Below are 57,671 nucleotides of genomic sequence, written 5' to 3' on the forward strand. Positions count from 1 at the left end.
GGTCGAGCAGGGCAAGGCCAAGGAGGAGCTGGCGGAGACCGGCGCCGCCGAGACCACCTTCCTGCTCATCGGCGCCGCGACGATGATCGCCGGCGGCATCGGCTTCCGTATGCTGCCGCGCCTGGTCGGCGGCGGCCGCACCGTCGCCTAAGGCGACAGGAGCGACAGGGGCGCAAGCCCCACGCGCAAGCCACACAGCGCGTGAACGCGTAAAAGGAGGGGCCCGGGGTGCTTCACAGCACCTCGGGCCCTCTTCTGTCTCCGTCTACATGCGTCCGGGCACGTCGAATCACATGCGTTCTACGCCGTAGAGCAGTGAATTCCGGCCTGATCCGCCCTTGCGCGATCCGCCTGACGGGCGCTACGCGGGCTGGTACGCCGCCAGCAGCGCCACCGCCGCTATCAGCAGCACCAGCAGGGTCAGCAGCGCGACCGGGCTCATCCCGGCCAGGGGGCCCTCTTGCTGGAGCCGCTCGCGGTTGGCGCGGCAGACAGGGCAGCGGCCCTCGTTCACAGGCGCAGCGCAGTTGGCGCACACCAGTCGGTCATAGGTCATGCGCTCTCCTCCTCCCGCGCGTCGGAGCCGCAGACGCGGACCGTATGCACAGTTCTCTCCCGACAACGTTCCGGGAAACGCCACTGTTCCCCTACCACTGTGCCAGCTCGCACGCGTTTCGGCGCGCCCCACCGGATTACCCCCCTGCCACGGCTGGACAAATTGCGCAAGCCAGGCGCAGAACCGACGCCGACTGCGCGCTCCAGTCGGGTTCGCGTAAGGTCACGCTCACCTACTCCCGGCCGACCGTGGTGCACCCGTGATCCGATTCGACAACGTCTCCAAGAGCTATCCCAAGCAGAACCGCCCTGCCCTGCGCGACGTCTCCCTCGAGATCGAGAAGGGGGAGTTCGTCTTCCTCGTGGGCTCCTCCGGTTCCGGCAAGTCGACCTTCCTGCGGCTGCTCCTGCGCGAGGAGCGCGCCAGCCACGGCATGGTCCATGTGCTCGGCAAGGACCTGGCGCGGCTGTCCAACTGGAAGGTGCCGCACATGCGCCGCCAGCTCGGGACGGTCTTCCAGGACTTCCGGCTCCTGCCGAACAAGACCGTCGCCGAGAACGTCGCCTTCGCCCAGGAGGTCATCGGCAAGCCGCGCGGCGAGATCCGCAAGGCGGTGCCCCAGGTCCTGGACCTGGTCGGCCTCGGCGGCAAGGAGGACCGGATGCCCGGCGAGCTCTCCGGCGGCGAGCAGCAGCGCGTCGCCATCGCGCGGGCCTTCGTCAACCGCCCCATGCTGCTGATCGCGGACGAGCCGACCGGCAACCTCGACCCGCAGACCTCCGTCGGCATCATGAAGCTGCTGGACCGCATCAACCGGACCGGCACCACCGTGGTGATGGCGACCCACGACCAGAACATCGTCGACCAGATGCGCAAGCGCGTCATCGAGCTCGAGAAGGGCCGTCTCGTACGCGACCAGGCACGCGGCGTCTACGGCTACCAGCACTGAGCCCGTACAGACTGAAAGGCTGAAAGCACGCCATGCGCGCCCAGTTCGTCCTGTCGGAGATCGGCGTCGGTCTCCGCCGCAATCTCACGATGACGTTCGCCGTCATCGTCTCCGTAGCCCTTTCGCTCGCCCTCTTCGGTGGAGCGCTGCTCATGCGCGAGCAGGTCAGCACGATGAAGGACTTCTGGTACGACAAGGTCAACGTCTCGATCTTCCTCTGCAACAAGAACGACGCGGCGACCTCGCCGAAGTGCGCCAAGGGCGCCGTCACCGCTGAGCAGAAGCAGCAGATCGAAGGCGATCTCAAGAAGATGGACGTGGTCGACACCGTCCACCACGAGAGCGCCGAAGAGGCGTACAAGCACTATCTGGAGCAGTACGGCGACACCCCCATCGCCTCCACCATCACCCCGGACCAGATGCAGGAGTCCTTCCGGGTCAAGCTGGACGATCCGGAGAAGTACAAGGTCGTCGCGACCGCCTTCGCCGGCCGGGACGGGGTGCAGTCCGTCCAGGACCAGCGCAACATCCTGCAGAACCTCTTCGACCTGATGAACGGCATGAACGTCGCCGCGCTCTTCGTGATGGCGCTGATGCTGGTGATCGCGTTGATGCTGATCGTCAACACGGTGCGCGTCTCGGCGTTCAGCCGCAGGCGTGAGACCGGCATCATGCGGCTGGTGGGAGCGTCCAGCTTCTACATCCAGATGCCGTTCATCATGGAGGCCGCCTTCGCGGGCCTGCTCGGCGGCGTGGTCGCCTCCGGAATGCTGCTGCTCGGCAGATACTTCATGATCGACCACGGTCTGGCGCTCTCCGAGAAGATGCAGCTGGTCAACTTCATCGGCTGGGACGCCGTGCTCACCAAGCTGCCGCTGGTGATGGCGATCGGCCTGCTGATGCCCGCCATGGCCGCTTTCATCGCATTGCGCAAGTACCTCAAGGTGTGACAAGCACCCCCTGGCGTCGTGCGGCCAACGGCCGTACGGCGCCCTTCGCTTGTCCTAGAGTGGTCGCCATGTCGGGCCTGGAGTTCAGACCCAAGCCCCGCCGCATCCGCCGCGGGGCGGCCCTGACATTGGTGTTCGTCAGCGTTCTCGCCACCGCCGCGGCCACCAACGCGCTGCCGCGCGAGGAGGCCGAGGAGCCCCGCCCCCGCACCGCCCAAGCCGCCGCGACGACCGTCGACCGCGAGGCCGTGGCCCGTGCCGCCGCCGAGGCGATGGCCGACGGGAAGTCCGGCGCCAAGGCGGCCGAGGAGGTCGTCAGCCGCAGCGGGGACCGCTGGGGCGCGGTGTACGACAAGAGCGAGTACGAGGAGTTCGAGCAGGCCCTCGACGGCGAGTACACCGGCGTCGGCCTGTGGGCCAGACGCACCGGCGACCAGCGGGTCGAGGTGGCCCGCGTCCAGCCCGGCGGGCCCGCCGACAAGGCGGGGATCCGCAAGGGCGACCGGCTCCGCAGGATCGACGGCAAGGACCTCGACGCGCGGCCCGTCACCGAGGTCGTGGCGCTGCTCCGGGGCGGCGACCGCACGAAGGTGGTCCTGGACCTCGAGCGCGAGGGCCGCGCCTGGACCGAGACCCTGCGCCGGGCCCGGCTGAGCACGGAGGCGGTGACCGTGCAGCGTCTGGAGGGCGGCGCGGTCATGATCAAGGTCGCCTCCTTCACCAAGGGCTCGGGCGTGCAGGTGCGGGACGCCGTGCGGGACGCCCCGGCCGGTGCGGGCGTGCTGCTCGATCTGCGCGGGAACCCCGGCGGCCTGGTCGCCGAGGCCGTGACCGCCGCCTCCGCGTTCCTGGACGGCGGACTGGTCGCCACCTACGACGTACGGGGAGAGCAGCGCGCCCTCTACGCCGACCAGGGCGGGGACACCCACCGGCCCGTGGTCGCCCTCGTCGACGCGGGCACCATGAGCGCCGCCGAGCTGGTCACCGGGGCGCTCAAGGACCGCGGCCGGGCGATCACCGTCGGCTCGCGCACCTTCGGCAAGGGCTCGGTGCAGATGCCCAGCCGCCTCCCGGACGGGTCGGTCGCCGAGCTGACCGTGGGCCACTACCGCACGCCGGCCGGTCACAGCGTCGACGGCCGGGGCATCGCACCGGACCTCGCGGCCGGCGAGGGGGCCGAGGAACGGGCCCAGACGGTATTAAGTGGCCTCGGGGGCGGGGCGTAGTGCGAAAATGGCCGCACTATGGCTAAGGAAACAGGGCGCAAGCTGATCGCGCAGCACAAGAAGGCGCGGCACGACTACTCCATCCTCGACACCTACGAGTGCGGTCTCGTGCTGACGGGCACCGAGGTGAAGTCGCTGCGTCAGGGGCGGGCCTCGCTGGTGGACGGCTTCGTCCAGATCGACGGCAACGAGGCGTGGCTGCACAACGTGCACATCCCCGAGTACTCCCAGGGCACGTGGACCAACCACAGCGCGCGGCGCAAGCGGAAGCTGCTCATGCACCGCGAGGAGATCGACAAGCTCCAGTCGAAGACGCAGGAGTCGGGGCACACGATCGTGCCGCTGGCGCTGTACTTCAAGGACGGCCGGGCGAAGGTCGAGATCGCGCTGGCGAAGGGCAAGAAGGAGTACGACAAGCGGCAGACGCTGCGGGAGAAGCAGGACCGGCGCGAGACGGACCGCGCGATCTCGGCGGTCAAGCGCCGGGAGCGGGCCTCGGGCCCGTCGACGCGGGCCTGACGGGCCGTGGCGGCGGAATAGGCTGGCACCGTCGTGCGTTGGTCACGTACGATGGCATCTGCCCCTCCACAGCGGGGGGCGTGCTTGATAAATCAACATGGGGATGATCGGTTTCGACAGCGGATGTCGAGGCAGGGGAAGCGTGTCGAGGAAGCGGCAATGATCTCGTAAACCATATGTCGCAAAAAATAATCGCCAATTCCAAGCGCGATAACTCCGAAGCCTTCGCCCTCGCTGCCTAATTAGGCAGTAAGAGCGAACCTTCACTCATGGAGCGTCAGCCCGGGGCTGTTCCCGACCCGGTTCCTGGCGTCAACTAGGGAACTAAACCTCTAGACCCGGTCACGGGGTCCGGAGGGAAACCAAACAGTGACTGAGCCCGTCGGAGACTTGTCTGCGTGATCTTCGGGGCTGAGAAAATCGCAGCGGACTGCACACGGAGAAGCCCTGTTTCCGCACCGTTGGACGCGGGTTCGATTCCCGCCATCTCCACTTCATCCCATGTGAGACAAGGCCCGGCTGTCACGACAGCCGGGCCTTCGTCGTGCCCGCCGTCAGGCCGGCCAGGAGGAGCGCGAGGGCGGCGGCGCAGACCGGCGCGGCGTAGCCGGCGACCGCGCCGACGTGCTCGACGAGCCAGCCGCCGGTCGCGGAGCCCGCGGCGACGCCGCCGAGCAGCGCGGTGACCGCGAGGCTCATGCCCTCGTTCAGGCTCTCCGGCGGAGTGATCCGCTGGATCAGGGTCATGCCGGTGACCATCGTCGGCGCCGTCGCCATGCCCGCGAGCAGCAGGGTGCCCGCGACGGCCGCCAGCGATCCGGTCCCGGCGGCCAGGAGGGGAAGCGACCACAGGGCGGTCATCGCGGCGAGGCAGCCGACCAGACCGGCGGAGCGGCTGACCCGTCCGTAGACCAGTCCCGCGGCGCACGAGCCCGCCGCCTGGAGCGCGAGCACCGCGCCGCCGGCCGGGCCGTCCGCGAACGCGATGGTGACGACCTCCATGGAGCCGAAGACCGCCCCGGTCGCCAGGAGGACGGCGAGCATCGCGGGCATGCCCGGGGCGCGCAGCGGGGAGCCGGCCGAGGTGCGGGGCGCTATGGGCGGCTCGGTGGAGCGCTGGGCCGCGAATATCAGCACGCCGGTCAGCAGCAGCGCCACGCCGGCCAGGGTGCCCGCCTCCGGGAACAGCGTCGAGCACAGCAGCGCCGCGAGCACCGGGCCCAGCATGAAGCACAGCTCGTCGGTGGCCTGCTCGAAGGAGTTGGCGGTGTGCAGGGTCGCGGGGTCGCCCCGGTGCAGATGGGCCCAGCGGGCGCGGGACATGCCGCCGGTGTTGGGGGTGGTGGCGGTGGCCGCGTACGCCGCGAACAGCGCCCAGTCGGGGGCGTCCAGGCGTACGCACAGCAGCAGCGCGATCGATCCCAGCGCGGCGAGCGCGGTGGCGGGCACGGCGACCTTCGCCTGTCCGTGCCGGTCCACGAGCCGCGCGATCCACGGCGCGACGAGCGCGGTGGCGGCGAGGCCGGTCGCGGTGACGGCGCCGGCGAGGGCGTACGAGCCGCGCGAACCGGCGATCATGATGACGGCGCTGACGCTGAACATGCCCATGGGGAGGCGGGCGAGGAGGCGGCCGGCGGTGAAGGCGACCGTGCCCGGGGTGGTGAAGAGACGGACGTAGGGGTTCCGCCCGCGGACCCGGGAGGTCTCGAGGGTCTCGGGACCGGGCTCCAGGGTCTCGGGACGGGACTCCAGGAGAGGCGCGGCGGGCTCCAGGGTCTTGGGACCCGGCTCCAGGACAGGGGCGGAGGCGGGGCAGGACATGGATCCGCCCCCTGAACGGGCTGGCTTCGGCATGGCCCCACCCTCGCCGCCGCCCTCCCACGGCGTCCAACACCTGCCCCGCGCCCATTGACACACCCCCGTTGTAAGTTCCCCTCATGCCCCAGGACCTCGACCCCCGACTGCTCCGCGCCTTCCTGGCCGTCGCCGACGAGCTGCACTTCACCAGGGCCGCCGCCCGGCTCTACGTCGCGCAGCAGGCGCTGAGCCGCGACGTCCGCCGGCTGGAGCGGGAGCTGGGGGCCGAGCTGTTCGTACGGACCACCCGGCAGGTGACCCTCACCGGCGACGGCCAGCGGCTGGTCCCGTACGCGCGGGCGGTGCTGGCCGCGCAGGACGAGCTCCTCGCCGCCGTCCGCGGCGCCGCGCGGCCCCTGCTCGTCGACCTCAACACCGAGGGGCTGACCTCCCGGCGGATCCTGGAGCGGGCGCGCGAACTCGCGCCGGAGTGCGAGCTGATGGCCCGCTTCGAGACCGGTCTGACCGGCGCCGCCGCCGAGATCGCCGCCGGACGGCTCGACGTCTCCTTCGGTCGCTTCGCCGGGCTCGAGCCGGCCCTGCGCGCCTCGCTCTCCCATCAGCTGGTGCGGTACGAGCCGCTGGGCGTGCTGATGCCCTTGGGCCACCCCCTCGCCGACCGCGCGGACATCACGCTGAACGAACTGGCCGGCGAGACCGTATATGCCGGGGACGGCAATCCGAAGACGCTGGAGTGGACGGAGCTGGCGCGAGCGCTCTTCTGCGGACGGGGAGTGGCCCTCGCGCCGCCCTCGCCCGTGGCGCTGGGCATGGAGGAGTTTCGGCGGGTCATGGCCAAGACGCGTAACCCCGTGCTGGCGGTGGTCGACTTCCCCGCCATGCCCGATACCGTGCTGCTTCCGATCGTCGACCCGGTGCCGCTGTCGCCGCTGTCGATGGTCTGGCGCAAGGGGCTCCGGCACCCCGGAGTCGACGCGCTGCGCAGGGCCGCCGCCGAGCTTGCCGAGGAGAAGCGGTGGCTGAAAAGAGACCCCGCTGGATGGTTGTCGGAACGTGATATGTCCCTGATGTGTGACAACCAGTGACACGAGGCCTCAAATGTCAGCCGCGTGCGCTACATTCTGCACCTGAGTGCTAGTGGTACAGGGCGTCAGGGCAGGGTGGGGATCCGGCTCCGGCGCGATCCGGTCAGCCGTACGCGCACTCGAATCTTCAGCCTGGGGGGCGTACAGCTGTGAGCAATCGGCAAGAGGACACCCGTGTAGGGGCCACCCACGAGCCGCATGAGGTGACCGTCGAACTGGACGGTCTTGGCCTGAAACTGGCGGAGCTGCACACCGGCCCGACCGACGGCCGCAGTCCCGCCGAGCCCTCCGACGGGCCCGTGTTCGTCGACGAGAGCGGCCGGCGGAGCAAGAAGTTCCGCCGCATCGGCTGGCTGCTGGTCGTCGCCTGCGCCTGCTACGCCGCGACGCTCGTCGTCGCCCTGATCGGCGGCAACTCCAGCGCGCCCTGGCAGCCCGGCTTCGGAGGCTCGAAGGAGGAGAAGACCGAGCGCGTCGAGATACAGCCCGCGCCCACCGACGACCCTCCCTCCTCGGTCGGCACCCCGGGCGGCGACGCGCCGCAGGCACCCTCCCCCGAGCAGTCCGTCGGGGCCGTGCTGCCCCAGCCCTCGGACGGCCCCTCCGCCGTCCCCGGAGCGTCCGCGGGCCCCGGCGCCACCGGCTCCGCGTCGCCCAAGCCCTCGGGCGGCGCCGTGACCAAGCCCAAGCCGACCCCGCCGACGCCCTCCCCGGGCGGGGGCGGAAGCGATCCCGGCCCCGGCCCGGCTGAGCCGAGCCCCTCCGTCTCCCCTCCGTCCGATCCTGGGCCGTCAGACCTGCCGACCGAGCCCGCAGCGTAAGAGAGCGCCCGCACGATGACACTCCCTGGCCGATCGGCCCGCCGCCGCAAGCAGCCGGGACCCCGGCGCGGCGTCCTGCGCCGCCTGCCCATGCGCTATCTGCTGCCCGTCTTCTTCCTCGTCGCGCTGCTCGCGATGCTGATGCTGCGCGGCTATGTCCACAGCGAGATACTCGCCGACCACCGCGTCCGCCCGCCCGCGGCCACCGACCAGGTCCCCAAGAAGGTCCTCGGCGGCGGGCCGGTCGTCGACGTGCGCGAGGAGGGCGAGCCCAAGGCGCTGCGCGTCCCCGACAAGAAGCTCGTGCTGACCTTCGACGACGGACCCGACCCCGTCTGGACGCCCAAGGTCCTCGACAAGCTGAAGCAGCACGACGCGCACGCCGTCTTCTTCGTCACCGGGACCATGGCCTCGCGCCACCCCGAGCTGGTGGAGCGGATGGTGCGCGAGGGGCACGAGATCGGTCTGCACACCTTCAACCACCCCGACCTCTCCCTGCAGAGCGACTCCCGCATAGACCGCGAGCTCTCGCAGAACCAGATGGCGCTCGCGGGCGCGGCCGGCATCCGCACCTCGCTGTTCCGGCCGCCCTACTCCTCCTTCTCGGACGCTCTGGACAACAAGTCCTGGCCGGTCACCCAGTACGTCGCCGACCGCGGCTACATCACGGTGTTCAACGACACCGACTCCGAGGACTGGAAGCGCCCCGGCGCCGACGCGATCATCAAGCGGGCCACGCCCAAGGGCGTCAAGGGCGCGATCGTCCTGATGCACGACTCCGGCGGCGACCGCTCCCAGACCGTGGCCGCCCTCGACCGCTTCCTGCCCCAGATGAAGGCCAAGGGCTACAGCTTCGACCACCTCACCGGCGCCCTGGGCGCGCCCAGCGCGCACACCGAGGTCACCGGCGCCGAGCTGTGGAAGGGCAAGGCCTGGGTCGCCGCCGTCGCCGTCTCGGAGAACACCACCAGCGTCCTGGTCGCCGGCCTCGCCGTGATCGGCGTGCTGGTCTTCCTCCGCTTCGGGCTGATGCTGCTGCTGTCCTTCGCGCACGCCCGCAAGGTGCGCAAGGCGGGCTTCCGCTGGGGCCGGCCGGTCACCGAGCCGGTGTCGGTGCTGGTCCCCGCGTACAACGAGCGCGAGTGCATCGCCAACACGGTGAACTCCCTGATGACCAGCGACCACCCCATCGAGATCATCGTCATCGACGACGGCTCCACGGACGGCACCGCCGACATCGTGGAGGCGATGCGCCTGCCGAACGTCCGCGTCGTGCGCCAGCCCAACTCCGGCAAGCCCGCCGCCCTCAACAACGGCATCCGGCACGCCCGCTACGACATCGTCGTGATGATGGACGGCGACACCGTCTTCGAGCCGGCCACCGTGGGCGAGCTGGTCCAGCCCTTCGGCGACATGCGCGTCGGCGCCGTCGCGGGCAACGCCAAGGTCGGCAACCGCGACAGCCTGATCGGCGCCTGGCAGCACATCGAGTACGTCATGGGCTTCAACCTCGACCGCCGGATGTACGAGGTGCTGGGCTGCATGCCCACCATCCCGGGCGCGGTCGGCGCGTTCCGCCGCCAGGCCCTGGAGCGGGTCGGCGGCATGAGCGAGGACACCCTCGCCGAGGACACCGACATCACCATGGCCATGCACCGCGACGGCTGGCGGGTCGTCTACGCCGAGAAGGCCCGCGCCTGGACCGAGGCCCCGGAGACGGTGCAGCAGTTGTGGTCGCAGCGCTACCGCTGGTCGTACGGCACGATGCAGGCGATATGGAAGCACCGCCGCGCCCTGATCGAGCGCGGGTCCTCCGGCCGCTTCGGCCGCGTCGGCCTGCCGCTGGTCTCCCTGTTCATGGTGCTCTTCCCGCTGCTGGCCCCGCTGATCGACGTCTTCCTGCTGTACGGGCTGGTCTTCGGCCCCACCCAGAAGACGATCATGGCCTGGCTGGGCGTGCTGGCGATCCAGGCGCTCTGCGCCGCGTACGCCTTCCGGCTCGACCGCGAGCGCATGGTCCATCTGATCTCCCTGCCGCTTCAGCAGATCCTCTACCGGCAGCTGATGTACGTCGTGCTGCTCCAGTCCTGGATCACCGCGCTGACCGGCGGCCGACTGCGCTGGCAGAAGCTGCGGCGCACCGGAGTGGTGGAGGCGCCCGGCGCCATCCCGCCCCAGCGCCGCTCCAGCGACGAGCGCAGGCCCGTCGGATGAGCCATGCCGCCTCCCCGGCGCCCGCGTCCGACGCGCCGGACGCTCCCGCCGCGCCCGCGCGGTCCCACCGGGCGCCGTCGCGGGCCCGGAAGGCGTCCGGCGCCTCGGCGCCCGGCCGCGACCGCTATCTCGACCTGCTGCGCTCCCTCGCGCTGGTCCGCGTCGTCGTCTACCACATCTTCGGATGGGCCTGGCTGACGATCCTCTTCCCGTCCATGGGCGTGATGTTCGCGCTGGCGGGCTCGCTGATGGCGCGCTCGCTGTCGCGGCCCGCGCTCGGCGTGATCCGCGGCCGTATCCGCAGGCTGCTGCCGCCGCTGTGGGCGTTCGCGGCCTTCCTCGTGCCGGCGATGTTCCTGGACGGCTGGAAGCCCGACGCGGAGGCGGGGCTGTGGTGGTGGGCGGACCTGCTCAACTACCTCCTCCCGATCGGCGCCCCGCCCTTCCCCTGGTCCCTCGGCGACCAGGCCGGACTGGTGGAGCAGAGCTGGGCCGCGCAGGCCGGGATGCCGCTGTGGTACCTGCGCACCTACCTCTGGTTCGTGGTCGCCTCCCCGCTGCTGCTGTGGGCCTTCCGCAAGGCGCCCTGGGCGACCCTGCTGGCCCCGCTCGCCCTGACCGCCGTCGTGGGCACGAACCTGGTGAAGATCCCCGGCGAGGTCGGCAGCGCCCTCGTGGACTTCGCGACGTTCGGGGCCTGCTGGGTCCTCGGCTTCGCCCATCAGTCGGGCCTGCTGAAGGAGATCCCGCGCCATCTCGTGGTGTCCTGCTCCGCCCTGGTGATGGCCTTCGGCCTGTGGTGGGCCTCGGGCCACCTCGGCCCGGACGGCTGGGACCTCAACGACATCCCCCTCGCCCAGGCCACCTGGTCCTTCGGCTTCGTGGCGATCCTCCTGCTGTACTCGCCGTCCTGGCAGCAGCTGCCGGGCCGGCTCGCCCGGTTCGACCGACACATCACGCTGTCCAACAACCGCGCGGTGACGATCTACCTCTGGCACAACACGCTGATCATGACGACGATCCCGCTGATCGACCTGCTCTGGCACGTCCCCTTCGTGGAGGCACACCTGGGCGGCGCTCTGGAGTCGACGTACACACTGTGGATGCTGGTGCTGATCTGGCCGCTGATCGGGCTGGCGATCGTCGGGGTCGGCTGGATCGAGGACCTGGCCGCCCAGCGGAGGCCGCGTCTATGGCCGAACGGAAGCCGGAAGAGGTGAGCGGCTCACAGCGGTCCTGACGACCGGGTGAGAGCGAAGTTCCGCTCCGGTCACCTTGCGGCACTCGGCTGAAACGCGCCCTCTCTAGCGTCGCTGTCAGGACCCGACACCTGTGGAGGCGTGATGGCTGGCCGGTGGATTGAGCAGTGGGAGCCCGAGGACACGACGTTCTGGGAGACCCAGGGCGAGAAGATCGCACGGCGTAATCTCGTCTTCTCCGTCCTCTCCGAGCACATCGGCTTCTCGGTCTGGAGCCTGTGGTCCGTCCTGGTCCTGTTCATGGGACCGGAGTACGGAATCGACCCGGCCGGCAAGTTCTTCCTGGTGGCCATAGCGACGCTGGTGGGGGCCTTCGTCCGGGTCCCCTACACCTTCGCGGTCGCCCGCTTCGGCGGACGCAACTGGACGGTCTTCGCGGCGGCCATGCTCTTCCTGCCCGCCGTCGCCGCGTTCGCGGTGATGGAGCCCGGCACCTCATACACCACGTTCATGCTCGTCGCGATGCTCACGGGCGTGGGCGGCGGAAACTTCGCCTCCTCCATGACCAACATCAACGCCTTCTTCCCGCTCCGCAAGAAGGGCTGGGCGCTCGGCCTGAACGCGGGCGGCGGCAACATCGGCGTGCCCGTGCTCCAGCTGGTTGGCCTCGCCGTCATCGGCGCGGCCGGCGGACCGCGCGCGCTGCTCGGCATCTACATCCCGCTCATTCTGGTCTCCGCCGTCTGCGCCGCGCTCTTCATGGATAACCTCGCCCCCGTCAAGAACGACACCGGCGCGGCCAAGGAGGCCGCCCGCGATCCGCACACCTGGATCATGGCGTTCCTCTACATCGGCACCTTCGGGTCGTTCATCGGCTACAGCTTCGCCTTCGGCCTGGTCCTGCAGACGCAGTTCGGCCGCACCCCGCTGCAGGCCGCGTCCATCACCTTCATCGGCCCGCTGCTCGGCTCGCTCATCCGGCCGCTCGGCGGCTGGCTCGCCGACCGCTACGGCGGCGCCCGCATCACCCTGTGGAACTTCCTCGCCATGGGCGCGGCCACCGGCGTCGTCGTCCTCGCCTCCGTGAACGAGTCGCTGGCGCTGTTCACCACCGCGTTCATCGTCCTGTTCGTGCTCAGCGGGCTCGGCAACGGCTCCACGTACAAGATGATCCCCGGCATCTTCCAGGCCAAGGCGCTCGCCCGCGGCATGACCGGCGAGACGGCGGCGGCGTACGGACGGCGGCTGTCCGGCGCGTCCATGGGCCTGATCGGCGCGGTCGGCGCGATCGGCGGGCTCGGCATCAACCTCGCCTTCCGCCAGTCCTTCATGACGGCGGGCACCGGCACCGGGGCCTTCGTCTCCTTCCTCGTCTTCTACGCGGTCGCCTTCACCGTGACCTGGGCGGTATACCTTCGCCGTCCCGCCCCCTCAGCGGCGCCCGTCGCGGAGGCGAAGCCGCAGCTCAGCTACGCAGAGGTGTAACACGGGGGAAATCCCGGCGAACCGAGCCCGTCACGCCCTGTTGGCAGGCTCGGTCGTCATATCGCACACCTGGGGACGACTATGCAAGACCACCAGCACGGACCTCTCGCCGGATTCACGGTCGGCGTCACGGCCGCCAGGCGCGCAGACGAGCTCATCGCGCTGCTGAGGCGCCGCGGCGCGGCCGTCCTCCACGCGCCCGCTCTGCGTATCGTCCCGCTCGCCGACGACACCGAGCTGCTGGCGGCCACCAAGGAGCTCATCGACCACGTCCCCGACGTGGTCGTCGCCACCACCGCGATCGGCTTCCGCGGCTGGGTGGAGGCGGCCGACGGCTGGGGCCACGGCGAGGAGCTGCTGTCCCGGCTGCGCGGCGTGGAGCTGCTGGCGCGCGGCCCGAAGGTCAAGGGCGCGATCCGCGCCGCCGGGCTGACCGAGGAGTGGTCCCCGGCCTCCGAGTCCATGGCCGAGGTCCTCGACCGGCTGCTCGCCGAAGGCGTCGACGGCCGGCGGATCGCGCTCCAGCTGCACGGCGAGCCGCTCCCCGGGTTCGTCGAGACGCTCGAGGCCGGCGGCGCGGACGTCGTCGTGGTGCCCGTCTACCGGTGGATGCCCCCCGAGGACCTCGCCCCGCTGGACCGGCTCGTCGACGCCGCCGTCGCCCGCGCGGTGGACGCGATCACCTTCACCAGCGCCCCGGCCGCGGCCTCCCTGCTCTCCCGGGCCGAGGAGCGCGGACTGCTGACCGAGCTGATCGCGGCCATGGGCCACGACGTGCTCCCCGCCTGCGTGGGGCCGGTCACCGCGCTGCCGCTCCAGGCCCGCGGGCTGTCCACCGTGCAGCCGGAGCGCTTCCGGCTCGGCCCGCTCGTCCAGCTCCTCGGCCAGGAGCTGCCGGCCAGGGCCCGCACGCTCATGGTCGGCGGCCGCCGCGTCGAGATCCGCGGCCACGCCGTCCTGGTCGACGACGAGCTGCGGCCCGTGCCGCCCGCCGGCATGGCGCTCCTGCGCGCCCTGGCCCGGCGGCCCGGCTGGGTCGTCTCCCGCGCCGACCTGCTGCGCACGCTGCCCGGCGCGGGCCGCGACGAGCACGCCGTCGAGACGGCCATGGCCCGGCTCCGTACCGCCCTGGGCGCGCCCAAGCTGATCCAGACCGTCGTCAAGAGGGGCTACCGGCTGGCGCTGGACTCGGCCGCCGACACGAAGTACGCCGACGCCTGACGGGCCGTGGCCCCGGCCTGCCACAGGCACACCACGGCCGCCGTCGACAGCACGCCCCGCACGATGTTCCAGGCCACCCACGGGTCCTCGAACGTCTCGCGCACCGCGGCCGGATCGGCTATCCGCGCCGGGTCGCCCGCCGCCGCCAGCTCGTCGTTCAGCGGCACGCTCACGCCCGCGGTCACCAGGAACACCACGGCGTACAGCGCCAGCGCGGCGAACACCCACCAGCGGGCGCGGCCGGCGCGCTGCTGCCAGGCGGCGAGCGCGGTGAGCAGCAGGGCCCCGAAGAAACTCGCGAAGAAGACCGGGTTCTCGATCACGTCGTTGATGTTCTGCATGACCTCGATGAAGGTCCGGTCGTCGCTGCGCGCCAGCGCGGGCATCACCGAGCAGGCGTAGGCGTACCAGACTCCGGCGATCAGCCCCATGGCCAGCGTCGCCGCTCCCAGGACCGCGCGTGTTCCCTTGTTCTGTGTCATGTGCCCAGTCAAACGGCCGCCGTTGGGGATCACCATGGCCGAGCGTCGCAAGGGCATGTCCAGGAGTCCACGGACGCTTCGCGCACCAACGGGTGAACTTCCCCCGTATCCATGCAACCTGACGATCCGCCGGTGCGTATATGCGGTGTCGTACGTCGTGATCACGGCGCGGCTCGCAGCGAAACGGAGAAGAACCAGATGGTCTCAGGCATGGTGGGCGCCGGCACGGCGCTCAGCGCAGTACTGCTGTCCCTGCTGGCAGTTCCCGCCCAGGCGGTCCCCGCCCACGGCCCGGCCCCGGCCAAGGCCCGCGCCGTCGAGGGCGCGCCCACCGCGGCGCGCGCGGCGGCGCAGGCGACGAAGCCCGCGCCCGACGTCGCGGGCCTGCGCCAGGTCCTGCGCACCGCGCTCGCCGAGGGCGCCCCCGGAGCGATGGCGCGCATCGACGACGACGGCAGGGTCTACAAGGTGGCCGAGGGCGTCGCCGACCGGGCGACCGGACGCGCCATCAGCACCGACGACCGCTTCCGGGCCGGCAGCGTCACCAAGAGCTTCTCCTCCGTGGTGCTGCTCCAGCTGGTCGGCGAGGGGAGGATCGCCCTGGACGCCTCGGTCAACTCCTATCTGCCGGGGCTGCTGCCCGACGACAAGATCACCGTGCGTCATCTGCTGAGCCACCGCAGCGGTCTGTCCGACTACACCGACGAGATGTTCGACAAGACGGTCCCCGGCTTCGAGGCCGTGCGCAACAAGGTGTTCACGCTCCAGGAGCTGGTGGACCTCTCGCTCAAGAAGCCTCTGCGGAACGAGCCCGGCGCCGCCTACGCGTACTCCAACACCAACTTCGTCGTCGTGGGACAGCTCATCGAGAAGGCCACCGGACGCTCGGTGGCGGCCGAGTACCGCGACCGGATCATCAAGCCGCTGAAGCTGAACGACACCCACTACGTCCACCCCGACGCCGCGATCCCCGGCCGTCACACCAAGGGCTACCTCACGCCCGACGAGGCCGGCGCGCCCCTCGTCGACTCCACCCGGCAGACCGCCTCCTGGGCGCAGAGCGCCGGAGCGATGATCTCCAGCCCGCGGGATCTGGACACTTTCTTCTCCGCGCTCTTCCGCGGCCGGCTGCTCCCCGCGGACCTGCTGACACAGCTCCAGCAGTGGACCCCGGTCAACAGCACCCAGGGGTACGGGCTGGGCGTGCGCCGCCGCGACCTGTCCTGCGGCACGTCCGTCTACGGCCACACGGGCACCGTCCAGGGCTACTACACGTACGCCTTCACCACGAAGGACGGGAAGCGCTCGATCACCGCGGTCGCCAACACCTCCAACAACGGGGACGTCCTGAACGCCATGGCCGGCGCCCTCGAGTCCGCCTTCTGCGGCAAGACGCCCAAGCCCGCCGCCCGCAGCGCGGCGCCCGCCGAGGTGCACGAGGACATCGCCCCGGGCATCGCGCGCGACTGACGCACGAGCGGAGCGGCTCACGGCCGACGCACGCGCGACTGACTGACGGCCGACGCGGGAGCGGCCGACGACCGACATTCGACGGTGCGGCCGGATGCGCCAGGAAGAAGGGGTTCCGGCCGCACCGCCGGAGGGGCACTCTGGTGGGGACATCCGACTCAGACCCCGAGGCGGTGACAGGCGCATGGCGGCAGGCGCGACGGGATCGCCCTTGTACGCGTGGCGGTTCGACTCCGGGCGCATCTGTCTGGACCTGGTGGCGACCTCGGAGCCCGCCCCCGGCGGCCCCGGGACGCTGGAGGGCTCCGGACAGCTCGCGCGGTGGCTGGTGGGCGCGGGGCTGCTGCCCCCGGGAACGCCCCTGGCCGACGTCGACGGCCGGTGGGCGGGGAGATTCGCCGAACTGCGCGAGTGCGTGACCGCATTGGTACGCGCCGAGCTGGACGGCCGCCGCGCCGAGGCCGCCCTCGAGCGCGTCAACGCCTTCGCCGCGGGCGCGCCCCCGGGCATCAGAGCCGTACGGAGCGCGGACGGCCGACTCGTACGGGCGCTGAGCTCGGCCCCCGAGTGCTCGGCGCTGCTCGCCGCCGTCGCCCGGGACGCCGTCGAGCTGCTGACGGACCCGGCGGCACGGGCCCGGCTGAGGCAGTGCGAGGGCGACAACTGCCACCGGGTCTACCTGGACACCTCGCGCGGCCGCAGGCGGCGCTGGTGCTCCAGCGAGGTGTGCGGCAACCGTGAGCGGGTCGCCCGGCACCGCCGCAGGGCGGCCGCGGTCTCCAGAGCCTGAGACCAGAGCCTGAGACCAGGGCCTGAAACCACCGCGAACCGGACGTTGCGCCCCTCCCCTCAAAGATCTTGAAACTTTTTCTCCCGGCATTGAGTGTTCCGCTTTCTGCCCCCGTAGTGATGAGGGAGAAGCAGTCAGCCGAAATCAGGGTCTCGACCGGGAGGTTCTAGGTGCGCAAGGATGCCGCCGTGGCCGATGACCGTCCGCAACGGGCCCGCCATCGCAGCGAGAAGCCACGTCACGACTCCTCCGTGCCTGACGAGGAGCTGATGCGTGCGCTGTATCGCGAACACGCGGGGCCGTTGCTCGCCTATGTACTCCGCCTCGTCGCCGGTGATCGTCAGCGCGCCGAGGACGTTGTGCAGGAGACGCTCATCCGTGCCTGGAAGAACGCTGGTCAGCTCAACCGGGCTACCGGCTCTGTCCGACCCTGGCTGGTGACGGTTGCACGCCGCATCGTCATCGACGGTCACCGCAGCCGGCAGGCCCGGCCGCAGGAGGTCGACCCGTCGCCGCTGGAGGTCATGCCTGCGGAGGACGAGATCGACAAGGCGTTGTGGCTGATGACGCTCTCAGATGCACTCGATGATTTGACGCCCGCTCACAGGGAAGTTCTTGTCGAGACGTATTTCAAGGGACGTACGGTCAATGAGGCGGCCGAAACGCTCGGCATACCCAGCGGGACCGTGCGGTCCCGTGTGTTCTACGCACTCCGTTCCATGAAGCTCGCTCTGGAGGAGAGGGGGGTCACGGCATGACCATGTACGAGCAGGAATCTGTGCACGACGCCGTCGGCGCGTATGTGCTCGGCATCCTGGACGACGCAGACGCCTCTGCCTTCGAGATGCATCTCGCGGGCTGCGACTTCTGTGCCGCCCACCTCGAGGAGTTCTCCGGAATGGAGCCGATGCTGGCGATGCTGGCTGAGGCGCCCGCTCCGGCACGGCCGTCGAACGTGCTCAACATGCCGCAGATGCCGGGGATGTCAGGAATGCCGGGCATCTCGGGCTACCCGCCCCCGCGGTCCGTCCCCGTGGTGCCCACCGCTCCCAGCCCGAAGCTCCTGGGCGGACTGCTGGACGAGGTCGCCGCCAAGCGCGCGGCCAAGCGCAGGCGCGGGATGTACATGATCGCCGCAGCCGCGGCCCTGATCATCGGCGGCCCGACCATCGCGGTCGTCGTCACGGCCGAGGACACCAGCAAGGCCGAGGCCGTCGCCGACCCGCACCCCACCAGCCCCGCGGAGAACGCCTTCCTCCACGACATGGAGGAGAAGCTCCAGGCCACCGACCCCACGACCAAGATCAGCGCGACGGTCGGCATGGAGAAGAAGGCGTACGGCACCCACACCGTTCTGGAGCTGAAGAACGTCAAAGGTCCCCAGAAGTGCAACCTGGTAGCCGTCTCCAAAGCCGGCGAGGAGGAGATCGTCACCTCCTGGGGCGTCCCGAAGTGGGGATACGGCATACCGGACAGCCCGAACGAGATCGCCAGGAAGCCGCTGTACATCCACGGCGGAGCGGCCATGGACCGCAATGACATCGATCACTTCGAGGTCCGCACCTTCGACGGCAAGAAGCTGGTGCAGATCGGCGCCTGAGACCGGTGACGGACTCCGAGGCCCACGGGCACGGCGACCGTCGCCGGTGACGCATGTCCGCGACAGGGCCCTGAGGGCTCTGCGCACGACCTGACATGGGCGCGCTCCCAGGGACGACCTGGTGACGACCCGATATCGACTGGCGAATCGACGCCTGACAGATTCGCCCCCTTCGCGTACGGTTGACGGCTGCCCAGTGCACGTCAGAAGGGGGCCTCGGTGGCCGCGCAGGATGCCGCTGTTGATTCCATGGTCGGATCGGTCGTCGACACGGTCAGAGACCGTGAGATCGGCGTCGAGCAGGAACATCTGGACCGGGTGTACCGGCGTCTCGAGGAGAAGATCCATGAGGCGGAGTTCCTGATGAACGACGCCGCCAAACGGGGCCAAGTAGGCACCCCCGGCGCGCTCGCCGAACGGGACGCCCAGGTCTTCCGGGCCGGGGTCCACCTCAACCGGCTGAACAACGAGTTCGAGGACTTCCTCTTCGGCCGCATCGACCTGCTCTACGGCAAGGACGGCAAGAAGGGCCCGGACGGCGCGTACACCTCCGTCGAGCCGGCCGACGACGCCGTACGCCAGGACGGCGCCCGCCAGGTCGCCGACATCGGCGAGACGCTCCACATCGGCCGCATCGGCGTCCTCGACTCCGACTACGCGCCGCTGGTCATCGACTGGCGCGCGCCGGCCGCCGCGCCCTTCTACCGCTCCACCCCGGTCGACCCGGGCCGGGTGGTCCGCCGCCGCGTCATCCGCTCCAAGGGCCGCAAGGTCCTCGGCGTCGAGGACGACCTGATGCGCCCGGAGCTGACGGCGACCCTGGACGGGGCCGAGCTCCCGGTCATCGGCGACGGCGCGCTGATGGCGGCGCTCGGCCAGGCCCGCAGCCACACCATGCGGGACATCGTCGCCTCAATCCAGGCGGAGCAGGACCTGGTGATCCGGGCGCCCGCCGCCTCCGTGACGTACGTCGAGGGCGGCCCGGGCACCGGGAAGACGGCCGTCGCCCTGCACCGGGCGGCCTACCTGCTCTACCAGGACCGCCGGCGGTACGCGGGCGGCATCCTGATCGTCTCGCCGACCCCGCTGCTCGTCGCGTACACCGAAGGCGTCCTGCCGTCGCTGGGCGAGGAGGGGCAGGTCGCGATCCGCGCGGTCGGCAGCCTCGTCGACGGCGCGGAGGCGAGCGCGTACGACGACCCGGCCGTGGCCCGGGTCAAGGGCTCCTCGCGGATGCTCAAGGTGCTGCGCAAGGCCGCGCGGGGCGCCCTGGAGCTCTCCGGTCCCGCCCGGCCCGCCGCGTCCGGGCCCGGCGGGCAGCTCGCTTTCGGCGACGAGCCCGACGCCGGAGCCGACGCGACGGCCGAGACCCCCTCCCGGCTGCGCGTCGTGGCCTTCGGCCGCCGTCTGGAGCTGGAGGCCGACGACCTCCAGCGCATCCGGCACAACGTCCTCGGCGGCGCCGCGCCGGTCAACATGCTGCGCCCGCGCGCCCGCAGGCTGCTCCTCGACGCCCTGTACGCCAAGTCCGGCAACGGCGGCCGCCACAGCGACCCCGAGCTCGCCGCCGAGCTGCGCTCCTCCTTCGACGAGGACGTCGCGAGCGAGGACAGCTTCATCGCGTTCCTGGACGCGTGGTGGCCCGAGCTGACCCCGCGCGGGGTGCTGAAGGCGATGGCCGACGAGCGCACGCTGGGCCGCTGGGCGCGGCGCGTGCTCAACCCGGGCGAGGTGCGCAAGGTGGCCCGCTCGCTCAAGCGCGAGGCGTACTCCGTGCACGACGTGGCGCTGCTGGACGAGCTCCACACGCTGCTCGGCACGCCCGCCCGCCCCCGCAAGAGGCGCGAGCTCGACCCGCTGGACCAGCTCACCGGCCTCGAGGAGCTGATGCCGCAGCGCGAGGAGACCCAGCGCGAGCGGGCCGAGCGGCTGGCGGCGGAGCGCACCGAGTACGCGCACGTCATCGTCGACGAGGCGCAGGACCTGACGCCGATGCAGTGGCGGATGATCGGCCGCCGCGGCCGGCACGCCACCTGGACCGTCGTCGGCGACCCGGCGCAGTCGTCCTGGTCCTCCCCGGACGAGGCGGCCGAGGCGCGCGACGAGGCGCTGGGCAGCCGCCCGCGCCGCCGCTTCGAGCTCACCGTCAACTACCGCAACCCGGCGGAGATCGCGGAGCTGGCGGCCAAGGTGCTGGCCCTGGCGATGCCCGGGATGCAGTCCCCGTCCGCGGTCCGCTCCACCGGCGTGCGCCCGCGCTTCTCGGTCGTACGGGACGGCGACCTCGCCCAGACCGTGCGAGCCGAGGCGCAGCGCCTGCTCGACCAGGTCGACGGCACGGTCGGCGTGGTCGTCGCGATGAACCGTCGCGACCAGGCGGCCCGTTGGCTGGCGGGGCTCGGCGAGCGGGTGGTGGCGCTGGGCTCCCTGGAGGCGAAGGGGCTGGAGTACGACGCGACGGTGGTGGTCTCCCCGGCAGAGATCGCCGACGAGTCCCCGGCGGGCCTGCGGGTGCTGTACGTGGCGCTGACACGTGCGACGCAGCAGCTCACGGTGATCTCAGACCGCCGCGACGACCCGGACACGGCCGGCGTCCCGGACCTGCTGCGGGACTGACGGGGGAGGGGCGGGGAGGGCAGCCGCCCGGGTCGAGCGCGCCTGCCGCGGAACGGGCGCGCGGCGGGCCGTCGCTGGGCCTGGGGCGCTTGCCGTTCGAGCCCCGGAGGTCGAGCTGCCGGTGGGGTACGTCGACGGCCCTGTTCATCGACGGCCTCGTCGAGGCCCGCGGCCGGGACATCGACCTGGGGCGGGTGCTCAGCGAGGGCGGCGACTCCCTGGAGGAGACCTGCGACCGGGCGCCGACGGAGCCCCCGCCGGACGCGCCTGCCGCGGAACGGGCGCGCAGGCGCGCGGCGGGCCGCCGCCGGGACCGCCCGAAGCGGCCGCGGGGACCAGGGCGCTGGAGACCCGCTGACTCCCGCGCGCCTGCCTCAGCACGAGCTCGCGGCGGGCCCCGGGCCGCCGTCGGGACCGGCCGGAGACGGTCCGGCGGACCGCCCCCGGGACCCGCCGCCGAGAGGCGAAACGTCCCCTTCGTCGTCTGATGGGCAGTCAACCCGCGATGCGGGAATCACTTCCCGGGGTGGTTTGTTAGCCTGGGGGTGGCACCGGCCCGATCCAAGCCCCCGGGCCCAACCTTCGTCGCTACGAGCGACCACTTGCCGCGAGGCGAGCATGGCGGGTCGGTGCCACTCTCGTACGTACGCACAGAATGAGGCCCGCCTCACCGCTCGGTGAGGTGGGCCTCTTCTGTTTGGCCAGCGCTTCTCGTATGGTGGAAAACTGTTTCCGAAAACTAAATGACCGCATTACCTGCTACCCGCAGGTAGGTGCGAATATCGGATGGCGTCAGAGGGCCACGAGCCAAGGCGCCGTATAGCAACGAAGCTAGGGAAAGCAGAGGAACCCGGTCATGGCAACGGCGCCAAGCGTCTCGTACTCGATGACGGTCCGGCTGGAGGTGCCCGCGAGCGGAACCGCGGTCTCCCAGCTCACCACGGCCGTGGAGTCCTCCGGCGGCTCCGTGACCGGCCTGGACGTGACCGCCTCCGGCCACGAGAAGCTGCGGATCGACGTCACGATCGCGGCGACCTCCACCGCCCACGCCGACGAGATCGTCGAGGAGCTGCGCGGCATCGAGGGCGTCGTCCTCGGCAAGGTCTCCGACCGTACGTTCCTGATGCACCTCGGCGGCAAGATCGAGATGGCGTCCAAGCACCCCATCCGCAACCGCGACGACCTCTCGATGATCTACACCCCGGGCGTGGCGCGCGTCTGCATGGCGATCGCCGAGAACCCCGAGGACGCCCGCCGCCTCACCATCAAGCGCAACTCCGTTGCAGTGGTGACGGACGGCTCCGCCGTCCTCGGCCTCGGCAACATCGGCCCCATGGCCGCTCTGCCCGTCATGGAGGGCAAGGCGGCCCTCTTCAAGCGCTTCGCCGGCATCGACGCCTGGCCGATCTGCCTGGACACCCAGGACACCGACGCCATCGTGGAGATCGTCAAGGCCATCGCCCCCGGCTTCGCCGGCATCAACCTCGAGGACATCTCGGCGCCCCGCTGCTTCGAGATCGAGGCCCGGCTGCGCGAGGCCCTGGACATCCCGGTCTTCCACGACGACCAGCACGGCACCGCGATCGTCGTCCTCGCCGCGCTGACCAACGCGCTGCGCGTGGTCGGCAAGGCCATAGGGGACGTACGAGTCGTCATGTCCGGCGCGGGAGCGGCCGGCACGGCCATTCTCAAGCTGCTGATCGCGGCCGGCGTCAAGCACGCCGTCGTCGCCGACATCCACGGCGTCGTCCACGCGGGCCGCGAGGACCTCGTCGCCGCCGCCCCCGAGTCGCCGCTGCGCTGGATCGCGGACAATACCAACCCCGAGGGCGTCACCGGCACCCTCAAGCAGGCGGTCGCCGACGCGGACGTATTCATCGGCGTGTCCGCCCCGAACCTGCTGAGCGCCGAGGACGTGGCCGCCATGGCCGACGGCGCGATCGTGTTCGCGCTCGCGAACCCCGACCCGGAGGTCGACCCGGCAATCGCCCGGCAGACCGCGGCAGTTGTCGCCACCGGCCGCTCGGACTTCCCGAACCAGATCAACAACGTCCTGGTCTTCCCCGGCGTCTTCCGCGGTTTGCTGGACGCTCAGTCCCGCACGGTCAACACCGAGATGATGCTGGCCGCCGCGACGGCCCTCGCGGACGTGGTCACCGAGGACGAGCTCAACCCGAACTACATCATCCCGTCCGTCTTCAACGACAAGGTCGCGGGAGCGGTCGCGGGCGCCGTGCGGAACGCCGCGAAGGCCGCCGGGGCGGCTGTGACGGGCCCCACGTCCGCCTGACACCGGCGCGTCGCGGGTCGCGGGGCCGTGAAAGCCGCCTTAGGGTGGCGGACCATGAGCCCCGCGCTCGAGGCTCTGCGACTGCGCGGAGTCTCCAGGAAGTGGACGGAACGTCACCACGACGAGGCAGTGGCGCTTTTCGTGTGACTCCGGAGGGCGCCGGATTGGCTTTCCCGCCGCTGGTGGGGGCAGGATGCTCCCCTGAGGGCTTCGCCCTAGGGGGAACCCCACGGGCGCGGCGGGCCTGACGGCAGACCCGGGTCCGGGGACTGTCCGAGGGCCCTGGCAGCATCGGCTTCGATCTCAAGCCTCACAGGCAAGAAGAACACGGGAGTAAGAACATGAACCGCAGTGAGCTGGTGGCCGCGCTGGCCGACCGCGCCGAGGTGACCCGCAAGGACGCCGACGCCGTGCTGGCCGCTCTCGCCGAGACTGTCGGCGAGGTCGTCGCCAAGGGCGACGAGAAGGTCACCATCCCCGGCTTCCTGACCTTCGAGCGCACCCACCGTGCCGCTCGCACCGCTCGTAACCCGCAGACCGGCGACCCGATCCAGATCCCGGCCGGCTACAGCGTGAAGGTCTCCGCGGGCTCCAAGCTCAAGGAAGCCGCGAAGGGCAAGTAAGCCCCCAGTACGTGAAGGGCGGCCATCCCGGAAGGGGTGGCCGCCCTTCACGCGTCTACGGGGCGTACAGAGGGCGTGCGGGCGCTCGTGGGCAGCTGGCGGGGCCGTCGCCGCCCGGCGGGGCGTCGGCGGCCGGCGCAGCGCACCGCGGGCCCCGATCGCGCCCCGAGGCCGCCGAACGCCGAACCGCGCTCCGGGGCCCGCGGAACGCCCCATCGCGCCCCGAGGCCGCAGAACGCCGAACGCCGGACCGGCTGAGTGCTTCAGCCCGGGTCCGGCGTTCGGTTCGTTCTCGGCTCGCTCTACGGGGGTCAGCGCGCCTCGCCGAGCCCCCGCGTCACACCAGCGGCGTCACACCAGCGGCGCCGCGCTCGGCAGCTCCACCTTCGCTCCCAGCTTCTCCAGCTTCTCCATGAAGTTCTCGTAGCCCCGGTTGATCAGGTCGATCCCGTGGACCCTCGACGTCCCCTGCGCCGCCAGCGCCGCGATCAGGTACGAGAAGCCGCCGCGCAGGTCCGGGATGACCAGGTCGGCGCCCTGGAGCCTGGTCGGGCCCGAGACGACCGCCGAGTGCAGGAAGTTGCGCTGGCCGAAGCGGCAGTCCGAGCCGCCCAGGCACTCGCGGTACAGCTGGATGTGTGCGCCCATCTGGTTGAGCGCCGAGGTGAAGCCCAGCCGGGACTCGTACACCGTCTCGTGCACGATCGACAGGCCCGCCGCCTGGGTCAGCGCCACCACGAGCGGCTGCTGCCAGTCGGTCTGGAAGCCCGGGTGGACGTCCGTCTCCAGCGCGATGGCGTTGAGCGAGCCGCCCGGGTGCCAGAAGCGGATGCCCTCGTCGTCGATCTCGAACGCGCCGCCCACCTTGCGGTAGGTGTTGAGGAAGGTCATCATCGAGCGCTGCTGCGCGCCGCGCACATAGATGTTGCCCTCGGTCGCCAGCGCCGCCGACGCCCAGGAGGCCGCCTCCAGGCGGTCCGGGAGCGCCCGGTGGGTGTAGCCGCCGAGCTTGTCGACACCGGTGATCCGGATGGTCCGGTCGGTGTCCACGGAGATGATCGCGCCCATCTTCTGCAGTACGCAGATGAGGTCCTCGATCTCCGGCTCCACCGCCGCGTTCGTGAGCTCGGTGACGCCGTCCGCCAGCACGGCCGTCAGCAGCACCTGCTCGGTCGAGCCGACCGAGGGGTACGGCAGACGGATCTTGCAGCCGCGAAGCCGCTGCGGGGCCTCCAGGTACTGGCCGTCCGCCCGCTTCTCGATGGTCGCGCCGAACTGCCGCAGCACCTCGAAGTGGAAGTCGATCGGCCGGCCGCCGATGTCGCAGCCGCCCAGGCCCGGGATGAACGCGTGGCCCAGACGGTGCAGCAGCGGGCCGCAGAAGAGGATCGGGATCCGCGAGGAGCCCGCGTGCGCGTCGATGTCCGCGACGTTCGCGCTCTCCACATGCGACGGGTCCAGCACCAGCTCGCCCGGCTCCTCGCCGGGGCGTACCGTCACGCCGTGGAGCTGCAGCAGTCCGCGTACGACGCGCACATCACGGATGTCTGGCACATTGCGCAGCCTGCTGGGCTCACTGCCGAGCAGAGCGGCGACCATGGCCTTCGGCACGAGGTTCTTCGCGCCGCGGACCCGGATCTCGCCCTCCAGCGGGGTTCCGCCGTGGACAAGCAGTACATCGTCTGTGCCGGTCATGAATCTCGCGTTCCGGAGGGTCCCCCCGGGGAGCCAGGGAGAGGTCGGGCAGGGGCCAGAGAAAAGAGTAAGGGGCTACTACCCCTCTCCCGTAAGGCCAAGGGGCCTTCACAGGTGTAATGAATTCGGCACAATACGCTCAGCTTGCCCTCTCTCGCTCAGCGTCACCGCGCCCGGCGGCCGGCCGGCCGTGTCTCTCTGCTGTTTCCGGCCCGTCTGAGCTGCACTGGCTCACAGTCAGCCGCTCGGCCCCCGCGGAGGGCGAAGATGCGGGATCATGTCTCGCATGACCGAGGTGTCCTCGCTCACAGGGCGGCTGCTCGTCGCCACTCCCGTCCTCGCGGACCCGAACTTCGACCGGGCGGTCGTCCTGCTGCTCGATCACGACGACGAGGGCTCGCTCGGCGTCGTCCTCAACCGGCCCACGCCCGTGGTCGTCGGCGACATCCTGGAGCCCTGGGCGCCCCTCGCGGGCGAGCCCGGCGTGGTCTTCCAGGGCGGTCCCGTCTCCCTCGACTCGGCGCTGGGCGTCGCCGTCATCCCGGGCGACGAGGGGCCGCTGGGCTGGCGGCGGGTGTACGGCGCGATCGGCCTGGTCGACCTGGAGGCGCCGCCCGAACTGCTCGGCGGGGCGCTGGGATCCCTGCGGATCTTCGCGGGGTACGCCGGATGGGGCCCCGGCCAGCTGGAGGACGAACTGGGCGAGGGGGCCTGGTACGTGGTGGAGTCGGAGCCGGGCGACGTGTCGTCGCCGCGGCCGGAGAGCCTGTGGCGCGCGGTGCTGCGCCGCCAGCGCAGCGAGCTCGCCATGTTCGCGACCTACCCGGACGACCCCACGCTCAACTGACCCCGGGGCGGGACCGCGCCCGGGCGGGGCAGTCCGAGGGGCCCGCCGCGCCGCCGCGCGACGCCACGGGACACGGCCGCCCGGGGACGCCTGAACCGGATGGGCCGCGGGTGAGTACCCTTGGCGTTTATGAGCACTCTTGAGCCCGAGCGCGGGACAGGCACGGGGACCCTCGTAGAGCCGACGCCACAGGTGTCGCACGGCGACGGCGACCACGAGCGCTTCGCCCATTACGTCCAGAAGGACAAGATCATGGCGAGCGCCCTCGACGGCACTCCCGTGGTCGCACTGTGCGGAAAGGTCTGGGTGCCGGGGCGCGACCCCAAGAAGTACCCGGTCTGCCCCCTGTGCAAGGAGATCTACGACTCCATGGGTCCCGGCGGCGACAAGGACAAGGGCGGCAAGGACAAGAAGTAGTCCTTCCAAGGAGTCCTTCGACGTAGTCCTTCCGCTGAGAACGGCCCCCGGAGCGCGCTGACCGCGCGCTCCGGGGGCCGTTCGCGTTCCCGGCGCGACCCGGTCCCGTTGCACGGGGTGCGGCTGCTGGTCACAGAGTGGTTGAGACCTCTTGTCCGGTTGTTTGCGCGGCTCTAGCCTCCTGCGTGTTGTGCAGTACGAAACGCCCGTTGCGTATGTTGCAACGTCGACTCGTAGGGGACCTCGTATGAAGCTGTCCGCCCGAATCGCCGCCCCGGCCATGGCACTTGTGCTGGCCGGCCTCACCGCCACCGCCTGCGCGCCCCAGACCTCCGACAACAGCGCGAACAAGGACGAGAAGACGGGCACCCTGCGCGTCTGGCTCTTCCAGGAGGTCGACAACAAGCCCAAGGAGAAGGTCGTCGACGCGGCGCTGGCCGCCTTCGGCGAGAAGCACGAGGGCGCGAAGGTCGAGGTCGAGTACATACCCGTCGAGACCCGCGCCCAGAAGATCAAGGCGGCCTTCAACGACCCGAAGAGCGCGCCGGATCTGATCGAGTACGGGAACACCGACACGGCCGGCTATGTGAAGGACGGCGGACTCGCCGACGTCAGCGCGGAGTTCGCCGCCTGGGACGAGGCCAAGGACGCCGACCCGACGGCGAAGCAGTCGGTGACCGTCGACGGGAAGGTCTACGGCGCCCCGCTCTTCGTCGGCGTACGCGCGCTGTACTACCGCACCGACGTGTTCGCGGACTTGGGGATCGAGCCGCCCAAGACGCAGGACGAGCTCATCGCCACGGCGAAGAAGATCCACAAGGAGAGGCCGGAGCTGTACGGGCTCGCGGTCGGTGGCGCGTACACCTATGGCGCCATGCCGTTCATCTGGGCCAACGGCGGCGAGCTGGCCGAGCAGAGCGCGGGCTCCTACCGCGCGTCGATCGACAGCGCGGCGGCGCGCAAGGGCATCGAGGCGTACACCTCGCTCTTCGGCGACGACAACTGCCCCGCCGCCAAGTGCGCCTCGATGGGCGGCAACGCGACGGTCACCGCCTTCGCCTCGGGCAAGGCCGCCATGGCGATCGGCGGCGACTTCAGCCACCAGGCGGTGGAGGCGGGCTCGGTGAAGGGCAAGTACGCGGTGGCGCCCCTGCCCGGGCTCACGGCGGGCGAGCCGGCGCCGGCGTTCGCGGGCGGCAACAACATCGGCGTACTGAAGAGCAGCTCGCACCGGACGCTCGCGGTGGACCTGATGAAGGAGCTCACGGGCAAGGACACCCAGCGGAAGCTGTTCGAGGCGATGGGCTTCCTGCCGACGTACACGGACGTACGGGCGGAGGCGGCGAAGAAGGAGCCCTTCGTGGCCCCCTTCGTGCAGACCCTGGGCGCGGGCACGAAGTTCGTTCCGGCGTCCCCTGCCTGGGCGCAGATCGACGCCTCGCTCGTGCTGCCGACGATGTTCCAGGAGATCGTGAGCGGCAAGAAGGACGTCGAGGCGGCGTCGTCGGACGCGGCGAAGAAGATGAACGCGGCGTTCGCCGACGCGGGCTGAGCGGGCTGAGCGAGCCGAACGCCATGAGGAACACGACGAACGCCACGAACCCTACGAACGCCACCAACCCTACGGACCAGGCGAGTCCTGCCGATGGGACGGGCGCCGCGCACACGAGCAACGACGGCGCCCAGCCGCCCGCCGCCGGCGGCCACCCCACGAAGACCCGCCCCGGGAGCCGCCGCCCGGCCCCCGGCGCCGCCCGCCGCCCCAGAGCAGCGGCGACCCCCTCCGCCCGGAGCGGCGGCTGGACCCCCTGGCTGTACCTCGCCCCCGCACTCGTCGTCCTCGGCGGGCTGCTCGTCTACCCCGTCTACCAGCTGGGGCTCATCTCCTTCCTCGAGTACACGCAGGCCCAGGTCAGCGGGGGAGAGCCCACGTCCTTCAAGGGCCTCGGCAACTACCGCGCCCTCTTCGCCGACAGCCAGTTCTGGCAGGTCCTCCTCGCGACCGTCGTCTTCGCCGCCGCCTGCGTGGCCGCCACCCTCGCGGTCGGCTGCGCGCTGGCCGTCCTGCTGACGCGCGTACGCGCCCTCCCGCGCCTCGCCCTGATGCTGGCCGCCCTCGGGGCCTGGGCCACCCCCGCCGTCACCGGGTCCACGGTCTGGGTCTTCCTCTTCGACCCCGACTTCGGACCCGTCAACCGGGTCCTGGGGCTCGGCGACTTCTCCTGGACGTACGACCGCTTCGCCGCCTTCGCGCTCGTGCTCTTCGAAGTCGTCTGGTGCTCGTTCCCCTTCGTGATGGTGACCGTCTACGCCGGCGTCAAGGCGATCCCCTCCGAGGTCCTGGAGGCCGCCTCCCTCGACGGCGCCTCGCAGTGGCGGATCTGGCGCTCGGTCACCGCCCCCATGCTGCGGCCCATTCTCGTCGTCGTCACCATTCAGTCGATCATCTGGGACTTCAAGGTCTTCACCCAGATCTATGTGATGACCAACGGCGGCGGCATCGCGGGCCAGAATCTCGTGCTCAATGTGTACGCCTATCAGAAAGCCTTCGCGTCCTCCCAGTACAGCCTCGGCTCCGCGATCGGCGTCGTCATGCTGCTGATTCTGCTGGCCGTCACCCTCGTCTATCTGCGCCTGCTGCGACGCCAGAGAGAAGAAGAACTGTGAGCCTGCTCCGCATCCGCCGCCCCTGGCGTCTGGCCGCCGAGGCGGCCGCGCTCCTCACCGCCGCCGTCGTCGCCTTTCCGCTGTACTGGATGGTCCTCTCCGCCTTCAAGCCGGCGGGCGAAGTCCAGTCCGCACAGCCGCGCCCATGGACGCTCTCGCCGTCCCTCGACTCGTTCCGGCGCGTCTTCGAACAGGAGGAATTCGGCCGCTATTTCCTCAACAGCCTGCTGGTGGCGGGCGTGGTCGTCGTCGCCTCCGCGCTCATCGCGTTCCTCGCGGCCACGGCGGTCACCCGGTTCCGCTTCCGATTCCGCACGACTCTGCTGATCATGTTCCTGGTCGCGCAGATGGTGCCGATCGAGGCGCTGACCATTCCGCTGTTCTTCCTCATGCGGGACTTCGGCCAGCTCAACACCCTCGGCTCGCTGATCCTTCCGCACATCGCCTTCTCGCTCCCCTTCGCGATCTGGATGCTGCGGGGGTTCGTCAAAGCCGTCCCGGAAGCGCTGGAGGAGGCCGCCTACATCGACGGCGCGAGCCGCGCCCGCTTCCTGTGGCAGATCCTCTTCCCGCTGGTCTTCCCCGGGCTCGTGGCTACGAGCGTCTTCTCCTTCATCTCGACCTGGAACGACTTCCTGTTCGCCAAATCCTTCATCATCAGCGACACCTCGCAGTCGACCCTCCCGATGGCGCTGCTCGTCTTCTTCAAGCCCGACGAGAACGACTGGGGCGGGATCATGGCCGCGTCTACGGTGATGACCGTGCCGGTGCTCGTCTTCTTCGTACTCGTACAGCGACGCCTGGTCTCCGGCCTGGGCGGCGCGGTCAAGGACTGACGCGATGACCCCTGCGGAAGCGACCTCTACGGATTCAGCGACCTCTACGGATTCAGCGACCTCTATGGATTCAGCGAGCTCTATGGACTCCCCTTCGCCTTCCCCCGCCGCCGAAGCCGCCTCCCCGGAGAGTGCCCCCATGGACCTGATCCCCGCCCCCGCCTTCGTCGAAGGCCCCTCGCGCGGAGGGTTCCTGCTGGACTTCCGCACCACGCTGCACGCGGCCGCGGGCACGGAGACCGCCGAGCGCTGGCTGCGCTCGACCCTCGGAGCGGCGCTCGGCCTGCCGCTCGCGCCGGGCGAGCAGGGCGCGCGGAACTCGATCGCCCTGCTCCTCGACGACGGCCTCGAGCCCGAGGCGTACCGGCTGAGCGCCGTCCAGGACCGGGGCGTCGAGATCCGCGGCGGCGGCCCGGCAGGCGTCTTCTGGGGCGCGCAGACGCTGCGTCAGCTGCTCGGCCCCGACGCCTTCCGCAGCGCCCCCGTCCGCCCGGACGCGACCTACGCCGTCGCACACCAGGTCGTCGAGGACCGCCCGCGCTTCCCCTGGCGCGGCATGATGCTCGACGTGTCACGGCACTTCCTCCCCAAGAGCGACGTGCTGCGCTGCCTCGACCTCCTCGCCGCCCACAAGCTCAACGTCTTCCATCTCCACCTCACCGACGACCAGGGCTGGCGCGTCGAGATCAAGCGCTACCCCAGGCTGACGGACGTCGGCGCGTGGCGGGCGCGCACCAGGATCGGCCACGGCGCCTCAGAGCTCTGGGACGAGCGGCCGCACGGCGGTTACTACACGCAGGACGACATCCGCGAGATCGTCGCCTACGCCGCCGAGCGGCATATCGGCGTCGTCCCCGAGATCGACGTCCCGGGCCACTCCCAGGCCGCCATCGCCGCGTACCCGGAACTCGGCAACACCGACGTCGTCGACACCGCCCGCCTCTCCGTCTGGGACGACTGGGGCGTCAACCCGAACGTGCTCGCCCCCACCGAGAACACCCTCCGCTTCTACGAGGGCGTCTTCGAGGAGCTCCTCGACCTCTTCCCCGCCGATACCTCTCCGTTCGTCCACATCGGCGGCGACGAGTGCGTCAAGGACCAGTGGAAGGCCTCCCCGACCGCCCAGGCCCGCATCAAGGAGCTGGGGCTGGCCGACGAGGACGAGCTGCAGTCGTGGTTCGTCCGCCACTTCGACGCCTGGCTCGCCGAGCGCGGCCGACGCCTCATCGGCTGGGACGAGATCCTCGAAGGCGGCCTGGCGCCGGGTGCCGCCGTCTCCTCCTGGCGCGGGTACGCCGGCGGCGTCGCCGCCGCCGAGGCAGGCCACGACGTCGTCATGTGCCCCCAGCAGCAGGTGTACTTCGACTACCGGCAGCACGGCGGCGCCGACGAGCCGATGCCGATCGGCTATGTGCGCACCCTGGAGGACGTCTACCGCTTCGAACCCGTTCCACCGCAGCTCTCCGAGAAAGCCGCGGCGCACGTCCTCGGCACGCAGGCCAATGTGTGGACCGAGGTGATGCAGGACCGCTCCCGCGTCGACTACCAGGTCTTTCCCCGCCTGGCCGCCTTCGCCGAGGTCGCCTGGTCCGCGCTGCCCGCACCGGCCGAGCGGGACTTCGCCGGCTTCGAGCGCCGAATGGCCTCGCACTACGCGCGCCTTGACGCGCTCGGCGTCGACTACCGCCCGCCCGCGGGCCCCCTGCCGTGGCAGAAACGCCCCGGCGTGCTCGGACGCCCGATCGAGGGTGCGCCCCCAAACGTGTGAGCCCGGCGCCAGGCGGTCGCCGTCTGTCCGACCCCCTGGGACCGTGGAGCCGCTAGGGGAATAAGTCGTACATGGGTCGCCGAAGAGTGGCAATCCGCATGTGGCGGTGACGGTATGCGAAACCGGACCATCGGCGCGAGAAGGGGCATCCGGTGCGGATCCACCCTTCGCGGACCCTCTCGTCGGTCGGCCCGGAAGATGTGCCAGAGTTGCCACGTCCGGGCTGTGAGCACGTACGGTACGGCAACACAGGCGGGACAGCCGGGACACCGGGAAGGGGCACTGGGTGACCACGCACGCACCGCAGGCGGCGCAGTCGGTGACGCTGCCGGCCTCGCTCGACGAGGCCGTGGCGGCACTCACCGCCATGCCCGCCGCCGTGCCCGTCGCGGGCGGCACGGACCTCATGGCCGCGGTCAACAGGGGCCAACTGCGCCCCGCCGGCCTCGTCGGCCTCGGCCGCATCAGCGAGATCCGCGGCTGGCGCTACCAGGACGGGCACGCCCTGCTCGGCGCCGGACTCACCCACGCCCGGATGGGACGGCCCGACTTCGCGGCCCTCATCCCCGCGCTGGCCGCGTCCGCGCGTGCGGCCGGCCCGCCCCAGATCCGCAACGCGGGCACGCTCGGCGGCAACATCGCCACCGCCGCCCCGACCGGCGACGCGCTGCCCGTGCTCGCCGCGCTCGAGGCGGACCTCGTCATCGCCGGCCCCGGCGGCGCACGCCGCGCGATCCCCGTCTCCCACCTGCTGGCAGGCCGGGAGATGCTCGGGCCCGCCGAACTCATCGGCTTCGTACGCGTACCCCTGCTGCACGCCCCCCAGGTCTTCCTGAAGGCGACCGGCCGCACCGGCCCCGGCCGGGCCACCGCGTCCGTCGCGGTCGTCCTCGACCCCGCCCGGCGCGGGGTGCGCTGCGCGGTCGGCGCCATCGCGCCGATGCCGCTGCGGCCGCTGGAGGCGGAGCGCTGGATCGCCTCGCTGATCGACTGGGACGGCGAGCGGGGGCTCGCGGCGGAGGCGCTGGCGGCGTTCGGCGAGTACGTCGCGGCGGCGTGCATCCCTGACCCGGCCCCGGCCGCTCCGGGCGAGGAGCAGGCCGTGCTGCCGCCCGCCGTACTGCATCTGCGGCGCACCGTCGCCGCGCTGGCCCGACGTGCACTGGGGAGGGCGCTGTCGTGAGCGACGACGAGAACCAGGAGACCCCGCAGGGGCACGGCGGCTGGCAGCCGACGCCTCAGGGCGGGGAGTACGACGCCGAGGCGACCGCCTTCCTCCAGCTGCCCCCCGAGGGCGCGCTGGACGCGGCGCCGCTGGAGGCCCCGGGCCACGGCTATGTGCCGCCGATGATCAACCCGCTGACCCCGGCCGCCTCGGTGGACCCGGACACGGCGGCGTGGATGGCACAGCACCAGGACCCGCAGTACCAGGTCCCCCACCAGCAGCAGTGGCCCGAGCCCGCGCCCGCCGACCCGCAGGCGACGGGCCAGTGGACCTTCTCGGAGGCCGCGGCCCCCGAGCAGGTCGAGCCGGCCCAGACCGGCCAGTGGTCGATCCCGGTGGCGGACGGCGAGCTGCCGGAGGAGTCGGGGGAGTACGCGGCCTCGTCGCTGCGGGAGCAGTGGGAGAGCCAGGGCGCCAGCGGCACGAACGGCTCGACCGGAACGATCGGATCGGGCACGCTCGGCGGCGGCGCTCCGGCGGCGTGGACGACGCTGCCGGGCGGAGCGACGGCGCCGTGGGCGACGACGCCCCAGGAGCAGCAGCCGGAGCCTCATCCGCAGGACCGTGCCCAGCAGGACCTTCACGAGCCGCAGACTCGGCGAGAGCCTCACGAGCCTCACGAGCCGGAGTCGACGGGGGCCGCGCAGCCGACTCCCGTCGCAGGGGCGGAGTCCGTCCCGCTGCCGCCCGCGCGGGACGCGTCGCACGACCTGTCACAGCACGACCCGTCACAGCACGGCAGTGCCGCTGACTCGGTTCAGGAGGCCGCGGGGGAGACGGCCGCGGAGTCCGGCGTGGGCGCTGGCGTGGAATCCGCCGTGGACGCCCGTGTGGAGTCCGGCGCGGAAGCGGGCGTAGACGCTGGCCTCGAAGCGGGCGCGGAACTGGGAGAGGGCGCGGAAGCCCCCTCGGCAGCCGCCCCCACGTCGTCGACCGGCAGTGACGAACACCCGCCCACCTCCTACGTCCTTCGGGTCAACGGCACCGACCGCCCCGTCACCGACGCCTGGATCGGCGAGTCCCTCCTGTACGTGCTCCGCGAGCGCCTCGGCCTGGCCGGGGCGAAGGACGGCTGCTCCCAGGGCGAGTGCGGCGCCTGCAACGTCCAGGTCGACGGCCGTCTCGTCGCCTCCTGCCTGGTCCCCGCCGCGACGGCGGCCGGCTCCGAGGTCCGCACGGTCGAGGGCCTCGCCGCCGACGGCGAGCCCTCCGACGTCCAGCGCGCCCTGGCCGGCTGCGGAGCGGTCCAGTGCGGCTTCTGCATCCCGGGCATGGCCATGACCGTCCACGACCTCCTGGAGGGCAACCACGCCCCCACCGAGCTGGAGACCCGTCAGGCGCTCTGCGGCAACCTCTGCCGGTGCTCCGGCTACCGGGGCGTCCTCGACGCCGTACGCGAAGTGGTCGCCGAGCGCGAGGCGAGCGCCGCGGCGGCGGTGGAGGCCGCGCAGCAGGGCGGGCAGCCCGGCGGGCGTCCGGGCGAGGAAGCCCGCATCCCGCACCAGGCGCCCCCCGGCGCAGGTAGTGTGCAGCTCCACCCGCACGACGGAGGCATGGCGTGAGCAACGACTCGGCCACCACGACGACCCCCCAGTCGGTCGACGGCCCCCGGCCCGAGCAGCCCGCGCACGGCCTCGGCGCCTCGCTCCCCCCGGCCGACGCCCGCGCGAAGACCGAGGGGACGTTTCCGTACGCCGCCGATCTGTGGGCCGAGGGTCTGCTGTGGGCCGCGATTCTGCGCTCTCCGCACCCCCATGCCCGCATTCTGTCGATCGACACCTCGGCCGCGCTGGAGATGCCGGGCGTACGAGCCGTCGTCACGCATCAGGACATTCCCGGTGATTCGGCGTACGGCAGGCGTATCGCCGACCGGCCCGTCTTCGCCTCCGAGATCGTGCGCCACCATGGCGAGGCCCTCGCGGCGGTCGCCGCCGACCACCCCGACACGGCCCGTCTGGCCGCCGCGGCCATCGCGGTCGAGTACGAGCCCCTCGACCCGGTCACCGACCCCGAGAAGGCCTTCGCCGCCGAGCCCCTCCACCCCGACGGCAACCTGATCCGCCACATTCCGCTGCGCTATGGCGACCCGGAAGCCGCGGGAGAGGTCATCGTCGAGGGCCTCTACCGCATCGGCCGCCAGGACCCGGCCCCCATCGGCGCCGAGGCCGGCCTCGCGGTGCCGCGCCCGGACGGCGGGGTCGAGCTGTACGTCGCCTCCACCGACCCGCACACCGACCGCGATCTGGCGGCCTCCTGCTTCGGCCTGGAGCCGGACCGAGTGAAGGTCGTGGTCACCGGCGTCCCCGGCGCGACCGGCGACCGCGAGGACCCCGGCTTCCAGCTCCCGCTGGGCCTGCTGGCGCTGAGGACGGGCTGCCCGGTCAAGCTGACGGCGACCCGCGAGGAGTCCTTCCTCGGCCACGCCCACCGCCACCCCACACTGCTGCGCTACCGCCACCACGCGGACGCCGAGGGCCACTTGGTGAAGGTCGAGGCCCAGCTCCTGCTGGACGCCGGCGCGTACGCCGACTCCTCCTCGGAGTCCCTCGCGGCGGCGGTGGCCTTCGCCTGCGGCCCCTACGTCGTCCCGCACGCCTTCATCGAGGGCTGGGCGGTGCGCACGAACAACCCTCCCTCGGGCCATGTCCGCGGCGAGGGCGCGATGCAGGTCTGCGCCGCGTACGAGGCCCAGATGGACAAGCTCGCGGGCAAGCTGGGCCTCGACCCGGCGGAGCTGCGCCTGCGCAACGTGCTCGCGACCGGCGACATCCTGCCCACGGGCCAGACCGTCACCTGCCCCGCCCCCGTCGCGGAACTGCTCCACGCGGTCCGCGACTACCCCCTGCCCTCGCTCCCCAAGGACACCCCCGAGTCCGGCTGGCTCCTCCCGGGCGGCCCGGAGGGCGCGGGCGAGCCGGGCGCGGTGCGCCGGGGCGTGGGCTACGCGCTGGGCATGGTCCACATGCTCGGGGCGGAGGGGACCGACGAGGTCTCCACGGCGACGGTCAAGGTCCACGACGGAGTCGCCACGGTCATCTGCGCGGCGGTGGAGACGGGTTCCGGCTTCTCGACGCTGGCGCGCCAGATCGTCCAGGAGACGCTGGGCATCGACGAGGTCCACGTGGCCTCGGTCGACACCGACCAGCCGCCGGCGGGCCCGGCGGCCCACGGCCGCCACACCTGGGTCTCGGGCGGCGCGGTCGAGCGCGCGGCCAAGATGGTGCGCACCCAGCTCCTGCAGCCGCTGGCCCACAAGTTCGGGATGTCCACCGAGCTGCTGCAGATCACCGACGGCAAGATCACGTCGTACGACGGCGTGCTCTCGACGACGGTCATGGAGGCTATGGACGGCAAGGAGCTATGGGCGACGGCCCAGTGCCGCCCCCACCCCACGGAGCCCCTCGACGAGTCGGGCCAGGGCGACGCGTTCGTGGGCCTGGCGTTCTGCGCGATCCGCGCGGTGGTCGACGTCGACATCGAGCTTGGCTCGATCCGTGTGGTGGAGATGGCGGTGGCCCAGGACGTGGGCCGCATCCTGAACCCGGCCCAGCTGACGACCCGCATCGAGGCGGGCGTCACCCAGGGGGTCGGCGCGGCCCTGACGGAGAACCTCCGCACGGCCCGCGGCCTGCTCCGCCACCCGGACCTGACGGGGTACGCACTCCCGACATCCTTGGACGCCCCGGACATTCGCATCGTGAAACTGGTCGAAGAACGCGACGTGGTCGCCCCCTTCGGCGCGAAGCCGGCGAGCGCGGCCTCGGTGGTCACTTCCCCGGCGGCAGTGGCGTCAGCGGTGCGCGCAGCGACGGGCCGCCCGGTCAACAGGCTCCCAATCCGGCCACAGGCGGCGGTCGCAGCCCCCAACTCCTGACCGTGTGACGCTCATTGCACGTGCAATGACGGGATGCGCGGTGTCACCGTTGCTCGGTACAGTGTTCCCTGTAGACGTATGTAAACGGGGAGGCGTTCGTGGCGGAGGACAACGGGGTAGCAGCGGCAGCTAGCTTGGGGGCGCTCGGGATGCTGCCCTTTGTGGGCGGTGCCGTGGCCGCGGCGAAGATGGTCACCGAGATGGAGTCGATGTCGACCTTCAAGAAGGAGATCGACAAGATTCTCTTGGAACTTGAAGGCTCCGAGGCCGCGCCTGACAAGGTCTCCGCCGACCGACTGGAACCGGGACACCTCGGCAAGCCTGAGTTCAGAGAGAGCGCCTTCCTGTACGGCACGTACATGGTGGTCCACGACGAACTCGAGAAGCTCTCCAAGATCCTGGCGCAGCAGATCGACGGGCTGAGCATCGCCGTGCAGGCTTCTCAGGTGGGCTACGAGAACATCGACGACGACATCCGGCGGCGCATGCTTCGGTTCGCGGACGAGATGGACCAGTACGGGCAGCAGGCGCAGCAGAGCGTCGACAAGCACGCGGGCGGCAGCGGCGGTTCGCAGTCCGGTGCCGGCTCGATCAACACGTGATGAACGCGGGGAACGCAGGAATGGGGGCTTGGCATGGCTGAGGATGCGACGAGCGGACGCAAGGCACCGCCGCTCCAGGAGACGGACTTCTTCTCCAAGACGCACGACGAACTGCTGGACATGCTTGAGGGCACGAAGGCGGAGTCGGCAGCGGAGCTTGCCAAGAAGTTGTCCAAAGCGGCTTCGATGATCACGCGGGTGGGCGACGGACTCAAGACGCACATGACGCGCGTCGTATGGGAAGGCGAAGGCGCCAAGGCATTTCGGGACTGGGGCCATGACGCTGCGATGGCCACGCTGGAGTTGGGCAGGTACAGCGAGCAGGCGTCCTCGTTTCTCGAGGAGGTCGCCGTTGCGATCGCAGGGGCGAACAGCGCGATCCCCAAGAAGGACGGGAAGCTCGAGACCCAGGAAAGTGAAGCTCGAGCGGTTCTGAAGGCTGCAAGCAATGATCGCGGCGCGGGCGACATGTCCGATACCCATAAGCAGTTGGAAGCGGCTCTCCAGCAGAAGGAGGAGCGGCGCAATGCGGCGGCTCATGAGCTGAGGCGGCTTGCGGGGACGTACAGGAACTCCGGCGAAAAGATAATGGCTCTGCATCCTCCGGAGTTCCCGCCTCCGCCGGGCCAGTTCGTTCCGCCGCCCATGGCAGAGCGGGTCTCTAACACTCAGTACGTGGGGCAAACCGGTACGAGGGGCAGGACTAGCCAGTCCGTCGCTACTGCCGATGCCTATGTGTCCCCGCCCTCTAGCCGTGAGGACACCGCGAAGCCCACTGAGCTCGTCCCGGGGGACTCGCGCCGCACCGTTCAGCCGGCGCTGGACCGGCCTGTGGACATGGAGATCGACAGTGTGGACACGCTGCCTGATCCGCGTACCACTGCGCCTCCGAGTGCGCCGCCCAACCTGCCGCCCGTAGGCAGGCCTGAGGGGCCGGTCATGCCTACGCCTGGGCCGATTCCGCCCACGTTTGGCGGTAAGCAAGGCCTGCCCAATACCAATCCGCCGGTTGGAAGGATCCCGGGGCCTGGCCTGCGAGGGCCCATCGGACCCGGCCCCGGACCCGCGCCGATCGGCCCCGGCGGTTCGCGGATGCCGCGTGAGGGCATCTCAGGCGGCAAGTCCGTTCCGCCGACTAGTCGTCCTACGGTTGGGCTTCCCCGTACCCCGGTAATCGGTGAGGGGCAAACGGCCCGAACCGGACCCGTGGGCCGAGGCATGCCGGGTCTGCCGGGTACCGGTCCGGTGGGCCCAGGGCAGACCGGTATCACGGGCGGTCGTCGTCTTGCGTCCGAGACCGGCGGCGTTGTCGGCGGTCGGGCTCAGCCGGGCGGTCAGAACATCGCTCGTCCTTTCACTCCTGGCGGCTCGGGCCTGGTTCGTGGAACCAGTCAGGGTGCGAGCGGGCCGGGGCAGACGGGACAGGCGGGCCGAGTCGGAGCGATGCCGCACGGGGCGGGCGGCGCCAACCCTCGCCGCGATGAGCGCGATGGCCAGCGTCCGGACTACCTGTCGGAGGACGAGGAGACGTGGCAGCAAGGTCAGCGCCGCGTTGTTCCCCCGGTCATCGACTGAGTCTGAGCCGAAACCAGAAGGAAGAGATGCGATCCACCAGCAGCAAGCGACTTGTCCGACCCACTGCCCTTGCGTCGGCCGCGTTGGGATTGCTGCTGGTGGGCATCGCAGCGACTCCCGCGCATGCAGAGGGTGCGCGGGATCAGCAGTGGCACCTGGACACGATGAAGGCTGACGAGATGTGGAAGGTCAGCACGGGGAAGGGCGTCACGGTTGCGGTAATCGACAGTGGCGTGGACAAGAGCCTTCCCGATCTCCGAGGGCAAGTGCTCGGTGGTGGCCTCGACCTGTCCAGTAAGCCCGGTGACGAATACTCTGACTACGACGGGCATGGAACTGGCATTGCCGCGATAATCGCAGGCACGGGAACCGGGGCGGGCAGCAAGGGCGCGATCGGGCTGGCTCCGGATGCCAAGATTCTTCCCATCCGGATGCCAGATGCGAAAGAAGGCACCAAGCTGGCCTGGAATCCGGAGCTATTCAACAAGTCTCTCAGCAAGGCGATTCGTCACGCTGCGGATTCCGGCGCGAAGGTAGTCAACATCTCGCTGGCGGTATCAGAGACGACGGACGAGGTCGCGGAATCGGTGAAGTACGCCCTTGACAAGGGTTCTTTGATCTTCGCTGGTGCAGGTAACAGCGGTGACAAGTCGAACCCGGTGCTGTACCCGGCTGCAGTCCCTGGTGTCGTCGGCATGGCGGCCTTCGACAGGAATTCCAATGCGACGAAGGAGTCGGAGAGAGGGCCGCAAGTGGATCTCGTCGCACCTGGTGACGAGATCATCCATGCCTGCCCCGGAGGTACACAGCTCTGTAGGAGCCACGGCACCAGCGATGCCACTGCCCTAGCCTCCGCTTCCGCTGCACTGATTTGGTCCAAACATCCTGAGTGGACCAACAACCAGGTCCTGCGGGTCTTGGTCAACACGGCTGGCAGGGCAAAAAACGGTGCAGAGCGTACTGACCTCGTCGGCTACGGCGCAGTCCGTCCCCGCATCGCCCTGAAGACTCCCGGCGACCCCGGCCCGGCGGATGAGTACCCGCTCCCTGACCTTGCGGCTGCTGCGCCCAAGTCGCCTTCTCCGGAGGCTTCCAAGCCCACCGGCAGCGCGGAGTCCGACAAGGATCAACCTGCTGCCGCCGCCCCGGCGCCCGCGGCTAAGGACGACGACAGCAACACCGGCCTCTGGATCGCCCTCGGCGTCGGCGCTGCCGCCCTCGTCGGGGCCGCGATCGCCGTCCCGCTCATCCGCTCCCGCCGCCGCAACGCGTCAGCGCCGCCGGCGCCGGCCTTCCCGCCCAACGCTTACCAGCAGCAGCCGCAGTACCCGGCCTACGGCCCGCCGCCCACCGGCCCGAACCAGAACCCGCCTTACCCCGCTCCGCCTGGACCTGGGCAGCCTTGAAATTCGTTCTCAGCTCGATCCTGCGCCACCACCAGCTTTCAGTCCGGTAGTTACCGACGCTCAGCATGGGGGAGCAATGTCGTTCGACGCAGAATGGGCCAGTGCACGATCCAATGTGACCAGCACGCGACTCAACCAGGTGCCGGCCGAGGGAGGGGGCGGCGGCAGTGGTGGGACCGCGGACTACAAGGTGACGTCCCAAGAGCTCAAGTCCGTTGGCAATGAGGCCCAGGATCTCTACCACGGGTTCGAAGGCACCGCCTTTCACGCTGGGGCTGAGACCGACACCGCCTCAACGAGCCTCACAACGGACGGTTTCGAGACGGGATCAGCGTTGTGGGCAGCCTGGGATAAATGGCGCACCCAGTCCGAAACGCTCTTGAGTGCATGCGCGCACATTCACAATCACCTCGAAGATACCTCCCTGAGTCACGCTGATCACGAAGAAGTGCTTGTCACCAACTTCTCCATGTCCAAGATTTCTGAGCACTTCAGCTGAGGGGCCGTAATGCCGACATTTGATCAAGTTCTCAATGTCAACCTCGGCGGTCTCAAAGAAGCGGTCGCGGACTGGACTGACGTTATCGCCAAACTGCAGAAGCTTGAAAAGAGCGCAATCGAAGGTCTTCGCGCTAAAGCAGAGGAAGCAGATTGGCGTGGCGAGAACGCGGGCGTCACCCTTCCTTTCGTGAGGAAGACCGCGAAAGAATTTGGCGATGCGCTCGCGGAGGCGACTGGTTTCCGGAATATTCTGCGCGACGCGCACAGCATATTCAGTGCCGCTAAGAAGGAGCTCGAAGCGGTAATTGAAGAGGCTCCGTGGGGTGTGACTATCTCTCCCAAAGGCGCTGTCGGACACGTCCACCCCGACAGTGTTAGCGAGGAGTACAAGGACAAGATTCCTGACGCAGCAGTCATCAAGAGGTATCAAGACAGGATTGATGATGCAGTCAAGAAGGCTACGGATGCTGATGAAGTTGCGGCGAGGGCTCTGCTTACAATTGCAGGTAAGGATGGAAACAATTTCACTGGCGTGAAGTATGACGACCTGGCCGCAGCTTCGAAGGCGCAGGACATGGCCGACGGGAAGGATGCGGCAGACATTGTCAAGAAAGGGGCGGATGCTACCGCAACGGAACTCGCGCGCCTCAACGATCTATGCAAGGCCAATGTGGGAGACAAGCTCTTCGCGACTACTATGGCCACCGAAGCCAGCGCCAAGGGAAGTTTGGCTTTCTGGGCGGGCGTAATAAACACAAACCAAGGGAATCTCGACAAGAGGAAGGAAGCCACTCTTAAGGATTTGCAGAAAAACTTTGGCCTGACCCTTGCTGAGGCTACGCATTCGACCAGCTCTGAAATGCAGAAATGGAAAGAGGAGGTCATCAAGCAAGGGAGCCGGCAGATTAATACTAATCCTACGGCGGAAACTAGCGGTCCGTACGGTTTCCAGGTGATGAGCAGCTTGATGAGGGAAGGGGAATTTGATTCGAAGTTCCTCAATCAATATGGTGCCGCCCTGATAGATTTCGAAAAGAATACCAATGCTCCGGAACTGTGGTCCAACGGCGGCCTGCTTCACGACAAACTGAACTTTGACGGCGGAAAGAACGACGACGGCAAGGATCCGATGACCGGATTCCTTGAAGCGCTTGGGCACAATCCGAAGGCTTCGACAGAGTTCTTCCAGTCTGACGAGCGCTTTAACTACCTGGTAGGCATCGAGGGTGAGGACGGCCCTGAGCCTCGCATCTGGCCTCTCGACAGCGCGAGTCACGTTCCGGATCCTGATCAAAAGAAAGCTCTTCCAGGCTTTGATTCCCTTGGGCATGCCCTTGAATCGGCTACGACTGGCCACGCGTATGAGGCCGGCCCCTCTGTAGGAACTTCGGTGCATTCTCGAGAGCAGGCCGAGCTCATGCAGAAAATCGTCTCGGGCATGTCTGAGAAGCCCGAGTTGGTTCGGGCTGGCATGGGCGACAGTCTTGGGCGTATCTCGGCAGAGTATATGCCTGATATTCACCGAGCTTTGGACCCCGATAGGGCTAATGGTGAAACTTTGTTTCCCAATAACGGTACAGGTGCAAGTCTTTCGGAGCGAGATGTCACCCGGTTCCTGCATACGGTTGGCCAGGATCCCGGCGGGTATGCCGCTGTAAACCTCGGACAGCATCATTACACAGCCAGCATCATCGACTTTCACGCTCAGCATCCGGATTTGTACGTCAACACGCTCTCGCAGGACCGAAGCGATGCGATGAAGAGCATGGTCGAGAGTATCTCCCGAGACGCTGGTGAGATTGAGGGAATCATCGGCGCGGGCAGGGACTATGCGCTGGAGGAGAAAATCGTTGATGGCGACGGAGAGTTCAACAAGGCTCTGGGGCAGTCCGGTACGTGGGCTGGCAGTCTGGTCGGAATTGGCGTGGGTATTGGCGCCAGCCCTTTCCTTGGCCCGGGTGGAATCGTAGCCGGAGGTCTCCTCGGTACTGCGACCGGAGAAATCATCAACGGAATTGTCGAGGCTGGCGAGAAGAAAGAGGAGCTCGGTGAGCAAGTCTTTCGCAATGGTGCGAGCTGGGAAAGTCTGAAGGAGGATACTGGCTACACTACTAGGCAAGCCATCGACACAACGGTGCTGCGTGGTAGTCCCGATGCTGGGCTCTACAAGACGTCGGCCGCTGCGTCAGTCGAGACAGGGTTTGGCGACGCTCAGTCGGGCATCGACAAGTACTTCTCTGGCGCAGCGTCGAGAATGCCGGAGGACTAGGTGGCGTACACGCATGCGTAATGTGAGGAGATTCCTTACTCCCCAGGTAGCGGTCGCAACTGGTTTGGCCCTTGTTGTCGGCGGCTTCAGCGGTTACATGATCGCAGAGACGATCGGCGACGCCGATTCGAGTCGGTCGGCTCGCCCGTGTTCTGATGTGGTCTCAAATTCGCATGTCAGGGAGGCCATGGGGAGGGTTGTTCGCTCTGGTGAGAGTGTGACTTCGAATTTCTCCGAGAAAAGCTCCTCAGGGAAATATGTTGCCAGATGTACGGTGGCCGTCGATGGTCGTGTCTCGCTCATCGTTGCCGCGAACCTCGAAGACAGCGGGGATGTAGAGCAATGGCTGGACACGCTGGCGCAGAACAAGGATATCGGTGATGAGGAGGATCGCCGACGGTTCGACGTGGGTGAGGAAGGAATCTCTGCGGAAAGTTCAGCCGCTATCTATCTCAAATGCACATCAGCGGACCCAAAGGTGAAGAAGAACTTCAATTTGAGTATCCTGGTGACATCCCTCAGCGGTGGGTCTTCGGCCTCCGAGCGGCGTGTCGATCTGGCGGACATCGCCACCTCTATGGCTAATCATGCCCAGAAGTCCGCTCAGTGCTCTGATCCCGTGAAGATTCCCGACCGGGCTCCGCCGCTCTCGTCGTGACGGCGGAATGCCGTGGGTGACGCAGTAACACTGGTAGCCGCCAATGTTGCCGATCGGTCAGGGAAGGTAATGCCGGAGGCTCGACGATGAGATACCGACCGTCAGTGTTGAGTGCCCTGGTTGTCGTGATGGTGGCTGGGTGTGGCTTCGCGGGGAGCAAGAAAGACAGTGGGGAGAAGTCTCCGGAGCTAAACATGCAGGAAGCCGCGCAGCGAGCCGACGATATCCTTGATCGGACCTTTGGGGCGATCAAGCCTTCGGTGCAGTGGATGCATTTTGAGACCACATCCGATAAATGTACAGTGACTCGCCGTCGTTCGGTGCTGACGGTCATCACCCCTGAGCGGAACGGAGATTTCCTGGGGTTGGTTGATCGGCACTGGAAGGGGCAGGGCTTCGAGTTTGTGGCCGCAAGTCGAGATAGCCTGTCTGCTTTCTATGAGACATCGGACGGGTTCTCCCTCCATGTGATCATTGGCGGGCGGAATCAGGCTCATTTTGAGATCACCACGCCATGCGTCAAGGAATCGAAGGTGTCGCCCTCGACGAGTAAGCCGAGCGGCCCTGAGTACACCGGCCAGGAAATACCGCCTCCCAGCGAGCGCTCGGAATTCTGGTCCGGCAGCTGAGGCGCCCCGCGCCTAGCGGCACGGCCGCAGTACCCAGCCCGCAAAGGCCCGGCTGGCTCGGCTAGGAGGCCGCGTCCGTATCCACGGCGTCTGGTGGGCTGGCGAGTCGGGTGCATCCTCTGCACAGGCCCGGCTCCGGGGCGCGGTAGGCGTGGTCGCAGCGGTCGCAGTTCTGCATTGGGTCAGGGCGGGGCGGTTCCGGGGTGGCGGGGAGTGGTGGGGGCAGCAGCGTTCTGAGGCGGTGGGAGAGCAGTGCCGCCGGGTGGTGGATCGGGCCCGTCGGGAGTGCGGCCGTCAGGGTACGGCGTACTGCCTCCGGCGGGATGTCGAGCGACAGCCAGGCGTCGACCGCTGAGGCGAGGCGATGGGTGTCCCGGGTGGCGAGGATCAAGCGGGGGTCGTCGCGGCGGAGGGACGCCAGGAGGTCGAAGGCGGCTGGGGTCGCCGGGGCCGGCAGGGGGAGTACGGGTGCGGGTTGCGTGGGGTGAGGGCGCTTCCGTGGTGGTGGTGGAGGTGAACTCGGGTTCGTTGCATGGGGGTTGTTGTACGAGACCGTGCGGGTGACGACGCGGCCGGATGGCAGTCGTTCGCGGGTGCGGGTCAGGTAGCCGTGGGTCTCCAGCTCCCTTAGCGCGGCGGCGATGCGGACTTCGCCCTCGGGGAAGCGTTCGGCCAGTGCCTTGATGGAGACCCTCGCGCCCTCGGGCAGCGACTGGATGTGCGCGGCGAGGCCGATGGCCGTCAGGGAGAGCTCGCGGTGCTGGGTGAGGTGGTTTCCGACCACGGTGAAGCGGTCCGGGTGGCGGCGGTTGATGTGCCGGACGCCGGAGGAGGGAACTGCGGACGGCGCACGCGAGGGCGCGTTAAGCTGCTGATCAGCCATGGGGAAGGTTGCTTCTTCCTGATTGGTCAGGCCCTCGCTCGGGATGCCAGTCCCGCCGGGGGCCGTCCATTTTTCTCGGTTGTCGAGCCCGAGCCTGCACCGCGAAGCGGCATATGCGCCAGCCGAGTTGGGATGGATCACCCGTGTGAGTGATGGTCGCGGCGACGGGGGCTGGGGGTGGGTGGGAAGGGTTCTCTCCCCGGGTTCTTGAATCCTTTGATGTCGCGTCGTCCCAGGCAGCGGTTCACCGGGTCGTGGAAACCTCGACCCGGTGAGACGGCCCGCAGGGTGGCTGCTCAGACCACCGGCAGTGGTGTCAGAGTCTTCCCGGTCAGCAGGAGCGGGTGCGGAAGGCAGGGTCGGTGGCGATGCGGGCGTGCATCGTCTTCAGGGCGACGGTGCGGCCGCCGGCTGAGCGGGCGAGGTAGACGGTGCCCATGCCGCCGCTGCCCAGCCGGGCGAGCAGGCGGTACGCGCCGATCTGGACCGGATCGTCATGCGCCAGAGGAGCGAGCACCGCTCAGGTTCCGGGAGACAGGGGGACGCGGAGTTCCGCGGCCAGGACTTCCGCCGACTGGCGGGCCACCGCCGCCACGACCCTGCCCGGCAGCCAGCCAGGGGTCAGCAGCGATCCGGACGAGTCCAGCACCGTCGCCGTCGGGGCTTGCGACGGCGAGGGAATCGCGTGCAGGACCTCGGCCGCTGTGGGGCGGTTCGCCGGGTCGCGGCTCAGGCAGGAGGAGATCAAGGAGCGCAGGGAAGCGGGGAGTTCGGAGCGCTCCGGGACCGTGTGGCCCGTGGAGGCGTATGCGAGGACCGCGCCCAGGCCGTACACGTCGCCCGGCGGGCGGGGTCGGCCGCCCGACGCCTGCTCGGGGGCCAGGCTCCCGGGCTCCAAGCCGGGGAGGCCGGTGCGCTGTTCGCCGTCCGGGGCCGCCGCGCGTACCGCGCCGAAGGACGTCAGGCGCGGGCCGTCTCCCGCCAGGAGCACGGACGCGGGGGCGACGCCCGCGTGCGTGATGCCCGTGGCGTGCGCGCCCGCGAGAGTCTCGGCCAGAGCCGCGCCCAGGCCGCGCACCGTGCGCTCGGGCAGCGGTCCGCCGTGGACGGCCAGCGCCACGGGGAGCGGGAGCGCGGGGAGGTACGGGGAGACGTACCACGGCGCCCCGGACGGCGGCGAGACCTCGGTGACGGGGAGCGCGTAGGGGCTCAGCAGCCGGCGCGCCGCGTCCGCCTCCACCAGGAAGCGGCCGGCGTCGACGCCGTCGAGCGGCGCGGAGATCAGAACCGTACGCTCGCCGTCCGTGCTGCGCGCGACGAACCGGCGCTCGGGTACGGGCGGGAAGCCGGGGCCCGTCGGGTCGAGGCGTGTGATCAGGTAGTACGGGCCGATATGCCGTGGCGCGTCCGGGCCTGAACGTTCCATGTGCGAATCCCCCCTCGACAAGACAACAGCATCAGAGCCTACTCAAGCGGCCGAGGGCGGTCGGCGGACGGTCGCCGGGAGAGCGCCCGGCCCAAGCGGACCCGGACCACCGGGCCTCGGGACCCCTGGACCCCTGGACCGCCGGACCCCGGACCGCCGGACCCCGGCCCAAGCGGACCCAGACCCCTGCCCCAGGGCCCCGGACCCGCCGCCCCCCCCGTACCGACTCAGATCACCGCCAGCGCCGTAATCGACGCCTCCGTCGTCAAGAAGACGCGGTTGCCGTCGGCGGCGAAACCCCGTGGAGGCTTGATCTCGTCGGGGTTGTAGATCGACACCGACCTTCCTCCGCCGATCTCGACGCCCACGACGGACGGCAGGTCGTCGAGGAACCAGGCGAGGCTGCCCTGCTTGATGACGGAGCTCCTGAAGTCGCCGAGCGCCGGCTGTTTCCAGAGCACCTTTCCATCGGACTTCTGGACGCGCTGCGGGTGCCTTCCGCGCATGGCGTACACCCAGTCCTCGTCCACCCTCGGCGTCGACCAGCCTTCGAGGGTGCCCTCGTAGTCGCGGTGAGGCTTGGTCTTCCAGATCTCCTTGCCGTTGGAGAGGCGACGCGCGGTCAGGTTCGTGCCGCCGAGGTAGACCGTGTCGCCGTCCACGGCAGGCGTAATAGCGGACGTCGCCCCCGTGGCGAACTCCCACACCTTGCTGCCGTCCTTCGCTTTCACCGCCGCGACCTTCCCGTTCGCGCCGGTGATCAGCAGCAGGCCCTTCGCCGACAACGCTCGGGGCCGGTCCTCGGTGAGGGCCTCGACGGGGCTGTCGGCCGTCCAGCGGATCTTGGCGTCGGAGCGGCCGATGCTGCGCAGGCGGCCGTCCTTCGTGGCGACGTACACGGCTTCGTCGTCCGCTGCCAGGACGGAGGCCGCCTCGGCGGGGGCCGTCCACTTGCGCTCGCCGGTGGAGGCGACGAAGGTGACCAGCTTGCCTCCCGGGCCCACGGCGGCGATGAGCTGGTCGGTCACGGAGACGTAGCCCCCTGAGAGCACCACCTCGGGCGCCGCCCAGCGCTGCTTTCCGTCGACGACGCTGTGAGCTGCGATTCCGCCGTTGCGGGCGCCGAACACGATGACGTCGCGTACGACCTTGGGCGGCGGGGTCTCCGCGGAGTTCACGGCCAGCGGGCCCCACAGCGGCTTGAGCTTCCCGGACGCGTCGAACGCACCGACCTTCGCCTTCGGGGTCGGCACCGCCTTCGGGATGTCGAAGGGACCGGGCGCGGCCGCCTTGTCGTCCGCCTTGCTCGAGCCGTCTGAGCCGTCGCGCGTCAGCCACCACGCGCCCGCGCCGCCGCCCGCCGCCAGCACGGTCCCGCCCGCGGCGAGGGTGGTCAGAAGGCGGCGGCGGGAGACGGAGACTCCCGAAGCGGTGGTCGTGCCCGGGTTCGTGCTGGCGTTCGCGCTCGCGCCGGTCTGCGTGGTGAGCTCGCGTACGCCCGTCTCGCGCGCCTTGATGTCGTCGGCCAGCGGGCCGCGCCGCCAGACGCGTTCCGCGCCTTTCGGGGGAGCGAAGGCCGCTCCGATCTGGGTGGGCGTGGGGCGGTGGGCGGCGTCTTTGGCGAGGCAGGGGGCGATGAGCGTCTGGAGGGCGGGGGGTACGTGTGTCAGGTCGGGTTGGCCGTGGACGACTTCGTACTGGACGCCTGCGATGTGGTCGGCGTTGTAGGCGCGGTGGCCGCTGGCGGCGTAGGCGAGGACGGCGCCGAGGGAGAAGACGTCGGCGGGTGGTCCGACGCGTTGGCCGAGGATCTGTTCGGGGGCGCCGTAGCCGGGGGTGACGGGGATCTGGCCGGTGGTGGTGAGGGTGAGGCCGTGTTCGGGGCGGGCGATGCCGAAGTCGATGATGCGGGGCCCGGCTGAGGTGAGGACGATGTTCGACGGCTTGAGGTCGCGGTGGACGAGACCTGCGGCGTGGATGTCGTGGAGGGTTTGGGCGAGAGCGTTGGCCAGGGCTCGTACGGTGGGGTCGTCCATCGGCCCGTACGTGTCGACAGCCTGGTCGAGGGTGGGGCCGGCGAGGAACTCGGCGGCGATCCAGGGCCGTCCGCCTTCGGTCTGGGCGCCGTAGACCTGGGCTACGCCTTTGCTGGTGACGGCTTGTGCCATCTGTGCCTCGCGGACGAAGCGCTGGGCGAGGTGCTGGTCGTGGGCGAGTTCGGGGCGGAGCACCTTGACCGCGGCGGTGCGTCCGGTGTTGTCCTGGCCGAAGTAGACCTTGCCCATGCCGCCTTCGCCGAGGACGCCGTGCAGGCGGTACGGGCCGAGACGGAGCGGGTCACCGGTGCCGAGCGGAATCATGAGGGCGACAGACTTTCTGTGGACGGGCTGGACGGGCTGGACGGGCTGGATGGACTGGGCTTGCTGCGCGGAGTGGGCGAACTAGGCGGACTGGGCTTGCTGGGCGGACTGTGTCCGGTGCGGAGGCGAAGCGCGGGCCTCACCCCAGCGGGAAGGCGCTGAGGAACTCGCCGCCCCTGGCGATCAGGACCTGAGCACGTTCATGGGCGAGGAAGCGAGTGCCGCTCGTCTTGTACTCGAAGGTCGACTTGCGGGTTTCGAGGGAGAACCCACGCAGGGTGAACTCGCCCTTGGTGTAGAGGTACTGCGTGCCGACGACCGGCCGATCGGTGATGTCCTCCGCCACGCCGGTCCCGTGGCCGTCCAGCCACGCGATGTCGCCGCTCGCCACATCGAGGCCGATGACGCTGACCCGCTCGTCCACCGCGTACACGACACCGTTCGCGAGAGTCGGCGGTCCGTAGACCTCCGAGCCGTTCGCCTGGCGACGCCAGGCCTCGCTGCCGTCGCTGAGCCGCAGAGCGCGCAGGGAGCCCAGCCCGAGGAAGACGTGCTTGTCGTCCGTCGTGAGCAGCCCGCGCGTCGCGTCGGGCTCGGCGTCGGTCGGCTTGTCCCACAGGGCCTTGCCCGACTGCGTGTCGCGTACGACGACGCTGGCCTTGCCCTTGTCGTCCTCCTGGAGCAGAACGAGCTTGTCGCCGACGACCCGGCCGGCGAGATAGTGCAGCCGCAACGATCCCTCGGGGCGGGCCGGGAGGGGCTGTCTCCACAGCTCCTTGCCGGTGCTCGTGTCCACAGCCGCCAGGAACCATTTCTGACCGCTCTGGATGCCGTCCTTGTCGTCCGCGCCCTGGCCGGCGGCCAGATAGACGACGCCGACGGAGGCGCAGACCAACTGGTTCTCCAGGATGGCCCCGTTGAAGTCCTTCAGCGCCGCTGAGCGCTGCTTCAGCTTGCCGGTGGCGAGGTCGACGGTCTCGACGTGGAGCGGGCTCTCGTTCGCGTCGGAGTCCTCCGGCCGGCCGACGCGGTAGATCTGCTCGCCGTCGGTGGCGACGTGCCAGCTGCGCTCGCCTGCGTCGGTCGTCCACAGCGCCTTTCCGGTCTTGGGGTCGACCGCGGCCAGTCCGCTGCCCACGACCAGGGCGAGCAGATCGCCGACCGGGAACGGTATGGACTCCGCCGCGCGTCCGAGGCCCTCGGGCGGGCTGGTGACCTTGACCTGCCAGAGGTAGTCCTCGCCCGGGCTCTTCGAGACGGGAGCGGAGATGTCGGGGGCCTTCGAGCCGCCTCCACCCGCGTTCCGCAGGCCGAACCACCACCAGGCGCCTGCTCCCGCGGCGCCCACGCCCAGGACGGAGCCGCCGCCGATGGCGAGGAGCTTCCGGCGGGAGAGGACGGAGGGCTCCGGTGCGCCCGCGCCCGCGTCCCCGCCCGCGCCCGTGTCTCCGCCCGCGGTGTGCGTCTCCTCGCCGGGCGGGGCCGGGAGGCGGTACGGCTGGTGCTTCCAGACGTCTGCTGCCCGGCGGGAGATGTCGCCGAGGAGCCCGTCGGGGAGGTGGTCGGCGAACTGGCCTTGGCCGTCGTGGAGGTGGGCGGCGAGTTCTGTGGTGGTGGGGCGTTGGGTGGGGTCTTTGGAGAGGCAGCGGGTCAGGAGAGGGAGGAGGGTCTCGGGTACGTCGGTGAGGTCGGGGTCGGCGTAGCGGACGCGGTAGAGGAGGTCGGCTGGTTGTCCGGTGCCGAAGGGGCCGTGTCCGGTGGCGGCGAAGACGAGTACGCCGGCGAGGGCGAAGACGTCTCCTGCGGGGGTGTGTTCTTGGCCGGTGGCTTGTTCGGGGGACATGAAGGCGGGGGTGCCGGCGGCTGCTCCGGTGCTGGTGAGGCGGTCGTCTCCGGCGGCGCGGGCGATGCCGAAGTCGATGATCTTCGGGCCGTAGGCGGTGACCATCACGTTCGACGGCTTGAGGTCGCGGTGGACGACGTCGGAGGAGTGCAGCTGTGCGAGTGCTCCGGCGAGGGCTGCGCCGAGGGCGCGGATTGTGGTCTCGGGGAGGGGGCCGCTGAGGGCGACGGCGTCGTCGAGGGGCGGGCCGAGGACGTAGTCGGTGGCCAGCCATGGTGTGTCGGCGAGGGGGTCGGCGTCGACGACGGTGGCGCCGTGGTGGCCGCCGATGATGCGGGCGGCGTCGGTCTCGAGGCGGAAGCGGGTGCGGAAGGCAGGGTCGGTGGCGATGCGGGCGTGCATCGTCTTCAGGGCGACCGTGCGGCCGCCGCCGGAGCGGGCGAGGTAGACGGTGCCCATGCCGCCGCTGCCCAGCCGGGCGAGCAGACGGTACGCGCCGATCTGGACCGGATCGTCATGCGTCAGAGGAGAGAGCACCGGTCAGATCCCAGACCGTCGGCGCTGCGCCCGGGCACACCGCGGCCGGGCTATGTGTCGTTCCCCCATGAATGAACTCCCTCGTGTCCCAGTAGCACCAGGAGCTTACTCAGCAGCCCCAGGGGCGGCGCACTCCCGTAGCGCTGACCGAGGCCGACGGAGGCCGTTAGGAATTTGCAAGTGTTCCGTCTTGCATATGCGTTCTTGACGGATCCCGTTCGTACCGTGACCGCGGCCAGAAGGATCAAGGTCGTGGAACGGGGAGTGGAGCGTATGTCGTTCGATCAGGACTGGGCCGCATTAAGAGCGGACTCCGCGACGCGGATCAACAGTGCCGGACCCGCCGCCGCTACGGCCGTGAAGCCTGATCTGAACACGGGCTCCGTCGGGATGGGCGTCGCGGCCATGGCCTTGGAGACGACCCTTCTGCCGGGCACGAAGAGGGCCGGCGGGGCCGCTGACGACGCGACGAGCGGGACGGTGCGCGAGTTCACGGGGTGGGCGACCGGAAGCGGGCTCAAGGACGCCCACGAAGAGTGGGAAGCGCAGGTCAAGGCCCTGGAGGGTCGGCTCGCGAACGACAAGAGCGCGTTGCAGGGGTCCGCCAGGGACTTCGGCAACTACAACCATGAGCTGACCGCCACGTGGGCGACGCTGATACCGCAGCGCCCGGGCGAACAGTAGGCGGCGGGGGATCATGCTGACATACCAGGACGTCATGACCGTCAGGGTGGACGCGCTGGGCACGGCGTCCGCCGCATGGGACGGCATGGCCAAGGGCTTCGACCAGCTCGAAGACCTCTACGCCTCCACCGTGCAGAGCGCCGCCTTCGAGGACGGCTGGTCCGGTCTGAGCGCTGCCGCCGCGGCGGCGCAGTTCGCCGCGACGCGGTCGCAGTTCGCAGGTGCGCAGGTGGAGGCGCGGGCGATCGCCTCGTTGCTCAGGGACGCTCACGCCCAGTTCGTGACGCTGGTCGGCGATGTGAAGAGGCTGGTCGCCGCCGCGAAGCAGGACCATATGACGGTGGACCTCGACGGGAAGGCGACGTTCAACGTCAGCGTGCTGGACAGCGGCAGGAAGGACACCGGCTACGAGAAGGCCGTCAACGACGGGAAGGCCGCGGAGGCCGAGTGGACGCGCCAGATCAAGAACGCCGTCCAGGCCGTCGACGACGCCGACCAAGGCGTCCAGCTGGCGCTGCGCGAGGCCGCGGGCGTCAAGAGCTTCTTCGAGCGGGCCCTGTACCCGTTCGACACACACGACTTCAACGACCGGGCCGTCGGAGACATCGAGGTGTACGAGGCTCGGGAGGCGAAGTACTACGCGGACCGCATGCTCGACGGGGACAAGCTGACCGCCGCGGAGCGAGCCGAGTGGGTGCGGCTCAACAGGGACAACGCGGACGACAAGGGGTACAGCCAGACGTTCCTCAACTCCCTCGGGCCTGACGGCACGCTGAAGCTGAGCAACAGGCTCAACGACCTGGCGTACAGCGACGACGTCCAGAACAAGAAGGACTATCTGGCGCTGGAGCGGGGGCTCGCCAACACCGTGGCCGGGGGCACCCGCGTACCGGAGTTCAAGGACGCGAACGGCAAGAAGCTGGCTTTCGGGTCACAGGGGTACCAGGCGGCGTACGCGCAGTGGTCGAAGAGCCCGGACGCGCAGTTCTACAACAGGTGGCGCGAGGGAATACAGAACGTCGGCCTCGACAAGTACGAGATGGACGTCGCCGGCGACAAGGTCAACACCATCGCCAAGGGCCACGACCAGGAAGTACGCGGATATCAGAGCCTGTTGACGCTCATGCAGCACGGCGAGGGGTATTCGCCGCAGGTCATGGCCGACCTCACCGACGACATGATCGCGGCGGAGAAGAAGGACAAGGACGTCTGGGATCTGCACGGGGAGTTCAGCGGCAAGAACGACGGCTGGTTCGCCAACGATCCCGTCGACGGCGCCCTGAAGATCATGGGCCGCGATCCCGAGACGGCCACCGGCTACCTCGACCCGGGCGCGGGCGGCAAGGACGCCGAGAACCGGGGGAACGACCGGCTGCACTATCTGCTGGACGAGCGGGACTGGGACCTGACCAACACCACGAACTGGCGCGGAAACGTCGAGACGACGGGCAACGACGCCGAGGATTCGGACAGCCGGTCGGGACTGGGCGAGGCCATCGCCGCCGCCTCGACGGGGACGGCGACGGGCGACACGCACACACAGAGCGACGGAATGCACACCCCGGAGCAGGCCCGCGTCATGCAGGACTCCATGGCGATCCTCGACCAGGGCGCGAATGGAGACAGCATCCACAAGAACCTTCAGGACTCGATGGCCCGGGCCTTGACGGACTACGCGCCCGACTCGCACAGCATTCTCACCGAGGACCCGAACTTCGCGTACAACGAGGGCGGCGACGTGCGCTCCGACAAGGACGGCGGGCACATCAACGTGGCGAAGGACACCCTCACCAGGATGCTCCGCGGCGTCTCGGACTCGCCGGAGAACTTCGCCATGCTCTACGAAGCCGAACGGGCGCAGGCGGCACAGGGTCTGGGCGCGGCCGACGCGAGCCCGGGACTCGGCACGGAGAACTGGGACAACCCCGCTCGCCGTGCAGGCATCGGCATGGGTGCCTTCAACGCCATCGGCACCGATGTCATTCTCGACGACCGGGACGCCAGAAAGGGCTGGATCGACGACGTGGCCAAGTACACCTACCACGGAGGCGGCGCGCCTCTCTCGCTCATTCCCGGAGTCGGCGACGCGGCACAGCGGATGCTGGACGCCGCGACGTACGAATGGTCGAAGGACGTGAAGGCCGAGGCGGACCAGTTCGCCAAGGAGAAGGCGTCCAAGGACCTCGGCGCGAAGAGCCAGGGAGCCCACGATCTGATCAACCAGTGGGCCACGGAACGGCAGATGAACTACAGGACCGACCCCGTCATCACCAACATGAGGGATGAGTCGTCCCAGTCCTACATCGTCTCCCGTACGTCGGCGCTCGCGGCGCTGGGCAGGGACTGAGGCATGGGCGGCATGCGACTCCGGCGGCGCGGGGCGATCGTCTCCGCGGCGGTGCTGGCAGGGCTCCTGGTCGTGGGCGGCTCAGTCGCCTACGGCACCGGCGCCTACGACGACTGGCAGGACGCCCGCTCCTTCTCCTCCGCGTGCGACGGGATCGTGGACCACACGCTGGCGAAGGACCTGCTGGGCGCGGAGCGGCTGCGGGGCAAGGGGGCGGACGGCATGGACTGCTCGGCCTTCGAGCCCGGCGACGGCAAGGGGTCCATGAGCATCCGTGTGCAGCGGGGCGGGCAGGGCGGGGACTCCGCGCGCTTGCTCTGGCGGCTGGCGCGGGCGAACTCCCATCAGGGCGGCGAGGTCATGGCTCCGGTGGGCGGAGGCTGGCCCGCCGTGATCAGCATCCGCGGGCCTCTCGCGTACGCGGGAGGGTATCTGCCGTGCGGCGACGGCGAGGGCGACGACCTGATCGTGAGGGTCGTCGCCCACCCGGGCCCGTCCGCGCCGTCTCTGGACGACCGAGCCCAGCGGGCGCGGCTGGCGCGCGTCGCGACCGGGGCCCTGGCGAAGGCGGCGGGGAAGGAGGGATGCGAGGCGCCGGACGCGAAGGACGTCGGCCAGGTCCCCGACGACTCGTTCAAGAGCCTCACGCCGGAGGCGAAGACGACCGGCACCTGCCGGGGGACGGGATCGGGCGGGTATGAGTCCGCGGCGGACGGCGCGGCGCCGATCGAGGACTGCCTGCTGGCCGACGCGCAGGGGAGGAAGCTGTTCAGGCTGGCCGCCTACTACGGGCCGTACGTGAAGAGCGCTCGTCGTGACACCATCCGGGGGAAGACCTTCCGCGGAGCCTCCGGCGGGTCGCAGGGCGTGTACTGGACGACGGCCGCCTGCAAGTCCGGCCCTGCCCTCTACGCGATCGAAACGCTCTACGACGGCGACCGGTTCGCCGCCGCGGCGCCTGAGCTGGAACTGCCGGCACTGAAGGCGTTCGCGGCGCAGTCCGCGCAGCGGCATGGGTGCGGGGCCGTGGCTCCCGTCGGGGCGAGATAGGGGCCCGCGGTCGGTTCGAGGTCGCGACGAAGGGCGGCGCCCCTGGTGGGGTGCCGCCCTTGTCGCTTCGCCTGGTCAGGGCTGAGCGGAGGCCGTGACCGGATTCGAACCGGCGTAACCCGCTTTGCAGGCGAGTCCCTCAACCACTCGGGCACACGGCCGTGTACTCCAGTGCTTCGACCGTAGGGTCGCCGGGAGCGTGGCTCAAGGGAGTCGGGCCGGACGCAACGCGACTGCCATACGCCGTTCATAGGTCGTAGGACCAAGGGACCAAGCACGCCCCGCCCAATGACAGGGGCCAAATCGGCCCACGCCTCTTACCGTTGGGCTCATGACCGCCCTCGAAACCTCGTCTGACGCCGAGGTCACGCCGCCTCCGTCCATATCCTCCGACCGCCCGGGCGGCGCCGCGGGCGGGGTGCTCGGCGCGGCGCATCGCGCGCTCAGCGTGGGCATGGTCTCCGTCGTGCTGCTGACCGCCTTCGAGTCCACGGCCGTCGGCACCGCGATGCCCGTCGCCGCACGCGAGTTGAACGGCGTGTCCCTGTACGCCTTCGCCTTCTCCGCGTACTTCACCACCAGCCTCTTCGCGATGGTCCTCTCCGGGCAGTGGGCCGACCGCAGCGGGCCGCTGCGGCCGCTCGCCGTCGGGATCGCCGCCTTCGGGGCCGGGCTGCTGCTGTCGGGGACGGCCGGCACGATGTGGCTGTTCATCGTGGGGCGCGCACTCCAGGGGCTGGGCGGCGGGCTGGAGATCGTCGCGTTGTACGTGGTCGTCAGCCGCGCCTACCCGGAGCGGCTGCGGCCCGCCATCATGGCGGCGTTCGCCGCGAGCTGGGTCATTCCTTCCGTCGTCGGGCCGCTCGTCGCCGGGACCGTGACCGAACACCTCGGCTGGCGTTGGGTGTTCGTCGGCATCCCCGTCCTCGTCGTCGCCCCGCTCGCCCTCGCGCTGCCCGCGATACGCCGCATGGCGTCCGGGCCCGCCGACCCGACCGCGCCGCCGCAGCCCTTCGACCGGCGGCGGATCCGCCTCGCGCTCGGGATCTCGCTGGGGGCGGGACTGCTGCAGTACGCGGGCCAGGACCTGCGCTGGCTCTCCCTGGTCCCGGCGGTCGCGGGCGCCGCGCTGCTGGCGCCGGCCGTGCGCGGGCTGCTGCCGCGCGGCACCTACCGCGCCGCGCGCGGGCTGCCCTCCGTCGTCCTGCTGCGGGGCATCTCGGCGGGAGCCTTCATCTCGGCGGAGTCGTTCGTGCCGCTCATGCTGGTCGCCGAGCGGGGGCTGTCGCCGACGATGGCCGGCCTCTCGCTGGCGGTGGGCGGGGCGACTTGGGCGCTCGGGTCGTATGTGCAGGCCCGGCCGCGGCTGGAGCCGTACCGGGAGCAGATGATGGTGCTCGGCATGATCATGGTCGCGGCGGCCATCGCCACCGCCCCGACCGTGCTGATCTCGCCGGCCGTGCCGGTGTGGATCGTCGGGGTTGCCTGGGGCGTCGGGTGCTTCGGCATGGGCATGGTCATCGCCTCCACGAGCGTGCTGCTGCTGAAGCTCTCCGCTCCCGAGGAGGTGGGCTCGAACTCCGCGGCCCTTCAGATGTCCGACGGCCTCTCGAACGTCATGCTGCTCGCGGCGGGCGGAGCGGCGTTCGCCGCGCTGG

At 69.9% G+C, this 57,671-nt stretch carries 47 protein-coding genes, 1 tRNA gene and 1 other RNA gene (1 of these 49 running past the window's edge); 39 read left to right on the forward strand and 10 right to left on the reverse strand.

What is annotated here, in order from left to right; translation table 11 throughout:
• The coding region (locus AB0M39_RS16810) for an LPXTG cell wall anchor domain-containing protein (protein ID WP_365364993.1) at positions 1-151 on the forward strand (151 nt) is incomplete at its 5' end.
• A 210-nt stretch (positions 152-361) separates the two neighbouring features.
• Here the strand turns inward: AB0M39_RS16810 and AB0M39_RS16815 are convergent.
• Complete coding sequence (locus AB0M39_RS16815; RefSeq protein WP_365364851.1) at positions 362-556, reverse strand: hypothetical protein; 195 nt, start codon at positions 554-556, stop codon at positions 362-364.
• A 259-nt stretch (positions 557-815) separates the two neighbouring features.
• On the opposite strand from AB0M39_RS16815, the gene ftsE reads away from it, so the two are divergent.
• From ftsE to ssrA, 5 genes are all read left to right on the forward strand, one after another.
• A complete protein-coding gene (gene ftsE / locus AB0M39_RS16820; protein ID WP_365364853.1) occupies positions 816-1,505 on the forward strand; it encodes a cell division ATP-binding protein FtsE in 690 nt (229 codons plus the stop codon).
• Positions 1,506-1,537: 32 nt separating this feature from the next.
• Entirely contained in the window at positions 1,538-2,455 is a 918-nt protein-coding gene (gene ftsX / locus AB0M39_RS16825) for a permease-like cell division protein FtsX (RefSeq protein ID WP_365364855.1), read from the forward strand.
• A 68-nt stretch (positions 2,456-2,523) separates the two neighbouring features.
• A complete protein-coding gene (locus tag AB0M39_RS16830; RefSeq protein WP_365364857.1) occupies positions 2,524-3,681 on the forward strand; it encodes a S41 family peptidase in 1,158 nt (385 codons plus the stop codon).
• 18 nt (positions 3,682-3,699) lie between these two features.
• Entirely contained in the window at positions 3,700-4,200 is a 501-nt protein-coding gene (gene smpB, locus AB0M39_RS16835) for an SsrA-binding protein SmpB (RefSeq protein ID WP_365364859.1), read from the forward strand.
• A gap of 99 nt (positions 4,201-4,299) precedes the next feature.
• Positions 4,300-4,695: a transfer-messenger RNA gene (gene ssrA, locus AB0M39_RS16840) on the forward strand.
• A gap of 27 nt (positions 4,696-4,722) precedes the next feature.
• On the opposite strand, the gene AB0M39_RS16845 is transcribed toward ssrA, so the two are convergent.
• Complete coding sequence (locus AB0M39_RS16845) at positions 4,723-6,021, reverse strand: MFS transporter (protein WP_365364861.1); 1,299 nt, start codon at positions 6,019-6,021, stop codon at positions 4,723-4,725.
• A gap of 116 nt (positions 6,022-6,137) precedes the next feature.
• On the opposite strand from AB0M39_RS16845, the gene AB0M39_RS16850 reads away from it, so the two are divergent.
• The 6 genes from AB0M39_RS16850 (at position 6,138) to AB0M39_RS16875 (ending at position 14,043) form a co-directional block, all read left to right on the forward strand.
• Positions 6,138-7,103 carry a LysR family transcriptional regulator gene (locus tag AB0M39_RS16850; protein ID WP_365364863.1) on the forward strand — a complete coding sequence of 322 codons (966 nt, stop codon included), beginning with the start codon at positions 6,138-6,140 and terminating at the stop codon, positions 7,101-7,103.
• Between the two features lie 149 nt (positions 7,104-7,252).
• Complete coding sequence (locus AB0M39_RS16855; protein ID WP_365364865.1) at positions 7,253-7,924, forward strand: hypothetical protein; 672 nt, start codon at positions 7,253-7,255, stop codon at positions 7,922-7,924.
• Between the two features lie 90 nt (positions 7,925-8,014).
• The gene (locus AB0M39_RS16860; RefSeq protein ID WP_365364995.1) at positions 8,015-10,138 is read left to right on the forward strand and encodes a glycosyltransferase; all 2,124 of its coding nucleotides are present in this window, start codon (positions 8,015-8,017) and stop codon (positions 10,136-10,138) included.
• A complete protein-coding gene (locus tag AB0M39_RS16865) occupies positions 10,135-11,358 on the forward strand; it encodes an acyltransferase (protein ID WP_365364867.1) in 1,224 nt (407 codons plus the stop codon). The genes AB0M39_RS16860 and AB0M39_RS16865 overlap by 4 nt, the downstream gene beginning before the upstream one ends.
• A gap of 123 nt (positions 11,359-11,481) precedes the next feature.
• On the forward strand, positions 11,482-12,822 hold the full coding sequence (locus tag AB0M39_RS16870; protein WP_365364869.1) for a nitrate/nitrite transporter: 1,341 nt from the start codon (positions 11,482-11,484) through the stop codon (positions 12,820-12,822).
• Between the two features lie 81 nt (positions 12,823-12,903).
• A complete protein-coding gene (locus AB0M39_RS16875; protein WP_365364871.1) occupies positions 12,904-14,043 on the forward strand; it encodes a uroporphyrinogen-III synthase in 1,140 nt (379 codons plus the stop codon).
• Here the strand turns inward: AB0M39_RS16875 and AB0M39_RS16880 are convergent.
• On the reverse strand, positions 13,992-14,525 hold the full coding sequence (locus tag AB0M39_RS16880) for an anthrone oxygenase family protein (protein WP_365364873.1): 534 nt from the start codon (positions 14,523-14,525) through the stop codon (positions 13,992-13,994). The two genes, AB0M39_RS16875 and AB0M39_RS16880, sit on opposite strands and share 52 nt — an antisense overlap.
• Positions 14,526-14,723: 198 nt before the next feature.
• On the opposite strand from AB0M39_RS16880, the gene AB0M39_RS16885 reads away from it, so the two are divergent.
• The 7 genes from AB0M39_RS16885 to AB0M39_RS16915 all read left to right on the forward strand — a co-directional run bounded on the left by AB0M39_RS16885 (position 14,724) and on the right by AB0M39_RS16915 (position 23,914).
• Positions 14,724-15,995: a serine hydrolase domain-containing protein gene (locus tag AB0M39_RS16885; RefSeq protein WP_365364876.1), complete on the forward strand. Its 1,272-nt coding sequence runs from the start codon at positions 14,724-14,726 to the stop codon at positions 15,993-15,995.
• Between the two features lie 184 nt (positions 15,996-16,179).
• The gene (locus tag AB0M39_RS16890; protein WP_365364878.1) at positions 16,180-16,785 is read left to right on the forward strand and encodes an ABATE domain-containing protein; all 606 of its coding nucleotides are present in this window, start codon (positions 16,180-16,182) and stop codon (positions 16,783-16,785) included.
• 170 nt (positions 16,786-16,955) lie between these two features.
• Positions 16,956-17,543, forward strand: a complete 588-nt coding sequence (locus AB0M39_RS16895; protein WP_365364880.1) for a sigma-70 family RNA polymerase sigma factor — start codon at positions 16,956-16,958, stop codon at positions 17,541-17,543.
• Complete coding sequence (locus tag AB0M39_RS16900; protein WP_365364882.1) at positions 17,540-18,385, forward strand: zf-HC2 domain-containing protein; 846 nt, start codon at positions 17,540-17,542, stop codon at positions 18,383-18,385. Before AB0M39_RS16895 ends, AB0M39_RS16900 begins: the two co-directional genes overlap by 4 nt.
• Positions 18,386-18,634: 249 nt before the next feature.
• Positions 18,635-21,001 (forward strand): UvrD-helicase domain-containing protein, encoded by a 2,367-nt coding sequence (locus AB0M39_RS16905; RefSeq protein ID WP_365364997.1) that lies wholly within the window; start codon positions 18,635-18,637, stop codon positions 20,999-21,001.
• Between the two features lie 856 nt (positions 21,002-21,857).
• Positions 21,858-23,291: an NAD-dependent malic enzyme gene (locus AB0M39_RS16910; protein ID WP_365364884.1), complete on the forward strand. Its 1,434-nt coding sequence runs from the start codon at positions 21,858-21,860 to the stop codon at positions 23,289-23,291.
• A 341-nt stretch (positions 23,292-23,632) separates the two neighbouring features.
• Complete coding sequence (locus tag AB0M39_RS16915; protein ID WP_004571953.1) at positions 23,633-23,914, forward strand: HU family DNA-binding protein; 282 nt, start codon at positions 23,633-23,635, stop codon at positions 23,912-23,914.
• Between the two features lie 351 nt (positions 23,915-24,265).
• Here AB0M39_RS16915 and murA read toward each other — a convergent pair whose 3' ends face one another.
• Complete coding sequence (gene murA / locus AB0M39_RS16920; RefSeq protein WP_365364886.1) at positions 24,266-25,609, reverse strand: UDP-N-acetylglucosamine 1-carboxyvinyltransferase; 1,344 nt, start codon at positions 25,607-25,609, stop codon at positions 24,266-24,268.
• A 286-nt stretch (positions 25,610-25,895) separates the two neighbouring features.
• On the opposite strand from murA, the gene AB0M39_RS16925 reads away from it, so the two are divergent.
• The 16 genes from AB0M39_RS16925 to AB0M39_RS17000 all read left to right on the forward strand — a co-directional run bounded on the left by AB0M39_RS16925 (position 25,896) and on the right by AB0M39_RS17000 (position 44,883).
• A complete protein-coding gene (locus AB0M39_RS16925) occupies positions 25,896-26,456 on the forward strand; it encodes a YqgE/AlgH family protein (protein WP_365364889.1) in 561 nt (186 codons plus the stop codon).
• Positions 26,457-26,585: 129 nt separating this feature from the next.
• Positions 26,586-26,873, forward strand: coding sequence for a DUF3039 domain-containing protein (locus AB0M39_RS16930; RefSeq protein WP_365364891.1), 288 nt, complete (start codon positions 26,586-26,588; stop codon positions 26,871-26,873).
• 247 nt (positions 26,874-27,120) lie between these two features.
• Positions 27,121-28,425 (forward strand): extracellular solute-binding protein, encoded by a 1,305-nt coding sequence (locus AB0M39_RS16935; RefSeq protein ID WP_365364893.1) that lies wholly within the window; start codon positions 27,121-27,123, stop codon positions 28,423-28,425.
• Positions 28,426-28,448: 23 nt separating this feature from the next.
• Positions 28,449-29,540, forward strand: coding sequence for a sugar ABC transporter permease (locus AB0M39_RS16940; protein WP_365364895.1), 1,092 nt, complete (start codon positions 28,449-28,451; stop codon positions 29,538-29,540).
• Positions 29,537-30,376, forward strand: coding sequence for a carbohydrate ABC transporter permease (locus AB0M39_RS16945; protein WP_365364897.1), 840 nt, complete (start codon positions 29,537-29,539; stop codon positions 30,374-30,376). Before AB0M39_RS16940 ends, AB0M39_RS16945 begins: the two co-directional genes overlap by 4 nt.
• Before the next feature lie 139 nt (positions 30,377-30,515).
• The gene (locus tag AB0M39_RS16950; protein ID WP_365364899.1) at positions 30,516-32,144 is read left to right on the forward strand and encodes a beta-N-acetylhexosaminidase; all 1,629 of its coding nucleotides are present in this window, start codon (positions 30,516-30,518) and stop codon (positions 32,142-32,144) included.
• A 286-nt stretch (positions 32,145-32,430) separates the two neighbouring features.
• Positions 32,431-33,327: an FAD binding domain-containing protein gene (locus AB0M39_RS16955; RefSeq protein ID WP_365364901.1), complete on the forward strand. Its 897-nt coding sequence runs from the start codon at positions 32,431-32,433 to the stop codon at positions 33,325-33,327.
• The gene (locus AB0M39_RS16960; protein WP_365364903.1) at positions 33,324-34,931 is read left to right on the forward strand and encodes a 2Fe-2S iron-sulfur cluster-binding protein; all 1,608 of its coding nucleotides are present in this window, start codon (positions 33,324-33,326) and stop codon (positions 34,929-34,931) included. Before AB0M39_RS16955 ends, AB0M39_RS16960 begins: the two co-directional genes overlap by 4 nt.
• Positions 34,928-37,243, forward strand: a complete 2,316-nt coding sequence (locus tag AB0M39_RS16965) for a xanthine dehydrogenase family protein molybdopterin-binding subunit (RefSeq protein ID WP_365364905.1) — start codon at positions 34,928-34,930, stop codon at positions 37,241-37,243. Before AB0M39_RS16960 ends, AB0M39_RS16965 begins: the two co-directional genes overlap by 4 nt.
• Positions 37,244-37,341: 98 nt before the next feature.
• Positions 37,342-37,845 carry a hypothetical protein gene (locus tag AB0M39_RS16970; protein ID WP_365364907.1) on the forward strand — a complete coding sequence of 168 codons (504 nt, stop codon included), beginning with the start codon at positions 37,342-37,344 and terminating at the stop codon, positions 37,843-37,845.
• Between the two features lie 33 nt (positions 37,846-37,878).
• The gene (locus AB0M39_RS16975) at positions 37,879-39,420 is read left to right on the forward strand and encodes a hypothetical protein (RefSeq protein ID WP_365364909.1); all 1,542 of its coding nucleotides are present in this window, start codon (positions 37,879-37,881) and stop codon (positions 39,418-39,420) included.
• A 26-nt stretch (positions 39,421-39,446) separates the two neighbouring features.
• Positions 39,447-40,826 carry a type VII secretion-associated serine protease mycosin gene (gene mycP, locus AB0M39_RS16980; protein ID WP_365364911.1) on the forward strand — a complete coding sequence of 460 codons (1,380 nt, stop codon included), beginning with the start codon at positions 39,447-39,449 and terminating at the stop codon, positions 40,824-40,826.
• A gap of 76 nt (positions 40,827-40,902) precedes the next feature.
• Positions 40,903-41,325, forward strand: coding sequence for a hypothetical protein (locus AB0M39_RS16985; protein ID WP_365364913.1), 423 nt, complete (start codon positions 40,903-40,905; stop codon positions 41,323-41,325).
• A 9-nt stretch (positions 41,326-41,334) separates the two neighbouring features.
• Positions 41,335-43,596, forward strand: a complete 2,262-nt coding sequence (locus AB0M39_RS16990; protein ID WP_365364915.1) for a DUF6571 family protein — start codon at positions 41,335-41,337, stop codon at positions 43,594-43,596.
• Positions 43,597-43,609: 13 nt separating this feature from the next.
• Positions 43,610-44,254: a hypothetical protein gene (locus tag AB0M39_RS16995; RefSeq protein WP_365364917.1), complete on the forward strand. Its 645-nt coding sequence runs from the start codon at positions 43,610-43,612 to the stop codon at positions 44,252-44,254.
• A 194-nt stretch (positions 44,255-44,448) separates the two neighbouring features.
• The gene (locus tag AB0M39_RS17000) at positions 44,449-44,883 is read left to right on the forward strand and encodes a hypothetical protein (RefSeq protein ID WP_365364919.1); all 435 of its coding nucleotides are present in this window, start codon (positions 44,449-44,451) and stop codon (positions 44,881-44,883) included.
• A 61-nt stretch (positions 44,884-44,944) separates the two neighbouring features.
• On the opposite strand, the gene AB0M39_RS17005 is transcribed toward AB0M39_RS17000, so the two are convergent.
• From AB0M39_RS17005 to AB0M39_RS17025, 5 genes are all read right to left on the reverse strand, one after another.
• Positions 44,945-45,766: a helix-turn-helix domain-containing protein gene (locus AB0M39_RS17005; RefSeq protein ID WP_365364921.1), complete on the reverse strand. Its 822-nt coding sequence runs from the start codon at positions 45,764-45,766 to the stop codon at positions 44,945-44,947.
• A gap of 331 nt (positions 45,767-46,097) precedes the next feature.
• The gene (locus AB0M39_RS17010; RefSeq protein ID WP_365364923.1) at positions 46,098-46,283 is read right to left on the reverse strand and encodes a hypothetical protein; all 186 of its coding nucleotides are present in this window, start codon (positions 46,281-46,283) and stop codon (positions 46,098-46,100) included.
• 3 nt (positions 46,284-46,286) lie between these two features.
• Complete coding sequence (locus AB0M39_RS17015) at positions 46,287-47,192, reverse strand: serine/threonine protein kinase (RefSeq protein ID WP_365364925.1); 906 nt, start codon at positions 47,190-47,192, stop codon at positions 46,287-46,289.
• A 227-nt stretch (positions 47,193-47,419) separates the two neighbouring features.
• Positions 47,420-49,552, reverse strand: a complete 2,133-nt coding sequence (locus AB0M39_RS17020) for a serine/threonine-protein kinase (protein WP_365364927.1) — start codon at positions 49,550-49,552, stop codon at positions 47,420-47,422.
• A gap of 139 nt (positions 49,553-49,691) precedes the next feature.
• Positions 49,692-51,932 (reverse strand): protein kinase, encoded by a 2,241-nt coding sequence (locus tag AB0M39_RS17025; RefSeq protein WP_365364929.1) that lies wholly within the window; start codon positions 51,930-51,932, stop codon positions 49,692-49,694.
• 273 nt (positions 51,933-52,205) lie between these two features.
• Between AB0M39_RS17025 and AB0M39_RS17030 the strand changes: the two genes are divergently transcribed.
• Genes AB0M39_RS17030 through AB0M39_RS17040 form a run of 3 tightly spaced genes read left to right on the forward strand, consistent with a single transcriptional unit; the run spans position 52,206 to position 56,013 of the window.
• The gene (locus tag AB0M39_RS17030) at positions 52,206-52,616 is read left to right on the forward strand and encodes a hypothetical protein (protein WP_365364931.1); all 411 of its coding nucleotides are present in this window, start codon (positions 52,206-52,208) and stop codon (positions 52,614-52,616) included.
• Between the two features lie 34 nt (positions 52,617-52,650).
• A complete protein-coding gene (locus AB0M39_RS17035) occupies positions 52,651-54,963 on the forward strand; it encodes a hypothetical protein (RefSeq protein ID WP_365364933.1) in 2,313 nt (770 codons plus the stop codon).
• Between the two features lie 3 nt (positions 54,964-54,966).
• Positions 54,967-56,013 (forward strand): hypothetical protein, encoded by a 1,047-nt coding sequence (locus AB0M39_RS17040; RefSeq protein ID WP_365364935.1) that lies wholly within the window; start codon positions 54,967-54,969, stop codon positions 56,011-56,013.
• 89 nt (positions 56,014-56,102) lie between these two features.
• Here the strand turns inward: AB0M39_RS17040 and AB0M39_RS17045 are convergent.
• Positions 56,103-56,174: transfer RNA gene (locus tag AB0M39_RS17045), tRNA-Cys, on the reverse strand.
• Between the two features lie 170 nt (positions 56,175-56,344).
• Between AB0M39_RS17045 and AB0M39_RS17050 the strand changes: the two genes are divergently transcribed.
• On the forward strand, positions 56,345-57,671 hold the 5' portion of the coding sequence (locus AB0M39_RS17050; RefSeq protein ID WP_365364937.1) for an MFS transporter. Its footprint extends 152 nt past the window's final position; only the first 1,327 of its 1,479 coding nucleotides appear in the window; it begins with the start codon at positions 56,345-56,347; its stop codon lies off the right edge, out of view.

Source organism: Streptomyces sp. NPDC051907 (assembly GCF_040681075.1).
Classification (GTDB): domain Bacteria; phylum Actinomycetota; class Actinomycetes; order Streptomycetales; family Streptomycetaceae; genus Streptomyces.

Excerpts from the sequence above, each read along its gene's own strand:
- smpB (WP_365364859.1), top strand. The coding sequence starts at position 3,700 with ATGGCTAAGGAAACAGGGCGCAAGCTGATCGCGCAGCACAAGAAGGCG.
- AB0M39_RS17020 (WP_365364927.1), bottom strand. The coding sequence starts at position 49,552 with ATGATTCCGCTCGGCACCGGTGACCCGCTCCGTCTCGGCCCGTACCGC.
- AB0M39_RS16915 (WP_004571953.1), top strand. The coding sequence starts at position 23,633 with ATGAACCGCAGTGAGCTGGTGGCCGCGCTGGCCGACCGCGCCGAGGTG.
- AB0M39_RS16940 (WP_365364895.1), top strand. The coding sequence starts at position 28,449 with ATGAGGAACACGACGAACGCCACGAACCCTACGAACGCCACCAACCCT.
- AB0M39_RS16845 (WP_365364861.1), bottom strand. The coding sequence starts at position 6,021 with ATGTCCTGCCCCGCCTCCGCCCCTGTCCTGGAGCCGGGTCCCAAGACC.
- AB0M39_RS17040 (WP_365364935.1), top strand. The coding sequence starts at position 54,967 with ATGGGCGGCATGCGACTCCGGCGGCGCGGGGCGATCGTCTCCGCGGCG.
- AB0M39_RS16860 (WP_365364995.1), top strand. The coding sequence starts at position 8,015 with ATGCGCTATCTGCTGCCCGTCTTCTTCCTCGTCGCGCTGCTCGCGATG.
- murA (WP_365364886.1), bottom strand. The coding sequence starts at position 25,609 with ATGACCGGCACAGACGATGTACTGCTTGTCCACGGCGGAACCCCGCTG.
- AB0M39_RS17035 (WP_365364933.1), top strand. The coding sequence starts at position 52,651 with ATGACCGTCAGGGTGGACGCGCTGGGCACGGCGTCCGCCGCATGGGAC.
- mycP (WP_365364911.1), top strand. The coding sequence starts at position 39,447 with ATGCGATCCACCAGCAGCAAGCGACTTGTCCGACCCACTGCCCTTGCG.
- AB0M39_RS16990 (WP_365364915.1), top strand. The coding sequence starts at position 41,335 with ATGCCGACATTTGATCAAGTTCTCAATGTCAACCTCGGCGGTCTCAAA.
- AB0M39_RS16900 (WP_365364882.1), top strand. The coding sequence starts at position 17,540 with ATGACCATGTACGAGCAGGAATCTGTGCACGACGCCGTCGGCGCGTAT.
- AB0M39_RS17030 (WP_365364931.1), top strand. The coding sequence starts at position 52,206 with ATGTCGTTCGATCAGGACTGGGCCGCATTAAGAGCGGACTCCGCGACG.
- AB0M39_RS16985 (WP_365364913.1), top strand. The coding sequence starts at position 40,903 with ATGTCGTTCGACGCAGAATGGGCCAGTGCACGATCCAATGTGACCAGC.
- AB0M39_RS17015 (WP_365364925.1), bottom strand. The coding sequence starts at position 47,192 with ATGGAACGTTCAGGCCCGGACGCGCCACGGCATATCGGCCCGTACTAC.
- AB0M39_RS16830 (WP_365364857.1), top strand. The coding sequence starts at position 2,524 with ATGTCGGGCCTGGAGTTCAGACCCAAGCCCCGCCGCATCCGCCGCGGG.
- AB0M39_RS16865 (WP_365364867.1), top strand. The coding sequence starts at position 10,135 with ATGAGCCATGCCGCCTCCCCGGCGCCCGCGTCCGACGCGCCGGACGCT.
- AB0M39_RS16875 (WP_365364871.1), top strand. The coding sequence starts at position 12,904 with ATGCAAGACCACCAGCACGGACCTCTCGCCGGATTCACGGTCGGCGTC.
- AB0M39_RS16870 (WP_365364869.1), top strand. The coding sequence starts at position 11,482 with ATGGCTGGCCGGTGGATTGAGCAGTGGGAGCCCGAGGACACGACGTTC.
- AB0M39_RS16950 (WP_365364899.1), top strand. The coding sequence starts at position 30,516 with ATGGACCTGATCCCCGCCCCCGCCTTCGTCGAAGGCCCCTCGCGCGGA.
- AB0M39_RS16815 (WP_365364851.1), bottom strand. The coding sequence starts at position 556 with ATGACCTATGACCGACTGGTGTGCGCCAACTGCGCTGCGCCTGTGAAC.
- ftsX (WP_365364855.1), top strand. The coding sequence starts at position 1,538 with ATGCGCGCCCAGTTCGTCCTGTCGGAGATCGGCGTCGGTCTCCGCCGC.
- AB0M39_RS16880 (WP_365364873.1), bottom strand. The coding sequence starts at position 14,525 with ATGACACAGAACAAGGGAACACGCGCGGTCCTGGGAGCGGCGACGCTG.
- AB0M39_RS16910 (WP_365364884.1), top strand. The coding sequence starts at position 21,858 with ATGGCAACGGCGCCAAGCGTCTCGTACTCGATGACGGTCCGGCTGGAG.
- AB0M39_RS17000 (WP_365364919.1), top strand. The coding sequence starts at position 44,449 with ATGCAGGAAGCCGCGCAGCGAGCCGACGATATCCTTGATCGGACCTTT.
- AB0M39_RS17005 (WP_365364921.1), bottom strand. The coding sequence starts at position 45,766 with ATGGCTGATCAGCAGCTTAACGCGCCCTCGCGTGCGCCGTCCGCAGTT.
- AB0M39_RS16925 (WP_365364889.1), top strand. The coding sequence starts at position 25,896 with ATGACCGAGGTGTCCTCGCTCACAGGGCGGCTGCTCGTCGCCACTCCC.
- AB0M39_RS16885 (WP_365364876.1), top strand. The coding sequence starts at position 14,724 with ATGGTCTCAGGCATGGTGGGCGCCGGCACGGCGCTCAGCGCAGTACTG.
- AB0M39_RS16930 (WP_365364891.1), top strand. The coding sequence starts at position 26,586 with ATGAGCACTCTTGAGCCCGAGCGCGGGACAGGCACGGGGACCCTCGTA.
- AB0M39_RS16850 (WP_365364863.1), top strand. The coding sequence starts at position 6,138 with ATGCCCCAGGACCTCGACCCCCGACTGCTCCGCGCCTTCCTGGCCGTC.
- AB0M39_RS16905 (WP_365364997.1), top strand. The coding sequence starts at position 18,635 with ATGGTCGGATCGGTCGTCGACACGGTCAGAGACCGTGAGATCGGCGTC.
- AB0M39_RS16935 (WP_365364893.1), top strand. The coding sequence starts at position 27,121 with ATGAAGCTGTCCGCCCGAATCGCCGCCCCGGCCATGGCACTTGTGCTG.
- AB0M39_RS16975 (WP_365364909.1), top strand. The coding sequence starts at position 37,879 with ATGGCTGAGGATGCGACGAGCGGACGCAAGGCACCGCCGCTCCAGGAG.
- AB0M39_RS16995 (WP_365364917.1), top strand. The coding sequence starts at position 43,610 with ATGCGTAATGTGAGGAGATTCCTTACTCCCCAGGTAGCGGTCGCAACT.
- AB0M39_RS16890 (WP_365364878.1), top strand. The coding sequence starts at position 16,180 with ATGGCGGCAGGCGCGACGGGATCGCCCTTGTACGCGTGGCGGTTCGAC.